The 42,144-nt window shown below is 61.9% G+C and carries 47 protein-coding genes and 2 tRNA genes (1 of these 49 cut by a window edge); 41 read left to right on the top strand and 8 right to left on the bottom strand.

Annotated features, from left to right (window positions below; translation table 11 throughout):
* The 3 genes from RFM52_RS27330 to RFM52_RS27320 form a co-directional block, all read left to right on the top strand.
* Positions 1-1,839, top strand: a 1,839-nt coding sequence (locus RFM52_RS27330; protein WP_320327885.1) for a calcium-binding protein, incomplete at its 5' end; no start/stop codon positions are given.
* 109 nt (positions 1,840-1,948) lie between these two features.
* Positions 1,949-2,317, top strand: coding sequence for a hypothetical protein (locus RFM52_RS27325; RefSeq protein ID WP_040989379.1), 369 nt, complete (start codon positions 1,949-1,951; stop codon positions 2,315-2,317).
* A 108-nt stretch (positions 2,318-2,425) separates the two neighbouring features.
* Complete coding sequence (locus tag RFM52_RS27320) at positions 2,426-3,682, top strand: penicillin-binding protein activator (RefSeq protein ID WP_430699313.1); 1,257 nt, start codon at positions 2,426-2,428, stop codon at positions 3,680-3,682.
* A gap of 412 nt (positions 3,683-4,094) precedes the next feature.
* On the opposite strand, the gene RFM52_RS27315 is transcribed toward RFM52_RS27320, so the two are convergent.
* The 6 genes from RFM52_RS27315 to RFM52_RS27290 all read right to left on the bottom strand — a co-directional run bounded on the left by RFM52_RS27315 (position 4,095) and on the right by RFM52_RS27290 (position 9,617).
* On the bottom strand, positions 4,095-5,144 hold the full coding sequence (locus tag RFM52_RS27315) for a phosphatase PAP2 family protein (protein ID WP_320298791.1): 1,050 nt from the start codon (positions 5,142-5,144) through the stop codon (positions 4,095-4,097).
* A 6-nt stretch (positions 5,145-5,150) separates the two neighbouring features.
* Positions 5,151-5,690, bottom strand: a complete 540-nt coding sequence (locus tag RFM52_RS27310) for a prepilin peptidase (protein ID WP_320298790.1) — start codon at positions 5,688-5,690, stop codon at positions 5,151-5,153.
* A 9-nt stretch (positions 5,691-5,699) separates the two neighbouring features.
* A complete protein-coding gene (locus tag RFM52_RS27305) occupies positions 5,700-6,242 on the bottom strand; it encodes a tetratricopeptide repeat protein (protein WP_320298789.1) in 543 nt (180 codons plus the stop codon).
* Positions 6,243-6,294: 52 nt separating this feature from the next.
* Positions 6,295-7,179 (bottom strand): type II secretion system F family protein, encoded by an 885-nt coding sequence (locus RFM52_RS27300; RefSeq protein ID WP_430699311.1) that lies wholly within the window; start codon positions 7,177-7,179, stop codon positions 6,295-6,297.
* Between the two features lie 81 nt (positions 7,180-7,260).
* Complete coding sequence (locus RFM52_RS27295) at positions 7,261-8,232, bottom strand: type II secretion system F family protein (protein ID WP_320298788.1); 972 nt, start codon at positions 8,230-8,232, stop codon at positions 7,261-7,263.
* Entirely contained in the window at positions 8,232-9,617 is a 1,386-nt protein-coding gene (locus tag RFM52_RS27290) for a TadA family conjugal transfer-associated ATPase (RefSeq protein ID WP_320298787.1), read from the bottom strand. Before RFM52_RS27290 ends, RFM52_RS27295 begins: the two co-directional genes overlap by 1 nt.
* Before the next feature lie 497 nt (positions 9,618-10,114).
* Between RFM52_RS27290 and RFM52_RS27285 the strand changes: the two genes are divergently transcribed.
* From RFM52_RS27285 to RFM52_RS27235, 11 genes are all read left to right on the top strand, one after another.
* Positions 10,115-10,318: a Flp family type IVb pilin gene (locus tag RFM52_RS27285; RefSeq protein ID WP_320298786.1), complete on the top strand. Its 204-nt coding sequence runs from the start codon at positions 10,115-10,117 to the stop codon at positions 10,316-10,318.
* 140 nt (positions 10,319-10,458) lie between these two features.
* Positions 10,459-10,662 (top strand): Flp family type IVb pilin, encoded by a 204-nt coding sequence (locus tag RFM52_RS27280; protein WP_320298785.1) that lies wholly within the window; start codon positions 10,459-10,461, stop codon positions 10,660-10,662.
* Positions 10,663-10,733: 71 nt separating this feature from the next.
* Positions 10,734-11,762, top strand: a complete 1,029-nt coding sequence (gene cpaB / locus RFM52_RS27275; protein ID WP_320298784.1) for a Flp pilus assembly protein CpaB — start codon at positions 10,734-10,736, stop codon at positions 11,760-11,762.
* Positions 11,763-11,813: 51 nt separating this feature from the next.
* Entirely contained in the window at positions 11,814-13,259 is a 1,446-nt protein-coding gene (locus tag RFM52_RS27270) for a type II and III secretion system protein family protein (protein WP_320298783.1), read from the top strand.
* Positions 13,246-13,551, top strand: a complete 306-nt coding sequence (locus RFM52_RS27265; protein WP_320298782.1) for a hypothetical protein — start codon at positions 13,246-13,248, stop codon at positions 13,549-13,551. Before RFM52_RS27270 ends, RFM52_RS27265 begins: the two co-directional genes overlap by 14 nt.
* A 59-nt stretch (positions 13,552-13,610) precedes the next feature.
* Positions 13,611-15,119: a TadE/TadG family type IV pilus assembly protein gene (locus RFM52_RS27260; RefSeq protein ID WP_320298781.1), complete on the top strand. Its 1,509-nt coding sequence runs from the start codon at positions 13,611-13,613 to the stop codon at positions 15,117-15,119.
* 4 nt (positions 15,120-15,123) lie between these two features.
* Positions 15,124-15,621 (top strand): TadE/TadG family type IV pilus assembly protein, encoded by a 498-nt coding sequence (locus RFM52_RS27255; protein WP_320298780.1) that lies wholly within the window; start codon positions 15,124-15,126, stop codon positions 15,619-15,621.
* Between the two features lie 41 nt (positions 15,622-15,662).
* The gene (locus RFM52_RS27250) at positions 15,663-16,250 is read left to right on the top strand and encodes a TadE family protein (RefSeq protein WP_320298779.1); all 588 of its coding nucleotides are present in this window, start codon (positions 15,663-15,665) and stop codon (positions 16,248-16,250) included.
* The gene (locus tag RFM52_RS27245; RefSeq protein WP_320298778.1) at positions 16,247-17,410 is read left to right on the top strand and encodes a CpaE/TadZ family protein; all 1,164 of its coding nucleotides are present in this window, start codon (positions 16,247-16,249) and stop codon (positions 17,408-17,410) included. The genes RFM52_RS27250 and RFM52_RS27245 overlap by 4 nt, the downstream gene beginning before the upstream one ends.
* A 100-nt stretch (positions 17,411-17,510) precedes the next feature.
* On the top strand, positions 17,511-18,029 hold the full coding sequence (locus RFM52_RS27240; RefSeq protein WP_320298799.1) for a L,D-transpeptidase: 519 nt from the start codon (positions 17,511-17,513) through the stop codon (positions 18,027-18,029).
* Positions 18,026-18,586: a hypothetical protein gene (locus RFM52_RS27235; protein WP_320298777.1), complete on the top strand. Its 561-nt coding sequence runs from the start codon at positions 18,026-18,028 to the stop codon at positions 18,584-18,586. Before RFM52_RS27240 ends, RFM52_RS27235 begins: the two co-directional genes overlap by 4 nt.
* A 40-nt stretch (positions 18,587-18,626) precedes the next feature.
* Here the strand turns inward: RFM52_RS27235 and RFM52_RS27230 are convergent, their stop codons facing one another.
* Positions 18,627-19,163, bottom strand: a complete 537-nt coding sequence (locus tag RFM52_RS27230; RefSeq protein WP_320298776.1) for a hypothetical protein — start codon at positions 19,161-19,163, stop codon at positions 18,627-18,629.
* 202 nt (positions 19,164-19,365) lie between these two features.
* On the opposite strand from RFM52_RS27230, the gene RFM52_RS27225 reads away from it, so the two are divergent.
* Entirely contained in the window at positions 19,366-20,076 is a 711-nt protein-coding gene (locus tag RFM52_RS27225) for a thermonuclease family protein (RefSeq protein WP_320298775.1), read from the top strand.
* A 117-nt stretch (positions 20,077-20,193) separates the two neighbouring features.
* Positions 20,194-21,087 (top strand): GGDEF domain-containing protein, encoded by an 894-nt coding sequence (locus RFM52_RS27220; protein ID WP_320298774.1) that lies wholly within the window; start codon positions 20,194-20,196, stop codon positions 21,085-21,087.
* A 45-nt stretch (positions 21,088-21,132) separates the two neighbouring features.
* On the opposite strand, the gene RFM52_RS27215 is transcribed toward RFM52_RS27220, so the two are convergent.
* Positions 21,133-21,207: transfer RNA gene (locus tag RFM52_RS27215), tRNA-Thr, on the bottom strand.
* A 224-nt stretch (positions 21,208-21,431) separates the two neighbouring features.
* Between RFM52_RS27215 and RFM52_RS27210 the strand changes: the two genes are divergently transcribed.
* From RFM52_RS27210 to RFM52_RS27090, 25 genes are all read left to right on the top strand, one after another.
* Complete coding sequence (locus tag RFM52_RS27210) at positions 21,432-21,680, top strand: hypothetical protein (RefSeq protein ID WP_320298773.1); 249 nt, start codon at positions 21,432-21,434, stop codon at positions 21,678-21,680.
* A 152-nt stretch (positions 21,681-21,832) separates the two neighbouring features.
* Positions 21,833-23,125, top strand: a complete 1,293-nt coding sequence (gene murA / locus RFM52_RS27205) for a UDP-N-acetylglucosamine 1-carboxyvinyltransferase (protein ID WP_320298772.1) — start codon at positions 21,833-21,835, stop codon at positions 23,123-23,125.
* 340 nt (positions 23,126-23,465) lie between these two features.
* The gene (locus RFM52_RS27200; protein ID WP_320298771.1) at positions 23,466-23,900 is read left to right on the top strand and encodes a DUF2948 family protein; all 435 of its coding nucleotides are present in this window, start codon (positions 23,466-23,468) and stop codon (positions 23,898-23,900) included.
* A gap of 7 nt (positions 23,901-23,907) precedes the next feature.
* Positions 23,908-25,200, top strand: coding sequence for a histidinol dehydrogenase (gene hisD / locus RFM52_RS27195; RefSeq protein ID WP_320298770.1), 1,293 nt, complete (start codon positions 23,908-23,910; stop codon positions 25,198-25,200).
* A gap of 2 nt (positions 25,201-25,202) precedes the next feature.
* Positions 25,203-25,688 carry a UPF0262 family protein gene (locus tag RFM52_RS27190; RefSeq protein ID WP_320298769.1) on the top strand — a complete coding sequence of 162 codons (486 nt, stop codon included), beginning with the start codon at positions 25,203-25,205 and terminating at the stop codon, positions 25,686-25,688.
* Positions 25,689-25,809: 121 nt separating this feature from the next.
* Complete coding sequence (locus RFM52_RS27185) at positions 25,810-26,262, top strand: arsenate-mycothiol transferase ArsC (RefSeq protein ID WP_320298768.1); 453 nt, start codon at positions 25,810-25,812, stop codon at positions 26,260-26,262.
* Between the two features lie 171 nt (positions 26,263-26,433).
* Positions 26,434-26,652: a translation initiation factor IF-1 gene (gene infA / locus RFM52_RS27180; protein ID WP_006200926.1), complete on the top strand. Its 219-nt coding sequence runs from the start codon at positions 26,434-26,436 to the stop codon at positions 26,650-26,652.
* A 19-nt stretch (positions 26,653-26,671) separates the two neighbouring features.
* The gene (locus RFM52_RS27175; protein ID WP_320298767.1) at positions 26,672-27,298 is read left to right on the top strand and encodes a Maf-like protein; all 627 of its coding nucleotides are present in this window, start codon (positions 26,672-26,674) and stop codon (positions 27,296-27,298) included.
* On the top strand, positions 27,295-27,516 hold the full coding sequence (gene yacG, locus RFM52_RS27170; RefSeq protein WP_320298766.1) for a DNA gyrase inhibitor YacG: 222 nt from the start codon (positions 27,295-27,297) through the stop codon (positions 27,514-27,516). Before RFM52_RS27175 ends, yacG begins: the two co-directional genes overlap by 4 nt.
* A gap of 165 nt (positions 27,517-27,681) precedes the next feature.
* A tRNA-Phe gene (locus tag RFM52_RS27165) sits at positions 27,682-27,757 on the top strand.
* 958 nt (positions 27,758-28,715) lie between these two features.
* Positions 28,716-30,167: a multicopper oxidase family protein gene (locus tag RFM52_RS27160; RefSeq protein ID WP_430699312.1), complete on the top strand. Its 1,452-nt coding sequence runs from the start codon at positions 28,716-28,718 to the stop codon at positions 30,165-30,167.
* On the top strand, positions 30,164-30,673 hold the full coding sequence (locus tag RFM52_RS27155) for a YncE family protein (protein WP_320298764.1): 510 nt from the start codon (positions 30,164-30,166) through the stop codon (positions 30,671-30,673). The genes RFM52_RS27160 and RFM52_RS27155 overlap by 4 nt, the downstream gene beginning before the upstream one ends.
* Before the next feature lie 44 nt (positions 30,674-30,717).
* On the top strand, positions 30,718-31,320 hold the full coding sequence (locus tag RFM52_RS27150) for a Spy/CpxP family protein refolding chaperone (protein ID WP_320298763.1): 603 nt from the start codon (positions 30,718-30,720) through the stop codon (positions 31,318-31,320).
* A gap of 98 nt (positions 31,321-31,418) precedes the next feature.
* Positions 31,419-32,942 (top strand): thymidine phosphorylase family protein, encoded by a 1,524-nt coding sequence (locus RFM52_RS27145; protein WP_320298762.1) that lies wholly within the window; start codon positions 31,419-31,421, stop codon positions 32,940-32,942.
* Between the two features lie 27 nt (positions 32,943-32,969).
* Positions 32,970-34,313, top strand: coding sequence for a glucoamylase family protein (locus RFM52_RS27140; RefSeq protein WP_320298798.1), 1,344 nt, complete (start codon positions 32,970-32,972; stop codon positions 34,311-34,313).
* Between the two features lie 169 nt (positions 34,314-34,482).
* Complete coding sequence (locus RFM52_RS27135) at positions 34,483-35,043, top strand: c-type cytochrome (protein ID WP_320298761.1); 561 nt, start codon at positions 34,483-34,485, stop codon at positions 35,041-35,043.
* A 103-nt stretch (positions 35,044-35,146) separates the two neighbouring features.
* Positions 35,147-35,584 carry a rhodanese-like domain-containing protein gene (locus tag RFM52_RS27130; RefSeq protein WP_320298760.1) on the top strand — a complete coding sequence of 146 codons (438 nt, stop codon included), beginning with the start codon at positions 35,147-35,149 and terminating at the stop codon, positions 35,582-35,584.
* A 209-nt stretch (positions 35,585-35,793) separates the two neighbouring features.
* Positions 35,794-36,006: a hypothetical protein gene (locus tag RFM52_RS27125; RefSeq protein ID WP_320298759.1), complete on the top strand. Its 213-nt coding sequence runs from the start codon at positions 35,794-35,796 to the stop codon at positions 36,004-36,006.
* 708 nt (positions 36,007-36,714) lie between these two features.
* On the top strand, positions 36,715-39,246 hold the full coding sequence (locus RFM52_RS27120; RefSeq protein ID WP_320298758.1) for a heavy metal translocating P-type ATPase: 2,532 nt from the start codon (positions 36,715-36,717) through the stop codon (positions 39,244-39,246).
* Positions 39,243-39,620: a cupredoxin domain-containing protein gene (locus tag RFM52_RS27115; protein WP_320298757.1), complete on the top strand. Its 378-nt coding sequence runs from the start codon at positions 39,243-39,245 to the stop codon at positions 39,618-39,620. The genes RFM52_RS27120 and RFM52_RS27115 overlap by 4 nt, the downstream gene beginning before the upstream one ends.
* A 9-nt stretch (positions 39,621-39,629) precedes the next feature.
* Positions 39,630-39,887 (top strand): DUF2933 domain-containing protein, encoded by a 258-nt coding sequence (locus RFM52_RS27110; protein ID WP_320298756.1) that lies wholly within the window; start codon positions 39,630-39,632, stop codon positions 39,885-39,887.
* Positions 39,884-40,564, top strand: a complete 681-nt coding sequence (locus RFM52_RS27105) for a methyltransferase family protein (protein ID WP_320298755.1) — start codon at positions 39,884-39,886, stop codon at positions 40,562-40,564. The genes RFM52_RS27110 and RFM52_RS27105 overlap by 4 nt, the downstream gene beginning before the upstream one ends.
* Positions 40,565-40,568: 4 nt before the next feature.
* On the top strand, positions 40,569-41,033 hold the full coding sequence (locus RFM52_RS27100; RefSeq protein WP_320298754.1) for a hypothetical protein: 465 nt from the start codon (positions 40,569-40,571) through the stop codon (positions 41,031-41,033).
* A gap of 4 nt (positions 41,034-41,037) precedes the next feature.
* The gene (locus RFM52_RS27095; RefSeq protein ID WP_320298753.1) at positions 41,038-41,745 is read left to right on the top strand and encodes an ABC transporter ATP-binding protein; all 708 of its coding nucleotides are present in this window, start codon (positions 41,038-41,040) and stop codon (positions 41,743-41,745) included.
* A 4-nt stretch (positions 41,746-41,749) separates the two neighbouring features.
* On the top strand, positions 41,750-42,144 hold the 5' portion of the coding sequence (locus RFM52_RS27090) for an ABC transporter permease (RefSeq protein WP_320298752.1). It continues 1,969 nt past the right edge of the window; only the first 395 of its 2,364 coding nucleotides appear in the window; the start codon lies at positions 41,750-41,752; its stop codon lies off the right edge, out of view.

Here is a 42,144-nt window from a genome sequence, read left to right as displayed (position 1 = left end):
TACACCATCACCGACGCCGACGGCTCGACGGCGCCCGGTACGCTCACCATCACCTTCAACGACGATGCGCCTACGGCGCTGTCTCCCGAGACGGCAGTTCTCATCAACGCGGTCAACAGCATCGCGACATTCGATCTGGATTGGGACGCCAACATCGACAACAATGTCGGCGCTGACCAGCTTGGGTCCATCAGCTTTGCCAACGTCGTGAACGGCCAGCAGGCCACCGGCGTAATAAATGGAAGCACAGTCAATCTGACGTCAGGAGGTCAGCCTATCCTGTTGTACCTCGTTGACCATGACAACAATCCTGCCACCCCGATGCAGTTGCAGGGGTGGACCGGCGGCCTAGGCACCGGAACCGAGATCTTCCAGATCACGCTGCAGCCAGACGGAAGCCTGGCGTCTAGTTCTGACCATTACCAGGTTGAAGTGTTCGCCGCGATTGGCGCCACAGAGCAGACGCACATCGACAATTTCTCGGCGCTCGGCTCGAACTCGCAGCAATTCAAGGCCCTAGACGTGGCGGGAACCACCCAGGACCTGCTGTTTTCCGGTTACGTAACCCAGGCAAACGGAACGAGCAATGCGGCAACAGGATCGGCGGTCTCGGCGAGCACAACTGGGATTGGTGTTGGCAATAACTCCATGAACGACGGTGACAATCTACGGATCGATTTCGTCAACGATCTGACCGTCTCAACTGGCAACAACAACACCTATGACTACTCGACTCACTATAATGTCAACGACTTCCAGTTTGCCATTGTACAGGTGAATGGCAGCCCGCCAGCGGACTCGATCGAAACCTGGGTGCGCATCTATAACGCAGGCGATGACGATCCAAACACCAACACCGCAGCGGATGCAGCAGCCCTTGCGAACGACGCTCAGCTCACCACGATCACGGATATCAAAGTGAACGGCGTGAGTTTGAACCTTGCTTCGTTGACGACGGATGGACACGGCGGATATTTGATCACAGGCCTAGATCTCCACGACACCGTTCTCGTGACGGCCTCTGGAAGCGGCTATGACAGGATTGAAATCGAAAATGCCATCGCCCCTGGAACCTCAAGCCTTAACGGAGAGTCGTTTGATATCGGAGCCTTTGCGTTTGTCACGACCGTCACAAACGTCCCATCGGTCGAACTGAACTTCGACCTTCTATTGAAGGATGCGGACGGGGACACTTCCACAAGTTCGCTGGCAGTCGATTTGCTCTCCTCGGGCAGTGTAACGAGCGACCATTCGAGTTCCGGCTCGGGCGTGACCGAGACCGCTGCAGCAGGAGTAATAAATATCATCGGCTCGGATTTTGCAGATTCCTTGACCGGCAATGGCTCGAACAATGTCCTAGCTGGGATGAATGGAAATGACACCCTGCATGGCGCCGGTGGAAATGATTTGCTCATTGGCGGTCTCGGCGACGATACCCTCTACGGCGACGACGGAAACGACATCATCTACGGCGGGTCGGGACTTAACCACCTAACCGGCGGCGCGGGCGCGGATACGTTTGTGATCGATGCATCCAAGCTCACGGTCCACGTTGCCGATGTCATCGCAGACTATACACCCGGCCAGGACGTTATCGACCTGTCAGAGCTACTTAAATCCCTTGGAGGCGACGCGCCGACTACTGATCCGCAGGTAGGCGACTCAGTCAACGTCACCTTCTCAAACGGCGACGCTCACGTGATGGTCGACGACAACGGTACCGCTGCCGGGGGCAACATGGTCGAAGTGGCAACGCTGACAGGGGTTGGTGTCGGATCTACGATTAGTATCCTTTACGACCACAGCCAGCCAGCGCATACGGAAACTGTGACTGTTTGATCAACGCACCAATAGAACAAACGTGATGGCTCAGTTGACGTAGCGCTTGGTCACACTCCCATGCTATGCATAAGCAACACGTGAATTCGTAATCTGGAGAGGGGCTTACATGAGACATTCCGCAAGATTGCTGGCTTCGGCCGCGGCGCTGCTGCTCGCCGGGTCGACGGGCTTCGCCGCCGACATCATCGGCGAGCCGGCGGTGAATTATTGCCGCACCGTCGGCACGTCGGACCTGGTGCTGACCGACAACATGGTCGAGCTCAAGGACCATGTGGTGAAGCTGATGGACGAGTCGGTCGCCGTCGCCAACAGCCCGGAATGGATCAACTCGTCGCGTCCCGCCTTCGTCTGGGCTTCGGAAGCCAAGGTCGCCTGCGGCATGGCCTATGGCTACCTCAAGACGAACTACAAGGACGAAGACACGCTCAACAAATGCGAGTGCTTCCACGACCGCATGGTCGAGTATATGCATTGAGCTGACGGGCGTGCGCTGCGCCGACCGGCTGCAATGATGACGATGCAAGCCCGGGTGGAGGCGCACGCCTGCGCGGCCACGGCGCCGGTTGCCGCGCATGCCGGCATGATGCGGGCGACTGATCTCCGACGCGAGCGTTGGCGAGCCCTGGCCCTGGTCTTTGCCGTTGCGGTGGCGGCGTCCGGATGCCAGTCCAAGAGCGGCGCATCGGACGTGCTCGATCCATCGGCGATCGCGGCACCCGCCGGCCAGGCGGGAGTTCCCGCGGCGCCCGCCCAGCCGGCATTGGCCAGCGCGACATCGGACGGCCCGACCTCGGCCGCCGCGGCGCAGGCCAATCTGACGCTCGGCACGGGGCCGACCAAGGTGGCCATGCTGCTGCCGCTTTCGGCCCCCGGAAGCACGGGCGAGAACGGCAGGAAAATGTATGACGGCGCGCGGCTGGCGATGGCCGATCTCGGCGACAAGCTCTTGACGCTGACGATCCAGGATACGCGCGGCGACAGCGCCAACGCCAAGGATCTGGCGGTGAAGGCGATCACCTCGGGCACGGCGAAGGTCGTCATCGGACCGTCCGAGCTTGCGGCCGCGCAGCACCTTGCCAAGCTCTCCGGCTCCAAGCGGCCGCCGGTGCTGGCGCTGGCCGACAATTTCGCCGGCGGCCCCGGCGTCTATTCCGTGCGGCTCAGCGAAGCCGACAGCGCCGCGGCGGGCGCGGCGGCGATCGCCGGCAAGGGCGCCAGGAAATTCGTGCTGATGGTGCCGGCGGGCGCGGATTCGAGCCCCATTGAATCCCGAGTCGCCAACGCGCTCAGCATCTATGGCGCCACGCTTGCCGTGACGCTGCCCTATTCGGCGACGGATGGCGGCGCGAAGGTGGTGTCCGACATGGGCTCGCTGGTCGAGGCGCCCGACGCCGTGGTCGTCGCCTGCGGCGACGGCAGCCCTATCGCCGTGCTCGCCGCGCTGAAGGCGAAAGGCATTCCAGGCAAGGCCGTGACCCTGATCGGCACCGACCGCTGGCTCGACCGGCCGATGGATCCGCTCTATGAGGGCGCCTATATCGCGACGCTCGACGAGAGCGAGACCGGACCGATCGCCGACCGCTTCAAGACGACCTACAAGTACCAGCCCGACGTCAACGTGGCCTATGCCTACGACATGGTGGCGCTGAGCGCGGGCATAGCGAGCTCGGCCGGACCCGACGGCTTCAACAAGCAGGTGCTGGAGAACACGACCGGCTTCCGCGGCTCGACCGGCCTGTTCCGCTTCCGCGCCGACGGCTCGAGCCAAAGGTCGATGCCGTTTTTCAAGGTGGAAAAGGGGCAGTTGAAGCTGGTGGAGAAGTCGACGTCGGGGTTTTAGCTCTTAGGCTTGGGGGGCTCGTTGGATTTTCTTAGGAAGCTATTCGTTTTGGCTGCTCTCTGCGCGACAGCGGCAGGGGCGGTTGCCCTCATCGAACGCTTGGTGTTTGACTCGCCAAAACCGGCTACTTCAGGCGACGCGCCGGAGAAAAAACCGGTACCGCAACGCAGATGGCGCCTGACTTAGTTAAGCGGCTTCTGAGCCAGCGCGCATTCGGATGGATGATATCGGAGACATTGCCATATCGCCTTGGACAAGCGCCGACTGGAGAACACGAGCGGCTTCGGCGGCTGGAGAGACCCGTTCCGTTTACATGCCGACAGGTCAAGCCAGAGGTCGACGCCCTTCTTCAGGATCGAAAAGGTCAGCTAAGGCTGGCGGAGAAATCGACGTCGGGGTTTAGGGGGGCTTGCTAGCTTGCGGCTATCAGGGCGACGGGCCGCCGGGGTAAATCGGACAGCCATCCGGCCAGTACCCAGATGGCCGGTGTCGCCAGCATCGAAGCGTAGCCATCCACGGCGTAGTGCCAGGCCAAATGCACAGAGCCCAGCTGAATTGCGATCAAAAAGGCAACGCCGAACCAGCGCAGTAACCCGCCAAAGCGCCAGAGATAGATCGCGTTCAGGGTAGCCACGGCAACATGCAACGAAGGAAACGCAGAGATGCCGCTGCCCAGGCGCGGGCCATGCAATCCCGCATTGGCAAGGAGCAAACGCTGAGCGTCAAGGGCCCAAACAGGATAGACTTTGTTTGTCGCCTGGAGAGAATTCATCAAGGACAGAAACGTGGAATCATTGTAAAAGCTCATAACAAAGGCCGGGCCCACCGAGGAAAAAAGTACCGCAGCAACGTTACCCAAAACGGCCCAAATGAGGACAAACGCTACGAGGTATTGGGAACGGACTCTCTCATTTTCAATTGTAAAAGTTACGCAAAACAGAATTGTAAGCATAATTATAAACCAAAGGTTATATAGAAAATTCAAACTGAATATGATAAACGCAGTCCCAAAAAATTGGCCTAATATCCTCCACGCATCAATTCCGCCGTGAATAATTCTATCGAATTCTATAAGATATTTATCTGCATAAAACGGAACTATACGCCCGATGCCATCCTTCATGCTGGTAAATAAAGAAAAGAAGATCGGAAGGACCAGCATGACGGGCAGGCCAATGATTAGCCGCTCAGGCAGCTTGTGAACCAGCAGGCGATCACGGATGGCGGGATAGAGACGCGGCGGTCGTTCGAGCATGACGCGAACGGAGATGACCGCGAACAGGATAACTGTTACGCCAAACCCGAAGAGTAAAAAGGCATCGCTGTATATCTGGATGTCAACTGGGATATGCCAATGGGCAGAGGCGATAACTGCAGCCAATGCGTAAAGCAAAACCACGAAGAGGAAATGCCTGTTGGAATGCCAACTCTTCCAACTATCATTGAATCCCATAGCGTTCATGACCGACTAGTTGAGCTGCTCCAGTATCCCTGAGCTGGTTGCCACTATCAGGGCATGATACATCTGCATTGCCAGCGCACAGATCGCGGCCATTGAGATCGGCACGCCGAAGGGCACGATCCCTTTGCGGTCCATATGCTGCACATAGTGGCGGAACATCCCCGCCGGCAGCAGGAATGGATTCTTGATCACAACCGCTGTGGCGACTGCGAAAGCCAGCAGCAATATGGAAAAAACGGCGAGATTGCCTCCGCCAATCAGAAATGGGGTGACGCTCATCAGCTTGACGTCGCCGGCGCCGATCTTGCGCAAGAGCCAGAATGGAAAGAGCGCCAGGAACAGGGCGAGGCCGCCGAATGCGCTCAGGCCCATATCCAACCATGAGTGAGTTTGCAGCGACTGGAATTGCAGAACTCCGAGGCCAAGGCAAAGCAACAGCAGCACGTCTCGGTTGGGTATACGCTGTGTGGAAAAATCGATCCAGGCAATGCGCCCGAGCAGCAGGATTGCCAGCCCCTGAAAGACAAGCGAAGCGGTCACCAACATGGGTCGCCCCTACCGCTCGATATTCTGCACGCTGGACGACAGCAGTTTCAGATTGTTGGCGACCGTCGGATCGTTTGGTGCCAGTTCATAGGCCTTGAGGAAGTTGCTGCGCGCGTCCTGCAACTTGCCGCGCAGCAGATAGGAATAGCCGAGGTTGTTGTAGTATTCCGGCGTCGCGCCGAGCAGCCGGTAAGCCCGGCCATAGGCCATGTCGGCCAGATCGAAGCGGCGGATGCGGTCGCACGAGGCGGCGAGGCCGAGCCAGGCGACGCCGTCATTGGGCGCCAGCCGCGTCGCCTTGTAGAAAAGGGCGCCGGCGTTGCCGTAGTTTTCGGAACGGAACTGGGTCTTGGCTTCGGTGATCGCCTGGTCCGAAGCGTAATAGTCGACATCGCTGACGGTCTTCAGCCCGTCGAAGGCGTCGCCGAAGGCGGTATAATCGCCTTTGGCGGGCTCGTTGGTGCGCATGACGCCGCCCGTGGAGTCGTTCGTTTGGCAACCGGCTAAGAAGATCAGCAGCAGGCTGGTCGCGACTGCGAGGCGCTTTGTCATTTTGTGTCCCACGAGTCCCCGACTCTATTTTAGAAGATAATCATATGGCGGATCAGAAGAAAGTGCCTTTCATGCGAATGATCACTGGCAGCATGACAACCATCATGACGACCGGGAAAATGCACAGGCCGAGCGGTATCATCATCTTGACCGGCAAGGCGTTGGCGCGCTCTTCGGCCCGCAGGATTCGCTGGCTGCGCATCTCAGCACTGTAGACACGTAAAGCGTCGGTGAGGCTGGTGCCGAGCTCTTCCGACTGCCGGAACAGCACCGCCAACGCCTTTGCCTCATCCAGTCCGATACGATCGGCAAGCTCGCGCAAGGCATCGCGCAGTGGCTTGCCTGCCCGCAATTGCAGATTCATGATCGAGAGCTGGATGCCCAGCCATTTGTGCGTGCTCGCCATCTCCTGGCTCACACGCTCGACCGCGGCCTCGAGACTCATGCCCGCATCGGCGCAGGTGATCATCATGTCCATGAAATCGGGAAAGGAGCGACGGTAAATCTGCTTCTGCGTGTTTTCGAAGCGGTCGAGCATGATACTCGGGATGACGATGCAGCCGAGGCCGATCAAACTCGCGCCCGCGACGGTGAAGAAGCCAGGTAGCCGCGGCGGCATGATTTTCGACAACAGGGCATACATGATCAGAAAGCCAGCGGCGACGGCGCCTAGCCGGCAAAGTGTGTAAATCAGAGGCGCGCTCGCGTGATAAAAGCCGGCGCGAAAGAGCTTGGCTTCGAGAGCGTTCGGCTCGTTGCGCTCCTTCTCGATCGATTTGAAATAGGCGTCGACAGGCTTCTGCGCCGCGATCTTAGCGCGCTGGTCTTGCCCAAGGATCGAGCGCGGGTCTATACGCGCATCGCCAACCAAACTGTCAGTTACAAGCCTGCGCGTTTGCATTGCCGGGAGGAATACCAACGCCCCGAACAGGAACATGGCAACCGCCGCCACGAACACGGCGACTGAGACCAGGAAAATCAAATCATCAGTGTTGGAAAGCAGATTTATGGCTCACTCCTAGAAATCAAAAGCAACCATGCGATACATGATGTAGTCGCCTAGCAGCGCCCAAAAGCCGAATGTCAGGAAGACCGGCAAGATTACAGGATTTCCCCAGACTTTTCCGTAGTATGACGGCGAAATAATCTGGAGTATCAAGAACATTGCGATCGGGAAGAGCGAGATGATCCACGCGGATGCGCGGCCCTCAGCCGAGAGCGCCCTGATCTTCAATCTAAGCTTCTGTCTCTCGCGCAGCACGGATGAAAGGTTAGAGAGTATCTCGGTAAGGTTGCCGCCCGTCTTCGATTGGATCGACAGCGACACCGAAAGCAGGTGAAGCCCTTCAAAACCCACCCGCTCCGACAATTTCCGCACCGCCTGCTCCATGCTCAATCCGAAGGTGATTTCGTCGGCGACGATGCCGAATTCCGTGCCAAGCGGATCCGGCATTTCGCGGGCGACAAGACCAATAGCGACGGAGGCGGGATGACCGGCGCGCAATGAACGCACGATCATATCCAGTGCATCGGGCAATTGGCCTGCAAACTTCTGCACCCTTTTCCTGCGGGCCCGCCGCAAGATGAGAAGCGGCAGCGCAAAGCCAACCACAAGGAAGACGATAAAGGCCGCCGGCGCAGCGAGGCCGACGAAGAACCAAAGGAGCAGTGCCAGCGCCAGGCCGGTCAGGAAAAACGATGTTGCGAAGGTCAGTGGATTTCCGGTAACGCCGGACTGGGTGTACAGCCGATTAAGCCAAACAAAGCCGGAGATAAAGTCGCCGGAATCGGTCAGTCCGCGTTCGCGCAACAAACCCTGCAATGCCCGTTCCGCCGGTGCGTCATCGGCGATACGGCGAAGCCGATGATTGACCGCGACCCGACGCGAACGCCGGCCTGCCAGAGAGAGATAGAAAGCCTCACCGGCAAGGATGACCGAGGCGGCCGCAACCACATAGATAAAATAGAGTAACGCCTGTCCCGTCAGCATCACAGGGCGACCTGCGGATTGAAGGCGTCTTTGGCAAAATGAAGTCCAAGCGTAGCGGCCTCGGACGCAAAGCGCGGGCGGACGCCGGTTGCGCGGAAATCGCCGATAATCGTGCCGTCGGCGGCAACATCGCGCCTGACATAGTGATAGATTTCCTGCAACTGCACGACGTTACCTTCCATACCGGTGATCTCCGAAATGGAGACGACTCGCCGTCCGCCGTCAGAAAGGCGCTGCGTCTGCACGATGATGTCGATGGCCGAGGCAATCTGCGCACGGATCGATTCATGCGTCATCGGCAACCCAGCCATTCCGATCATCTGCTCCAGGCGCGAGATGGCGTCACGCGGCGTATTCGCATGGATGGTGGTCATCGAGCCTTCATGGCCGGTGTTCATGGCCTGCAGCATGTCGAAGGCTTCCTCGCCGCGCACTTCGCCAACGATGATGCGGTCGGGGCGCATGCGCAGGGCGTTCTTAACCAGCTCCCGCTGGCGGATCTCGCCCCTGCCCTCGACATTGGGCGGGCGCGTCTCCAGCCGTCCGACATGCGGCTGCTGCAATTGCAGTTCCGCCGCGTCCTCGATGGTGACCAGACGTTCCTTTGACGGAATGTAGCTCGACAGGGCATTGAGCAGCGTCGTCTTGCCGCTGCCGGTGCCGCCGGAAACCAGGATCGACTTGCGCGCCTGCACCGCTATCCTGAGCATATCGATCATGGGCTGGCGGATCGAATTCAACGCCATCAGGCGTTCCAGCGAATAGGGGTTCTTCGAGAATTTGCGGATCGAGACCAATGGGCCGTCGACCGAGACCGGCCGCACAGCAATGTTGACGCGCGAGCCGTCCGCTAGGCGGGCATCCGCCATCGGCGCGGATTCATCGACCCGGCGACCGATGGCCGAGACGATCTTGTTGATGATGCGCAGCAGATGCGCTTCGTCGCGAAAGCGAATCGAGGTTTGTTCGATCAGGCCGCGACGCTCTATGAACACCCGCTCATGGGTGTTGATCATAATGTCGGTGATCGATTCGTCCTTGAGCAGCGGTTCGATCGGCCCGAGGCCGAGCATCTCGTCGGCGGTGTCGCTGGTCAGTTGATCGAGCTCGCGGGCATTCAAGGGCACGTTCCGGCTTCGCACGAACTCGCGCACGATCGGCCGAATCTCGTTCAGGATTTCCTCCTTTGACGCAGTTTCCAGCGCCGACAGGTTGAAACGATCGATGAGATGGCGATGCAGCTCGACTTTCAAGGTCAGGAAGTCGAGATCTTGCGGTTCGGCATCCGTTGCGATGACCGAGGCCGCCCCATTCGAGATCGCAACCACGGGCGGCGCCTGCAACGCCCGCTGCTCACTTGGCCCTTTGATGAAGCGACCCAACATGCCGCCTACCCCTTTTGATTTCCCCAAGCCGGAAACTAAGCGTTAACCACAAGGGGCACAAGCGGTCTGACGCCAAGGTGCGCGCATTACTTGTGACATAGTTAAGAAAGTAGTTGCGAAACAACATAACTATTTTTGACTTACCCTTCGCACCCAGACCAAGGTCCTAAGACCTTTGCCGTGACCAGTGCACTTAAGTCCGCCAACGCATTAGATATACTGAATTATGTCGGATTTCTAATACGTCAACAGCGCGATCCAACCGTGGCATAATTGTGAATGAATGGTTAAAATCACTTGAAAAATGAGGCGAATCAAGCCCTTGTCGCAATTGAGAAAGCCTCAGATCGAGTATTGAAAGGTTAAGCTTCCGTTAATCCGTTTGACACTGCTTTTTCGCGCGACCTAGGATTGAACGTGACGGGGGATGCTTGGGTATGGGGTTCATTCCTTGGCTCTGTCTCGTCGGGTTCAAACCTCCAAAGGGAGAAATTGGCATGAACAAGCTCATGACGATGACCCGGCAGTTCCGCGACGATGAAAACGGCGCTGCTATGGTCGAGTATTCTATTCTGATCGGCATTATCGCAGTGGCGGCGATCACCGCCATCGTCGGCATCGGCGCCTATGTGACTCATCAGTTCGCGACCCTCTGCACGACGCTGAAGGCCCATCCAAACGGTGCAACGATCACCTGCTGATAATCTGGATACGGGGCCGGGTAGAGCTCGGCCCCTATCATTCGCATATCCAAGGAATGAACATGAAGGGTGGTATGGGTACGGGGGTTTGCCCCAGGCGCTGCCTCATCGTGTTCAAACTTCCAAAGGGAGAAATTGGCATGAAGAAGCTCACGACGATGACCCGGCAGTTCCGCGACGATGAAAACGGCGCTGCCATGGTCGAATATTCCATTCTGATCGGCATTATCGCCGTGGCGGCGATCACCGCCATTGTCGGCATCGGCGCCTACGTGACTCATCAGTTCGCGACGCTCTGCACGACGCTGAAAGCTAATAGCGGGACGGTGATCAGCGCCTGCTAGCAACTCTGTTCCGGGGCTAGGTAGCGCCCAGTCCCGGATCGTCTGTTCCATTTTCGGGGGCATCGGGGCTCATGCGTGCCAATACATTGATCATGATCGTCCTCGCCGGCATATTCGGCGTACTGGCGGTTGTACTCGTCAATATCTGGCTTGCTGGCCAGCGGAACGCATTGGCGCAGTCCAATGGCGTGCAGATCAGTTCGGTCGTGGTCGCGGCGGTGCCACTGAAATTCGGCGATGCGCTGAGCGCCGACAAATTGCGCGAAATTGCGTGGCCGGCGGGAGCCGTGCCGGCAGGGGCCTTCGGAACTATCAAAGAAGCGATGGCCGGCAACGGCGCGCGCCAGGCGCTGCAATCGATCAGCGCCAATGAACCCATTCTCGCCGCCAAGATTACCGGGCCGGGGCAGCGGGCGACGCTGTCGGCCGTGCTTGGCGAAGGCATGAAAGCGGTTTCCATCCGCGTCAACGACGTACTCGGCGTCGCGGGCTTTGTCTTTCCAGGCGATCGAGTCGATGTTTTGTTGACCCGAAACGTTCGCGGCGACGACGGCGTCGACAAGAGTTTTGTCGACGTGCTGTTGCAAAGCGTGAAAGTGCTCGCCGTCGACCAGGTTGCCGACGAGAGCAAAGACGCCCCGCAAGTCGTGAAAGCAGTCACGGTCGAAGTGAGCACAAAAGACGCCCAGAAGCTGACACTGGCAGCGGGCGCCGGCCAGTTGTCGCTGGCTTTGCGCCAGGCTGCCGGCAGCAAAGGTGAGACGAATGAAAGGGTCACCCTGGCGGACCTGACCGGCGACACGCCGGAGGATGTCGCCAAGCGCCAGGCTGAACTTGACAGGCAGGCAGCCGAGGAAGCGGCGCGCAAGCAGGCCGACGAGAAGATAGACGGACTGGCCAAGGCCGTGGAACGAGTCGGCAGCCAGATCGACCAGATGAGCAAGACAAAGCCGGTTACGGTCGTGGCCGCCGCTCCCCAGGCGCAGCCTCAGGTGAAGGAAGTGATCAAATACGTCCAGCCGGAACCGCCGAAGCAAGCGACAGTCGGTGTGTTCCGTGGTATCAAGCTGGAAACATACGAAGTGCCGCGACAAGACTGACGAGGGTCGGTGCGGCGGGGCTGCCATTGGCAGTAAGCGGGGAGACGGGGAATGAACGGGTTTTGCGTAAGGATAGCGGCGGTCGCGCTATCCTTGTTGATTGCACCGGCGATGCTTGGCCATCCGGCCAGGGCGGCTGACCGGTTTATCGATGTGTCGAACCCGTCGCTGCACCGCGTGTTCGTGCCGGTCTCGCAATCGACCACGATCACAGTCAATGCGACGCTGGGCGATATCGTGGTCGGCGACGAGAAGATCGCCGACGCGCAGCCGATGACCGACAAGACGCTCTACATCATCGGCAAGAGCGTCGGCACCACCACCGTCAATCTGTTTTCCGAGGACAAGCGCTCACTTGGCGCCATCCAGATCGAGGTCGGCCAGGATGTCAGCGACATGGCGGTCGCCATTCGCCAGGTAGCGCCAAAGGCGCGCATCGAGATCGGCTCGATCAACGGCAAGGTTCGCCTGAGCGGTCACGTCAAGGACGCCGCGACGTTGGCATCCATCGTGGAAGTCACCCAGCAATATGGTCCGGACGCCATCATCAATGCCGTGACGATCGACGACAGCGAGCAGGTTAATCTGTCGGTACGCATTCTGGAGGCCAAGCGCAATGCGGGTCGCGATCTCGGCGTGTCGTTCAGGAGCAAGAACAGCCGGGGCACGACGGTTGTTGGGACTGGCGACGCCACGGTCGACAAGGACGGTACCGTGCTTGGAACCGGCGATCTGGTCAGCGGGCTATTGTCAAACACCAACCCATTCGCAGCGCTCATCACCCGCATCATCGATAGCAACATCAAGGTCGACCTCATCATCGAGGCGCTGGAAGCGAAAGGCGTCGTTCGTACGCTGGCCGAACCGAACCTCACCACGGTTTCCGGCGAAACGGCCAGCTTCAACGCCGGCGGCGAAGTGCCGGTGCGCAGCGTCAATGCGCAAGGCGAAGTCGAGATTGTCTTCAAGCAGTTCGGCGTCAATTTGAACTTCACGCCGGTGGTGCTGGACGACGGCAAGATCCACATCAAGCTGGCGCCGGAAGTCAGCGACCTGACCGGCTTCACCAGCGCGGGCGACCCGATCTTCACCAACCGCAAACTGTCGACGGTGGTCGACCTGCGCGACGGCCAGAGCTTCGCGGTCGGCGGCCTGCTTTCGAGTAAAAACACCATACAGCAAAACCAGGTGCCGTGGCTCGGTCAGGTCCCGATCGTCGGCGCGCTGTTCCACAATTCGAGCACGGCGAAGGAAGAAACCGAGCTGGTCGTCATCGTCACGCCGCATCTCGTGCGGCCGGTGAAGCCCGGCGAGCAGTTGGCGACGCCATTCGACAAGACAAGGCCCGCCAACGATCCCGAACTCATGCTGCTCGGCCAGCTCGAAGTCAGCAAGGACATGATCCGCATGTATGAGCATGGCGAAGGCGTCACCGGACCCTATGGCCACATGCTGGATGTCAAATCGAAGGACAAGCTGCTCTATGTCAAAAAGTAAGCTCCTGCTCGTCCTTCTCGGCAGCAGCCTCCTTGCGGGCTGCGCGGCCGACTATCTTAACAATTACGACACGATGACGCTGGCATCGGGCGACTCGCAGAAGGCCAATCAGCTGCTGCAGACGGTCGATCCGTACAACCCGGCTTCGAACAACACCAAGATCGAAGGCGACGGCGCCCGGTCTGTCGGCGTCGTTCAAAAATACAAGCTTCCGCCGAGCGGATCGGCAGCACCAGCGACGAACATGACAGTCAATGTCGGGCCGTCGAGCGCGCCGATCGTAACGAACTAAACAGAAGGATGCAGCGCGTCGGGCGCGCGAGGACACCCGACACGAATGGAGAGTAGGTCATGTTGGGGACCATTCGTGAATTCTGGCGCGATCAGCGCGGCGTAGCAATGATCCTCGTCGCCATCATGCTGCCGGTGCTTGTCGGCTTCGCCGTGCTGGCCCTCGATATGAGCCGCGCGAACGGCCTGCACAACGATCTGCAAAAAGGTGTCGATGCGCTGGCGCTTGCCGGCGCGGCGGAGCTTGATGGCAATTCGGATGCCTGGACGCGAGCAGAGAGAGCGCTTGGCAACCTGGTTTCCAACAATACCATATTCGCCGATGCAGGCGTCGTGACCTTGCCAGGCACGGGGAGCGCCACGGTCAATCCGACCTATTCCGCATGCCGGTCGAGAGGCCAGATCTCCTGGTGCTTCCTTGCGAGCATTCCCGCAAGTGATTCCTCTCCAATCACTTCGGCCAACTATGCAGCATCGGCGGCTGCAACCAAGTTCATCCAGGTGACGGCTCAACCGGAGAGCTTCACCGCCATGTTCCCCGTTTCTTACCTCTCGGGCAGTTCGGCCAACAGCTTCAATGTCGGCGCGGAAGCCGTCGCAGGCTTCACCAACGCGCTGTGCCAATTCACGCCGATGTTCATCTGTAATCCGTACACCTCCCTCGGTGCCCTCCAGACGGCCGTTTCGGGAACAAGCAAGCCGATGGTCTGGCTTAAGGAGCAGACCGGCGGCAACAGCGCTCAGTACGGGCCGGGAAACTATGGCTTCCTATCCTCCCCTGAAGGCGACAAGTCCACGGCAACACTCACTGAGATGTTCGCCGTGACAAACCCACCGGCTTGCTACAGCCAAAACGGCGTGACAACTCGCCCAGGCAACATCCCTCCGGTGAACACCGGCATCAACACCCGTTTCGATCTTTTCGACAACAGCGGACCTTACAAGACCGATCCGACCGTGAACCCCCCGGCGCCCAATGTTCGCAAAGGCATGGTTGCCTCGGGCTCAGGGAAGAATTGCAGCTATTCCACTCCGAGCAGTGGGCAAGCGAAGAACTACATGGCGCTGCCTAGGGATAACTGCTTCTACAATGGGGGCTGCACACAAGCCGGCGTCCTTGGAGATGGGACTTGGAATTTCTACGGCACCTCGACCAGTCCAGGATACTGGGACACCAATTATCCGAAAGACACATCCAAAGGACAGATCGTAAAGAATGTTTGCGGCAACAACCCCAGCAGATATTGCGTGTATAATTATGAGGTTCAGCACCAATCCGACGCCGCGCTGAGGACCAGCTTTGAGCAGACCGCCCCGGCGTGTAACACAACCACGCAAAGTGCTGACAGGCGGCTGCTCTACGTCGCGATCATCGACTGCGGTGCCAACAATGTGCAGGGCGGCGGACAGACCTTGCCCGTCCAGGCCTTCGCCAGCATGTTTGTCACCGAGCCAGCGGGAGGCTCGCCCAACGCCGATATCTATGCCGAATTTGAGGACATCAGCACCTCGGTCGGCCAGAACACCCTGAAAAAACTACAGCGCAACGAAGCGCAGCTTTACCGGTAAAGCCATGCTGGCCGCGCTCAAACATATCATCCAGCGTTTTAACAGCGACGTCGACGGAGCCGCCTTGGTCGAAGTGGCTATCGTGACGCCGTTCGTGTTGTTGCTGGCCGGCGGCGTGTTCGAATTCGGCAACATCCTGAACACGCGCATGCTCCTCGACGCCGGCGTCAAGGATGCGGCTCGTTATATGGCGCGTTGCAGCAGTGATTGGGATACATGCAAGGGGCTGGCACAGACGCTTGCGGCCAACGGGGCGATCAACGGCACCAGCGCTCGGGTGAGTGGATGGCTGCCAAGTCAAGTTACAATCACCCCGGTATCATCCACTCCAGCGATCGATCCCGCTACCGGTACTGAACTTTACCTCAGCAGCACCGCCAACGTCGTTGTCGTGGAGGTCAGCACATCCTATCCCTATCCGGATCTCGGCTTCTGGTCCTATCTCGGTTTTGGTCAAATCAGCCTGTCCGTGTCCCATCAGGAGCGCGTCTTCGGATGGTGAGGCTGCCACACAAATTTTGGGCGAGCCAATCAGGGTCGACGATGGTCGAGATGGCCATTGCCATGCCGATGCTGCTGACGCTGCTGCTCGGCTTCGTCGATTTCGGCTATGCCTTCTACCAATGGAATGCCGCCAACAAGGCGGTGCAGGTCGGAGCAAGACTGGCGCAGATTTCCAATCCGGTCGCAAGTGGGCTTTTGCTGGAGGCAAAAACGCCCAGCAACTCGCTGGACGTAGGCAACCCTGTCCCGGCCAATACCTATAATTACATCTGCACAGCCAGCGCTGCAGGAGTTGCCTCGTGCACCTGCGGATCGGGGGCTACATGCCAGGACCTAACCGCAAACCAGGCGGCCTTCGACTTCATTTTCAACGGCAACAGTAGCCGACCTGGAATGCAGACATTCCTGCCATTGCTGGCCAAATCCGAAGTGCAGATCCAGTACCAGGCGTCCGGCCTCGGCTACTGGACCCGCCCCAACGGCCCCGTCCCAACCATAACCGTCAGCATCGTCAATCATCAATTCCAATTCTTTTTCCTGGCCGGGTTGCTCGGGTTCAACAACATCACCATGCCCTCCATGCTGAGCACGGTCACGGGCGAAGACATGAAGAGCACTTTCCCATGAACGCCATCGACACCAGAGTTCTCCCGACCAAGCGAAAGCAAGTGGCGCTGTTTTCCGCCGATGCGAATTTCAAGCGCGATGTCACCACGCGGCTCGACGCGCTGGCGATCTATGACGTCAGGATCTCGGACGCGGCGGAGTTCCTGAAGGGGCCGCCGGCCGACAGCCGGCCGGGCATCATCATCCTCGATCTCGGCAATGGCGAGCTGCTCGGCAATCCGGCGATCGTCGAGGCGCGCGCGGCCTGGGCGTCGGTGCCGCTGATCGCGATCTCCGACGAGCTCACCTCCGAGCAGACGCGCGTCCTGGTGCGCATGAACGCGTCCGACTGGCTGCACAAGCCGCTCGACGCCAAGGAGCTGCTCAACGCCGTCACCTTCCACGACACCGGCAGCCAGGGCACCAAGAGCCGTATCATCACCTTCATCGCCGCCAGCGGCGGCGCCGGCGCCACCACGCTGGCGATCTCGGCGGCGGAACACCTTGCCTCGAAATCGGCCGAGCGGGCGGCCTCGACCTGCCTCGTCGACCTCGACTTCCAGAGCGCCAATTGCGGCGCCTATCTCAACCAGTTCAACCAGTTCGACCTCTCCGGCATCATCGGCCAGCCGGACCGGCTCGACGTCGAGCTGATGGACGTCATCAAGCTGTCGCGGCCGTCCGGCCTCACGCTCTATTCCTTCGAGCGGCCGCAATTGCCGTTCGAGCCGCACGGTTCCGACTTCGTCTTCAGGCTGCTCGATCTCGTCGCCTACCGCTTCGACGACATCGTCATCGACCTGCCCAACATCGAGACGCCGTGGCACGATTCGGTGCTGCGCACGAGCGACGAGATCTTCATCGTCTTCGAGCTCAACGTCGCTTCGCTGAGACAAGGCAAGCGGCTCTACAAGAAGATCCGCGAGTTGCGCGGCAACAAGGTCAGCATCACGCTGGTCGCCAACAAGCACAAGCGCAAATGGTTCGGCAACCACTTCTCGCGCAGCGAGCTGGAGAAGATCTTCAAGGCGCCGAACATCAAGTCGCTGGCGCTGGACAACGCACTCTTGGCCGATGCGCTGAACCGCGCCATCCTGCCCTCCGAGGTGGATGGGCGCGCGCGCTTCAACAAGGATTTGAAACGCATGCTCAAGGAGCGGCTGGACAATGCCCAGCGCTAGAGCAATTCCAGGAAAAGTGCGAAGCGGTTTTCCGTCCGGAATTGCGGCAAAGCAAGTGCGTCGCACCGCCACGCATTTTGCGGCCGCTTGCCTGATCGGCATGGCGTCGATATCGGCCTGCGGTTTGGCGGAGGCCGGATCCGGGCTGCCGCCGCTGCCGGCGATGGGCCCCAGCCTGCGCAAGGCGGTCGCCTTCCAGACCGGCGAGCAGCCGGGTACGATCGTCATCCGCAAAAGCGAGAAGGCGCTCTATCTGGTGACGGGCCCCGGCCAGGCGCTGCGCTATCAGATCAGCGTCGGCCGCGACGGCTTCGGCTGGACCGGAACGGTCAAGGTCGCCTCCAAGACCGAATGGCCGGAATGGCGTCCGCCCAAGGAAATGCGCGCGCGCCGACCCGAACTGCCGGCAATGGTGCCGGCCGGACCCTACAATCCGCTTGGCGCCAGGGCGCTTTATCTGTCGCGCGACGGGCGCGACACGCTCTATCGCATCCATGGCACCAACGATCCCAAGGGCGTCGGTTTCGACGGCACGTCCGGATGCTTCCGGCTGACGAACACCGATGTGATCGATCTCTTCAAGCGCGTCGCGGTGGGCGCAAAGGTGGTGGTTGAATGACGATGATCAGCGAGCCGGACGTTCCGGCAATCGAACTGGGTCACAGGGAAGCCGCTCCGGGAAAGCCCAGCCGGGCCAGAATGATCGGCGTGTTCGTGGTTGGCGCCGCGCTCATCACCTTCGTCAACGTGACGGCCGCCGTCTATCTCTATCGAGGCGTCAACGACCTCAGGACGATGGAGGCGCGGCTGGAACAGCTCGGCCAGTTCGAGCAGCGCATCGGCGCCCGCATCGACACCGTCAACAACGGCTTCCAGAGCCGGTTCGAGACGCTGGACCGCCAGCTGCAGGCGAATTTCGGTCAGATCGACGGCAATATCGCCAAGCTGGAGCAAGGCCAGCCCGTCGCGGCAAGCGAGCCAGCGCCGGGGGCGGTCGAGCCGGCCCTGCTCGACAACACAACGGTGGCGGATGCCTCAGCGGCCGACGCAAGCGGAGGCGATGCCGCAAACGCACAGCCCTCCTTCAAGCGGAAGGTCGCGCCTCCAGGCCCCAACCCGTCCTACCAGCGCATCCAACAGCCCGACGGCAAGGTCTATTACAAGAAGATCAACTGAGCCCGCGGGCCATCCGACTGCTTGAGCCGAGACCGGCGGATTACAGATCGCGCTGCAGCGAAAGCATGCGCACCGTGCGGGCTTCGGCGCGCGCCCTGGCCTCGCGCAGGAAAGCGACATGGCAGTAGGCGCAGGCGGCGAGACCGAGACACAGCACTAGGCAGTTCTGCAGGCTGAAGTCGAGCATAAGTGAAAAATGCCAGCCGTTCGGTACGGTGAAGGCGGCGATCGTGCTTGCCGTCTCCGCATGGCTGCTGAGCGCCATCATCTTGCCCGCAAAGAGCAGCGCGGCATGATTGGCGAGGAAGAATCCGGCGGACCTTTTTGCCTGGCAAATCATCCAGCAGGCGCCTGCCGCGAAGACGATAATGGCCGCATCGAGCGCCATCGACCCGCCGAGATAGACGTGCGCCTGCTGCCAGAACATGGTCGAGAACGGGCGCAGCTCGAGCCAGGCGTGCCACACGGCGGGGCTGGCCGGGTAGAATCCGAGCAGCAACGCCGCCACCCGCTCCGCCGCCAGCAGCAGCAGCATCAGGGCCGGAAAGGCAAAAAGCAGTATCGGCTTGCGCATCATGTCATCCCCTCGACATCCGATGACCGATTCTAGGCCGCATTGGTTGCTCGACACTTAACGCAACGCCTTGCTTTTCAAGGAATGTCGCTCATGTCTAATGTGTGATCCGGTTCAACGGGGGTGGCGCCGTGTCGACAGGAGCTAACGGGTCGGGCCCGGGCGGCAGCATCGACAGCCGCCGCTATCCCGCGAGGTTCCGCGCGTGAGCCAGGCGAATCCGCCTGGACGTCCGCTGCTGGCGTCCGCGCTCGGCGGCCTCGGGCTGCTCGCAGGCATGGTGCTGATCGCCGAGGGCGGGCGCCGGCTGCCGCCCGACCCGCCCTCGATAGCACCGGCTCAGGGCGCCGATCATCTGAAGGCGGCTTCCCATGCCCCTCTGCATGACGCGCGACCGGGCCGGTCGGCGCGCAAGGTCGCCGCGGATCTCATTGCGCCGCCGCCGCTCGACCCGTCCGGGATCGAGCGCACGGAGCCGCGTCCTCCGCTTGGCGAGCTCGGGCTTGCGCCGCGACCTAAGACACCGATGCCGCGGGATTGGCGCGAGACGCTGCTTTTCCGTCCGGTCGCGACCTCCTCGGCAGTCTTCGAAGCCATGGGACGCACGGTCGCCATCAGCGGGACGGTCGACATAGACCCGGACAGGACCTGCACGTTCGACAACACCGACTGGTCCTGCGGCCAGCGGGCGCGGGCAGCCTTCAACGCCTGGCTGCGCGGCCGGGCGCTCAAATGTTTCCTGCCGCCGGATGCCGACCGTTTCGCCATCGCGGCGCCCTGCGCGCTCGGCAAGCAGGATGTCGGCGCCTGGCTGGTTTCCAACGGCTGGGCGATGGCCGCTCCGACCGGCATTTACGGCAAGGCGGAGATGGCGGCGAGAAACGCCCGGATGGGCATTTTCGGCCCACCGCAATAACGCGATAGCGTGAAAGTCGGTGGCCGGTTCCGTCCCGGACCTGCGTGAAAGCAGAATGGCCAGCGCTGTTCAGCAATTCTAAAACCTGGACTGGTCCACCGACCGGGCTGGCCATCAATGGGCGCCGCCGGCCGCGATATCCTTTGTGCCGGACCCAGCGCTTGCCATGGAGAAGATGCCGACTTGCATCAAATTGTACGCATCGTGAAACCGAAATTGCAACGGACCTCCTGTAAGCCATTGCGTCGAACAGGAGATCGGCCCTTGACCGCGAAAACACCGACCGCGCCTATTCAGACGTGGAGGCACCTCATCTTGCTGGCCGTACTTGGCACCGCCGCCTGCGTCGGCCTTTCGCTCGCGCTGAACTACCTGATGCTTTTCAGCGACAGTCTCACGCCATTCGGCCGGGGGGCCGTTACGGCAATCGTCGTGCCGATCGTCATCGGTCTGCCGCTGTTTGCCGTGCTCGGCTGGCAACAGATCGAGATCCGCCGCTACCGGCAGGAACTCACCAAATCCGGCACCTATGACCAGCTGACCGGCTGCCTTAACGGCAAGGTGTTCACCTCGATGGTCGACAGGAGGGCGGCGAGACCGGTCGGCCCGCGCTCGGGCGCCTTTCTGGTCATCCATCCGGAACACCTGGCCTCGATCAACCTGCGTTTCGGTCTCGAATGGGGCGACGAGGCCTTGCGGCTGATCGCATCTGCCATCCGATCCGCAGTGCGCAAGGACGATCTGATCGGCCGGATCGGAACCTCAATGTTCGGCGTCTTCCTGCCGGGCGCTAGCGAAGAGGACGCCAAGGACGTTGGCGAGCGCATTCGCGGCACGGTCGGCGAGATCTATTTCGCGCCGAAAGGCGACAAGGACGTGCTTGCGATCAGTGTCGGCGGTGTCATTTTCGAGCGTGAGCTGGATTTCGAGGACATGTTCCGCTTCGCCGAGGAAGGCATGGCCGAGGCCCCGGACGAAGCCGGCCTGCGGCTATCGCACGTCACCAACTGAGCCGGCGCGACAGGCCGACACGCTCACTTCGATGTTTCGGAAAACTGGTGCTGCGAGAGAGGATTGAACTCTCGACCTCTCCCTTACCAAGGGAGTGCTCTACCACTGAGCTACCGCAGCCTGCGATGGCGGCGCTTCTGCCATATCGAACCGGCAAGCGCAAGGCCAAGAAAAACCCAAAGCGTCGCATATGATTCCTGGCCGCCATTCCGCAGTTTAAAGCGGCATGCGCGGCTGATCCACAGCGTGAAACCCGCCTGACGGCCGGCTTTCATGACAAGCCCGCGTTAAAATGCTAGCCATTGCGGAATCGCGGCCGGCTGACCGCCGGTCAGGGATGGACGATGAACGACAAGGCAAATCCACCGAAAAAGAGTGACGGCGAGCGTAAGGACCGGCTGGCCGAGGCGTTGCGCGCCAATCTGCAGAAGCGCAAGGCGCAGGCGCGCTCGCGGCGGGTTGGCGACGTTGACAAGCAACGCGCCGGCGACGTTGGCAAGCAACGCGCTGGCGACATTGGCAAGCAACGCGCCGGCAGTGCCGACGAAAGGCCGGAGGGGTTGCCGGCTGCTGGAAAAATGCACAAAGGCTGACCAAAACAGCCATACTGGCCGGCCACAGTTGGCCGGGCTTGTTGGTAAGGAGTCGGGGAAATCCTATTTCTTGAACCAAGCCGGCCAATGGTCTAAGCCGGGCGCATCAACCGATTGAAACCGGCCTGTTCTGGCCGAGGGGACGTTTTCTTATGGATCGCATCAGAATTGTCGGCGGCAATGAGCTTGCCGGCACCATTCCGATTTCGGGCGCCAAGAACGCGGCATTGCCGCTGATGATCGCCTCGCTTCTCACCGACGACACGCTGACGCTCGAAAACGTGCCGCATCTGGCGGATGTCGAGCAGTTGATCCGCATCCTCGGCAATCACGGCGTCGATTATTCCGTCAACGGCCGGCGCGAAAAGCAGCAGGAAGGCTATTCGCGCACGATCAATTTTTCCGCCCGCAACATCGTCGACACCACCGCGCCTTATGAGCTGGTCTCGAAGATGCGCGCTTCCTTCTGGGTAGTCGGGCCGTTGCTTGCCCGCATGGGCGAAGCCAAGGTGTCGCTGCCCGGCGGCTGCGCCATCGGCACGCGTCCGGTCGACCTGTTCCTCGAGGGCCTGCAGGTTCTGGGCGCAGAGCTCGATGTCGACAATGGCTATGTGATCGCCAAGACCAAGAACGGTCGCCTGATCGGCAATCGCTACGTATTTCCGAAAGTCTCGGTCGGCGCCACCCATGTGCTGATGATGGCGGCCTCGCTCGCCAAGGGCGAGACCGTGCTGGAAAATGCCGCGCGCGAGCCGGAGATCGTCAATCTCGCCGAGTGCCTGATCGCCATGGGCGCCAAGATACACGGCGCCGGCACCTCGACCATCACCATCCACGGCGTCGAGGCGCTGTCCGGCGCCCGCGTGCGCGTCATTCCGGACCGCATCGAGACCGGCACCTATGCCATGGCCGTGGCGATGACGGGCGGCGACGTGATGCTGCACGGCGCCCGGCCCGATCTGTTGCAGACCGCGCTCGACGTGCTTGTCGAGACCGGCGCCGAGATCACGCCGACCAATGAAGGCATCCGCGTCAAGCGCAACGGCGCCGGCATTGCGCCGGTCGACGTGGCCACCGCCCCGTTCCCCGCCTTCCCGACCGACCTGCAGGCGCAATTCATGGGCCTGATGACGATGGCCAAGGGCAAGTCGCGCATCACCGAGACGATTTTCGAGAACCGCTTCATGCATGTGCAGGAGCTCGCACGCCTCGGCGCCCACATCACGCTTTCCGGCCAGACGGCGATCGTCGACGGGGTTTCCAAGCTGAAGGGCGCGCCCGTGATGGCGACCGACCTGCGCGCCTCGGTGTCGCTGGTGATCGCCGGCCTTGCCGCCGAGGGCGAGACCACGGTCAACCGCGTCTATCACCTCGACCGCGGCTTCGAGCGGCTGGAAGAAAAGCTTTCCGGCTGCGGCGCGGTGATCGAGCGGATTTCGGGCTGATACGCGCGAAGCGGGTGCACCAAAGTAAGTCTCGCGCGCGTTGGGGCCAATTTTTGAAGCTGGCGCCGCCCCTCATCTGCCTGCCGGCATCTTCTCCCTGTAAACGGGGAGAAGGGCTGTCCGCGCCCTTGGCGCCTTTGCTGCAACGTTCGCGATTGGCGAAATCCTCGGCGAAGGCCTTCCTTCTCGCCGTCACCATACGCGGAGAAGTGCCCGGCAGGGCGATGAGGGGCGGCGCGGACCTGACGTGATTGCCCTTGGCCGGCTCCGTGCCGAGGTTGCACGGACCGGAAAGACCGCATAACAGAGGCTGAAACCAACCTTCAGGTGCGCATTCGGCATGGCAGTTCTCAAGCTCATCGCGCTCGACGAACAGGATCTGAGCATCGTCTCGGCGCACGTCCAGGACGCCGTGATGAAGGTCTCCGACCTGGAATATCTGCCGGCGGCCAAGCGCTTCGTGCTGACGATGAACCGCTTCGTCTGGGAAGCGAAGTCCGGCCTGTTGCGCCAGCACAATGAACGGCGCCAGAGCGTTCTGCATTTCGATCGCGTGCTCGGCGCCAAGACCAGCGGCATTCAACGCGACAAGCCGGCCGAGGTGCTGTCGCTGCTGGCGATCAGCTTCATCGCCATCAGCAAACCGGCAGGCATCGTCGAACTGGTGTTTTCGGGCGGCGGCACCATCATGCTCGACGTCGAATGCGTCGAGGCACGGCTTGCCGATGTCGGCGGCGCCTGGGAAGCCACCTCGCGACCCGTGCACAGAGGCTAAAAGCGCAATGGCGATTACGCTCCGACAGCAGGATGCCGATTTCGAACAGCGTTTTTCGGCCTTCCTCACCACCAAGCGCGAGGTGTCGGCCGACGTCGAGGCCGTGGTGCGCGGCATCATCGAGCGCGTGCGCGCCGAGGGTGACAAGGCGCTTGTCGATTACACGCTGAAGTTCGACAAGGCCGATCTCAGCGCGCTCGGCATCGCCGTCTCGAAGGACGACATCGCCAAGGCCTATGAGGCAGCCGATCCGGCGACCGTCGAGGCGCTCAAATTCGCGCGCGAGCGTATCCATTCGCATCACGAGCGGCAGAAGCCCAAGGACGACCGCTATACGGATGCCGCCGGGGTCGAGCTCGGCTCGCGCTGGACGGCGATCGAAGCGGTCGGCCTTTACGTGCCGGGCGGCACGGCCAGCTATCCGAGCTCGGTGCTGATGAACGCCGTGCCTGCCAAGGTCGCCGGCGTCGAGCGCATCGCCATTGTCGTGCCGGCCTCGGGCGGCGTCGTCAATCCGCTGGTGCTGGTGGCCGCCGACCTTGCCGGCGTTTCGGAGATCTACCGCGTCGGCGGCGCGCAGGCGGTTGCAGCACTTGCCTACGGCACCGAGACGATCAGGCCTGTCGCCAAGATCGTGGGGCCGGGAAATGCCTATGTCGCGGCCGCCAAGCGCCAGGTTTTCGGCACCGTCGGCATCGACATGATCGCCGGACCGTCGGAAGTGCTGGTGGTGGCCGACGCCGACAACGATCCGGACTGGATCGCGGCCGACCTTCTGGCGCAGGCCGAGCACGACATATCGGCGCAGTCGATCCTGATCACCGACAGCGCCGAATTCGGCAAGGCGGTGGAGCAGGCGGTCGAACGCCAGCTCAAGGTGCTGCCGCGCGCCGAGACGGCGGCCGCGAGCTGGCGCGATTTCGGCGCGGTTATCCTGGTGCCGACGCTGGAAGCCTCGCTGCCGCTGGTCGACAGGATCGCGGCCGAGCATGTCGAGCTCGCTTTCGACGATGCCGAGGGCTTTCTTTCGAGGATGCGCAACGCCGGCGCTGTGTTCATCGGTCGCCATACGCCGGAGGTCATCGGCGACTATGTCGGCGGCTCCAACCACGTCCTGCCGACGGCACGCTCGGCGCGTTTCTCGTCGGGTCTGTCCGTGCTCGATTTCGTCAAGCGCACCTCGATCCTGAAGCTCGGGCCGGATCAGCTCAAGACGCTGGCGCCGGCCGCGATCGCGCTCGCCAAGGCGGAAGGCCTCGATGCCCATGCCCGCTCCGTCGCGATCAGGTTGAACATGTAGCGATGTCTGGCCACGACCAAACCCGTGACAGGCTGATCGACGTCGAGCTCGACGAATCGATCGGACGTTCGACGCCCGACGTCGAGCACGAGCGGGCCGTGGCGATCTTCGACCTCATCGAGGAGAACAGTTTTCGGCCGGTCAATGATGGCGGCGCCGGTCCATACAGGCTGAAGCTTTCGCTGGCCGAGCAGCGCCTGGTCTTCGCCGTCAGCCGCGAGAACGACGCGGAGGTGGTCACCCACATCCTGTCGCTGACGCCGCTGCGGCGCATCGTCAAGGACTATTACCTGATCTGCGAAAGCTATTACGAAGCGATCCGCTCCTCGACGCCCAGCCATATCGAGGCGATCGACATGGGCCGGCGCGGCCTGCACAACGAGGGCTCGCAGACCCTGATGGACCGGCTCGCCGGCAAGATCGAGATCGACTTCGACACGGCGCGCCGGCTGTTCACGCTGGTCTGCGTGCTGCACTGGCGGGGCTAGATCAGGATGACGTTTCGTTGAATCGCCATCCTGATCTAACTCTTTACTGGAGCATGATCTTCTCCGAAAACCGGTTCCCACTTTTTGCGTGCGCTGACCTCCGGTTCGGGACCGTGCTCTAGTGCTGGCCGCCCTGCCGCATTCGATCCTGTTCCTGTGCGGCATGAACGCCGTGCGCTCGCCGATCGCGGAACAGTTGGCGCGCCGCATGCTGCCCGCCACCACCTTCGTCGCTTCGGCCGGCGTGCGCGCCGGCGAGCGGGACCCGTTCGTCGATGCGGTGTTGGCCGAAGAGGGCCTGTCGCTCGGCGAGCGCCAGCCCAGGACATTGGACGAGCTGGAAGACGACTATTTCGACCTGATCGTCACGCTGGCGCCTGAAGCGCATCATGCGGCGCTCGAGCTCACCCGATCGCTGGCAGTCGAGGTCGAATACTGGCCGATGCCCGACCCGACCGACACCGGCGGCACGCGCGAGCACATCATGGCCGCCTATCGCGACGTGCGCGAGCGGCTGAAAGCGCGCATAAGCCGACGTTTTGCGGCACCGGGGGTTGAAAGCGCCCCGGATTAAGCTTGTTCACAAGCGGACGATTATCATATAGGTTCCGCGCGAATTCCGGTTGGAGTCGGAAATCATCCGACTCCAGATCAAGAGTAGAGCATGATGTCGTCCGAAAACCGCTTCACACTTTTCGGCATCATGCTCTAGGCGCCGGAACGCCCATCCAAGCAAAGGTATCGAATGCCGAAGGAAGAAGTCCTCGAGTTTCCAGGTGTGGTCACCGAACTGCTGCCCAATGCGATGTTCCGGGTGAAGCTCGAAAACGAACACGAAATCATCGCCCACACGGCCGGCCGCATGCGCAAGAACCGCATCCGCGTGCTGACCGGCGACAAGGTCCTGGTCGAGATGACGCCTTACGACCTGACCAAGGGCCGCATCACCTACCGTTTCAAGTAACAGCCTGGCGCCGACCGCGATGAGCATCCTGCAGAAGCTCGTGCTTGCCTCGGGTTCGCCGCGCCGCATCGAACTGCTGCAGCAGGCCGGCATCGAGCCGGACCGGGTGCTGCCCGCCGATGTCGACGAGACGCCGCTGCGCGCCGAGCATCCGCGCTCGCTGGCCAAGCGCCTTTGCAAGGACAAGGCCGAGAAGGCGCTGGCCTCGCTGAAGAGCGAGGAGGACTATGCGCCCGCCTTCATCCTCGCCGCCGACACGGTGGTGGCGGTCGGGCGGCGTATCCTGCCCAAGGCCGAGACGATCGACGACGCCATCAACTGCCTCGGCCTGCTTTCCGGCCGCTCGCACCGTGTCTATTCCGGCATCTGCCTGATCACGCCCGGCGGCAAGCTGCGCCAGCGGCTGGTGGAGACAAGGGTGCGCTTCAAGCGGCTGCCGCGCGAGGAGATCGACGCCTATGTCGCCTCGGGCGAGTGGCGCGGCAAGGCCGGCGGCTATGCCGTGCAGGGCCTGGCCGGTTCCTTCGTCGTCAAGCTCGTCGGGTCCTACACCAATGTGGTCGGCCTGCCGCTCTACGAGAGCGTGGCGCTGCTTTCCGGCGAAGGCTTCAAGGCGCACCAGAACTGGCACGCCGCGCGCTCATGAGCCTGGACGACAAGGTGACGCCGCTGCGGCCGAAGCGGCCCTGCCCCGAATGCGGCAAGCCGTCGGCGCGCGAGCATTATCCGTTCTGCTCGGCGCGCTGCAAGGACATCGACCTCAATCGCTGGCTGAAGGGCGCCTATGTCATTCCCGGCCGCGACGGCGAAGAGGAAGAAGACGACAGCCCGAAGCCGGGCCCGACGTCCAAGGACGAGCCGTGAGCGCAGCCGGCGACCGACCGTTTCCCGGCGATTTTTCTTTCCTGACGAAATCAACAGCTAGGCGCTGGACAGGCAGAATTCCCGTGCTATAACCCACGCGCTTTCAAGGGGCGCCGCCTGGTGCCTTCGTGAAACCCGGCGGGCGCATCCCGTTAGCCGGCACAGGCCCAGATAGCTCAGTTGGTAGAGCAGCGGACTGAAAATCCGCGTGTCGGTGGTTCGAATCCGCCTCTGGGCACCAAGCCCTCTTGGTCCGTTCTGGACACATAGGTTAGGTCCGTTCCGGACACATAGGCTACGGGTAACACTCTTGGCCCGAAATTGAACTTGTTATTCCCTGATTGCCGCAGATATCCCACACCCAGGCAACTAAGTTGAGCGCATGGCTATCGGCGATTCAGCCCGCGTCCTCGCCTTCAGGCCCGATACATCGACGTCAATCGGGAGTTCTCGCGTTGTGCTAGGCTATGGGCTGGCACTCTCTGGTTCAGGCCTCTGATGCAGGTGGCCTCGCGGCAGCGGACCTCGCCGCGCACGAGTGGCTCGGGTTGCTGACCTATTGGTCGACGGGGAAGACCACCGAACTCTTTCCAGAGCCCTGAACTCTTTGATCTAGGACAAATCGCTGTCCAGGTCTCCAGGGTATGATCAGTTCCAAGATGGCCTTTGCTGCCGCTGTGGAAGGGTTTGATTGTGGGTCGGCATGCATCCGATCAGGGCTGGACCGTTCAATGAAGCGCTCGTCACGATTCGGCGGGCCGCGTTGGGTCGCCGTCTGCCTCGCCCTGCTGATGGCGTTCACCACGGCCTTTTATGGCCATGCCAACGCAGCCGCGGCTCCGGGTGGTACCCAATGGACGGTGGAGCACATTCATGGCTCCGCGGCGGTCCGACATGATGGTCATCGCGCTCCGTGCAGGGACGTTGGCCACAACCACGATCAAGGAATATGTTCCGATTCCGCTTCGAGTTGCTCTTTCTGCGTTCCGGTTGACGCCCAGGCATTCGTAGCGACGTCGCAGGCCCAGCCAGTCGCGACTGCGCCGCCCTTCGTTTCCTCTCCGGCCGACATACCGATTCGCCTGCGCCCGCCAAAACTCGCCGTGACTGCCTGAGCGCACGAGCCCTCGCGTTCGTGCGCTTCGCCGCCGGTCAAGCCGGTCTCGAGTCACGAACATGAGAGCTTTGTTATGCAATCCATATCCCGTCGCCAGTTCTTGGCGTCTGCTGCGGCTATTGGTGCGGCGAGTGCCGTACAGTCGTTGATCATTCCACCAGCCGCCTGGGCAGCTGCACCTAAAATCATCCGGGCCGATACGCGCGTCATCGAGGTCGCCGGCCGCGCCGCCAACGTCTTGGGTCTCGTGCAGCCCGACGGCACGCATGGGCTTACCGTGTCGGCAGCCGATGGCTTCCAGGTCCGGCTCGAAAACGCGCTCGGCGCGCCGACCTTGATCCATTGGCATGGCCTGACGCCGCCCTTCGGGCAGGACGGCGTGCCGGACCTGCCGCAGCCCTTGCTTCAGCCCGGCCAATCCTATGACTATAACTTCCCCATCGCGACGCCGGGCACGCATTGGATGCATGCCCATACGCTGCAAGAGCAGCAACTGCTTGCCGCGCCGCTGATTGTCACCGACCCCGCTGAAGATGGCGCGGACGAGCAGCCCGTCGTGGTGTTGCTCCACGACTTCAGCTTCAAGACACCCGAGGAACTGCTTGCCGGGCTGACCGGATCGGCACCTGCGTCGGACAACGGCGGCATGGCCGGACACGCGATGTCGGGCATGTCAGGCATGGGTATGCAAGGCATGTCGACCGAGCGGGGCATGGCCATGCCGATGGACGTCAACGACATCGAATACGACGCTTATCTCTCAAACGACCGTACGCTCGATGACCCTCAAGTCTTCACCGTCGAAAGAAACGGAACGGTCCGGCTGCGCCTGATTAACGGGGCGACCGCCACGGCGTTCTGGATCGATACCGGGACGCTCGAAGGCGAGGTCATTGCCGTCGACGGCAATCCCGTCGTTCCCCTTCGCGGCAGCGGCTTCCCGCTCGCCATGGGCCAACGCATCGACATCAGGCTCAGCATTCCCGGGGACAAGGGAGCGTGGCCGATCCTGGCCCTGCGCGAAGGCGGCGTCCAGCGCACCGGCTTCGTGCTGGCGACCATGGGAGGCGAAGTCAAGCGCATCGCGTCCGCAGGCGATCGGGCCGGGCCTCCACTCGATCTCTCATTCGAGACCAGGCTTGCGGCCGCCAAACCGCTCGCAGAGCGGATCGCCGATATCCATGAACCCGTCGAGCTCGGCGGAGCGATGCAGGGCTACTCCTGGACCCTCAACGGCAGGACATGGAGCAACCACCAGCCGATCCCGGTCAAGAAGGGCGGGCGTGTCGAGCTCACGATGCGCAACGCCAGCATGATGGGCCATCCCATGCATCTGCACGGCCACCATTTCCAGGTGGTCGCCATCGATGGGCGCCGCTTCGCGGGAGCCGTGCGCGACACCGTCTGGATGCCGCCGATGCGCGAGGTGACGGTGGCGTTCGATGCCGTCAACCCAGGGACATGGGCCTTCCACTGCCATCACCTCTATCACATGGCGACCGGCATGATGACCGTCGTCGACTACATCGCGTGACCGATTTCGAGGATGAGACCATGCGAAACAATCGCAGAAACAATGCCGTCGCCCAGGCGGTCGACAACCGCTCGGGTATCGCCCGACGCATGACGCTGTTGGCCCTGATGGCAGCAGCAGCCGTCGCCGCGGCTGCGTTGATCGTCAGGCCAGCGGGAGCCGAACCCGTTGCTTCAGGCTTCGTCTACACTGCCGACGAACATGGTGGCTCCATCAGCCGGACCGACCTCTCAACTGGGAAGGTCGACTCCTTTCCGGTCGCCATTACGCCGCACGACGCGGCCAGACGCGGCAAGGTCGTCAAGACAATCCGCACTGGGCTGGGTGCTCATGGAGTCGCCGTCAGCAACGACGGTGCCTTCGTCTTGGTGACCAACATCGTCGACGGCACCGTGTCGCTGATCTCGGTCAAGGACCAGTCGGTCCTGAAATCCTATGCAGTCGGCAAGGGGCCGAACGGCATCACCTTCCAGTCCGCGAGCCCAGCATCGGGCGATGCAGGCTGAACGAGGCGCTGATGAAGCCGCAATACCAACAAGGAGACATAGTCATGAAAACCCTCTTTAGTGCCCTGGCGATCGGGACGATGCTTGTATTCTCGGTGCCTGTTCTCGCGAACGAAGCCCATCATAAAACCGGCGGCGGAGACGGCTCGCCGCCCGCCGCCGCGACGGAGAAGGCGGAGGAGGCAGCCCCCAGCTCGGCCATGCCCATGATGATGGGCAGCTCGATGTCCAACAACATTGTGTCGAACGGCATGATGAAGATGATGATGGACATGATGTCGGGCGACGATAGCCCCATGGGGCAGATGATGTCGCCCGAGCATGTCGAGGGACGAATCGCCTTCCTCTCGACCGAACTGAAGCTCACCAAGGCCCAGCGGCCATTATGGGACGCCCTCGCCGAGGCGCTGCGGGCTAACGCCAGCTCGGCCAAGGACGCGATGGCGAAAATGCCGGCCGGCATGATGAGCGGAGATTCCGGAACGCCAGTGAAGCGGATCGAGCTTCAAGAGCGAGTGCTGTCGACGCGACTCGAAGGACTGCGACGGCTCAAGGTCGCGCTGGAGCCCTTCTACGCGTCGCTGGATGATGCCCAGAAGGCGGTGGCCGACAAGCTGCTCATGCCTGCGCCAACGGGCATGATGTAAGCGTCAATGCGGCTGTGGCCGACGGCGTTGTCACAGCCGCATCCCTGGATCTCGCAGTCGTGCAGGGTCCCTGAGCACCTGGAGAAAGCGATCGTGCCATGAAGGCGGCAGCGTTAGCACTACAAGAACCGGCTCCGTTGCGCGGTCGGCGTCTCGGCATCCACACGCAACATGAAGCCGTCGTCTTCATGCGGACAGACTGCCACGTATGCCGTTCAGAAGGCCTCACCGCCCATTCGCGCGTGCTCCTCTCGGCTGGCGGCCGCGAGGTCCTTGCGACACTCTACCAAGTATCGTCGGACCTCCTGGCCACCGGCGAAATCGGCTTGTCGGAATCAGCCTGGTCCCGACTGGGCGCCGACGAGGGCGCCGTCATCCACGTGCGGCATCCCGAACCGGTCGAATCCTTCAGCCACGTTCGATCAAGGATGTTCGGCAATCGGCTCGGCGACCAGAATTTCGCGTCAATCCTTTCCGATGTTTCCTCCGGACGCTATTCGGATATCGAGCTGGCCGCCTTCATCACGGGAACGTCGGCATTTCCGCTCGACGAGGCGGAGACCGTCGCTCTGACGCGCTCGATGGTCCAGGTCGGCGAACGGCTGGTTTGGCCTGGCGCAACCGTGGTCGACAAGCATTGCGTCGGCGGGCTACCGGGCAACCGCACGACGCCGATCGTGGTGGCGATCGTTGCCGCCCATGGCCTGACGATGCCGAAGACCTCGTCGCGCGCCATCACCTCGCCAGCAGGCACCGCCGACACCATGGAAACCATGGCGCCGGTCGACCTGAGCATCGAGCAGATCCGTCGCGTGGTTGAAGAAGAGTCGGGCTGCATCGTCTGGGGAGGAGCCGTTCGCCTCAGCCCGGCAGACGATGTCCTGATCCGGGTGGAACGCGCGCTCGATCTCGATTCCGAGGGGCAAATGGTTGCATCGGTGATGTCGAAGAAGATCGCCGCCGGCTCCTCTCATCTGGTTCTCGACCTACCCGTGGGTCCAACGGCCAAGATTCGCAGCGAGGCGGCTGCCGAGGCCCTCTCGAATCGCCTCTCCGTGGTCGCCACGGCGTTCGGGCTAAGAAGCAGGATCGTCCTCACGGATGGAAGCCAACCCGTCGGCCGGGGAATTGGGCCTGCACTGGAAGCCCGCGACGTGCTCCGGGTGCTCCAACGGTCTGCCGACGCACCGATTGACCTGAGGGAGCGGGCCTGCGCGCTCGCAGGAGCGCTCCTCGAACTGGGTGGTCGTGCCCAAACCGGGGAAGGTCAGCAGCTTGCTGCGCGCACGCTCGACGACGGGCGCGCCTGGGCGAAATTCCAGCGCATCTGCGAAGCTCAGGGCGGGATGCGCATTCCGCCGACCGCGTCGCAGCGCTCGCCGATCTGCGCGTCGGGCGCAGGCATCGTCCGGTCGATCGACAACCGAAGGATCGCAAAACTGGCCAAGCTGGCTGGAGCGCCGGACTCGAAAGCTGCCGGGGTGGAGTTGCACGTGCGGCTGGGAGATGCCGTGGCCATCGGCGAGCCCCTGTGCACCGTGCACGCGCAGACGGCAGGCGAGCTTCGCTACGCCTTGGACTACGCGTCGTCGGGAGCCGCCATCTTCGAGATCGGAAACTGAAGGCAAAGCGTGAACGGAGACGCCGCCATGCCCCCACCGACAGGACGTTCCAGGCGAACGCGGCAGAACGCCAGCCTGAACGACCTGCTGCAGTTGCAGCGCGAAACGTTCGACTATTTCCTGGACGAGGCGAATCCTGCCAACGGCCTCATCCGCGACAAGACAGCCGCCGACTGGCCTGCAAGCATCGCTGTGACGGGACTCGCTCTCGCCTGCTACCCAGTCGCCGTCGAGCGCGGGTTCATGTCGCGCCGGGCAGCCGCGGCGCTGACGTTGAGCACGCTGCGCTTCTTCTGGACGAGTCCGCAGGGGCCGGAGCCGGACGGCACCGGATACCGTGGGTTCTACTATCATTTCCTTGATATGCAGACGGGCCGGCGCGCCTGGCGCTGCGAGCTGTCGACGATCGACAGCGCTCTCCTGCTGGCAGGTGCGTTAGCGGCGGCCGCCTATTTCGACGCGGAGGTTGCGGAGGAGCAGGAAATCCGCATGCTTGCCGATGCGCTCTATCGCCGGGCCGACTGGAAATGGGCACAGAACCAGGGCGCGACAGTGACGCACGGCTGGACCCCGGAAGGTGGGTTCATCAAATACCGTTGGGAAGGCTACGACGAGGCCCTGCTTCTTTACATCCTGGGTCTCGGCTCACCGACCCATCCGCTCCCGGAAAGCAGCTACGCGGCCTGGACCTCGACCTATCGCTGGGAGAGCTGTTACGGCTACGACTACCTCTATGCCGGCCCGCTGTTTACCCATCAACTCTCGCATGCCTGGATCGATTTTCGCGGAATTCAGGACGCCTTCATGCGGGAGAAAGGCATCGATTATTTCGAGAACAGCCGCCGCGCAACCTACCTCCAGCAATGCTATGCGACCATGAACCCGCGCAAGTTCGAGGGTTACGGGGAGTGCTGCTGGGGCATCACGGCAAGCGAGGGGCCCGGTCCGGCCACTCTCAGGCTGAACGGCATCGTGCGCGAGTTCTACGACTATGTCGGGCGCGGGGTGCCCTATGGTCCGGATGACGGCACGCTCGCGCCCTGGGCGGTCGCCGCCTCCTTGCCGTTCGCTCCGGAGATCGTCCTGGAGGCGCTCGACTTCTGCATCCATCAGGCCAAGCTGAAAGAGTTCAATAGATACGGCTTCAAGGCCGCCTTCAATCCAACCCATCCAGGAGAGCCCGGCAATCCATACGGGTGGTGGGTGTCGCCATGGCATTTCGGCATCAACCAAGGCCCCATCGTGCTGATGATCGAGAACTACCTGACCGACCTGGTCTGGCGCTTGATGCGCGCCTGTCCGTACGTCGTCACCGGGTTGCGTCGTGCTGGATTCGAGGGCGGCTGGCTGGACCAGAGCCCGCCTGCTTGAGCGCCGCTGAAGCGAACGCTGCCACTCGCCAATATCAGCGAGGCGCGCGGCAGGTAAGATCTGCAGGAAGACTGTTCTTGATCGAAATCAATGCGCATGGTGTCATTGTCGGAAAGGATCATGCGCGAAATCAAGGACGCTGCTGGAAGTCTGTTCGCCGGAGGCTGATATGACACCGAGGCTCAGAGGGTTGCAAGCCGGGATGATATGCGGCGCCCTTAGCATGGTTTCGCCGGTCGCCGCACAGGACGCGTCTCAAGGCTCGTCCATGATGCAAAGCGGACAGATGCCGCACCGGATGATGAGCCCTGGGCTGATAGTGCCCACTATGAATCCATCCAATGGCCGCAAGCTGTTTGCCGAAAAAGGGTGCGTCGTCTGTCATTCCGTTAACGGCATCGGCGGCGGCGACGCGCCGGCATTGGACGCATCGACAATGCCGCCAATGATGAATCCGTTCGAGTTCACGGCACAGATGTGGGCCGGCGCTCCAGCGATGATCGAGATGCAAAAGCAGGAACTCGGCGAGCAGATTGAATTTACGGGGCAGGAACTGGCCGACATAATTGCGTTTGTCCATGACCCTGAGGAGCAAAAGAAGTTCTCGGAGGCCGACATTCCACCAAAGATCGAAAAGCTGATGCAATCAGACGCGGAAGGCGGTCATGAAATGAACCAGATGAAGCAAGGCGACGGTATGAAGATGAACGACGGCCAGTCGCCGCAATAAAAAGCCGCTCATGCGAACATAGGAGGATGGCAGCTTGCGAGCGGCCGGGCTGACCCTATTTGCAACCACAAAACCACTGGAGGCAGCTATGCGGAGCAGGCGATTGACCGGTTTCTTGCTGGCACCGACCGCGATAGCAACACAGATCATGCTTGGGCCTTCGATCTTGGATGGGGCAATCGGCTTCAGCTACCCAGCAGCACTCGCGGCAGAGCAAAATAGCTCCGGGTTTCAAACCATCACGGGCGAGCAGTTAAGTCAGATGCTGTTGCGCAAGGATTTCTTCTTTGTAAACGTCCATATTCCCTATGCGGGGCAGATCGACGGAACAGACGCCTTTATCCCCTACGACAAGATTGCCCAGAATCTTGACAAGCTCCCGGCGGACAAGAGAGCGAAGATCGTGCTGTACTGCCGCAGCGGCCGCATGAGCGAGATCGCCGCAGAGCAGTTGTCGAAACTCGGCTATCTGCATGTGAGTCATCTATCGGGCGGGATGATCGCCTGGCAGGCTTCGGGACGCGCGCTCACAGAACATTAGCTTCATGACGCTGAAAAGCCCGCCGCCTATTGAGAGCGCTGGCGACGGGCTTAATGGTTGCCACTCGAGCGGCTGAATCCCTGAGGAATCGACCACTCGTCCGGATAAGCGCTCGACGGCCTAACTGTTCCCCAGCGCCACTGGGTTTTTCCTTCGCCTATGGCCCGCAACGTGAGATAATCCCAAAGCGGCGTTTGAGGGCGGCGGCAATGCCATTGTCGCGCTACGGTGGTATCTACGGACCCGCCGAACTGGACTTGCTCCAGCGGGTATTTGATCGGTTGTGCGATGAACGCCGACTGGCCAAAAAGGACAGGGAACAGCGGGACCAACTGGCGGCGCAAGTCATCCACGTTTTCGACGACGGGGTCACAGAGGAAGCCGACCTGTTGCGTGTCATGTCCAAACGGCGCAGGGCCTGAGCGCCCCCACGCAAATTCAACCTGAACACTGCCAAGGAGCGCTTCCCTTGCGCGGGCTTGCTTACGGCTCCTTCAACTGGGTCGATCGAATTGACTCACGTCAAAGCGCATTTGGGCTGGGCAAGCGAACATGCGGAATGTGAGAGCTTGGAAGCCCTGCTGTGTGTGGACGATCTTGTCAGATCTGGCAGCCAGACCATCGGACCGCAAGCGGTGCCTTCGGTGCGGTTATGCTCGCCTTCTGGCTTGCTCTTTTCCTGCTGCTAACCCCTTCGGGTCAGGCGCAGGCGCACGAGTTCGGTGCCTTACAAGGTATCTCGTCAGCCAAGATCGTTCCATCTATTGCCGGCTGCCAAGCCGATGGGGCGACGGCGATCGTTATGTCCGCATCTGTTCGGGACGATTCAGGCTGTCATGACGGCGCAGCCCACGCCAATTGCAGTCTGTGCGCGGGTGGACATTGTTTCGCTTGTTCGGCTGCAGTTCTTGCAGCGACATCGGACATTGGCCTTGTACCGGAGCGCTGCGCCCCAGCGTTCCCCGACCAATCAGCCTTCGCGCTGACCAAGCCCGACGAAGCCTTTCGACCTCCTCGTTCCGTCCTCTGACGACCTGCCGGCGGGCGTGCCTGACGCTTGCCGACCGGGCCGTTCTTTGCGCTGGGCCAACGCTGGCTCCGGTTACGGATTTATTTCGAGGAGAAAACTGATGAACATGCGGACTGAAGCCGCAATCCCTGACAGCCAGTCTGGTGGCCTGCCCACCGGGCGCGAGTCGATCACCCTCCGAATCGGCGGAATGACCTGCGCCCACTGCCCGCCAGCGATCGAGAAGGCTGTTCGGGAAGTCACCGGGGTCAAGACGGTCTCGGTAAACCTCGCCACACAGACTGCGAAGGTCGGCTATGACCCAGCGCAGGCGAAGGTCTCGGAAATCCTGCGGGCCATCCGCTCCGTCGGTTACGCCGTCGGCACGGCGACGATGCGCATACCCATCAAGAACATGCATTGCACATCGTGCGCCACGCGCGTCGAGCTGGCGCTAAAGATGACCCCCGGCGTCATCGCTGCCCGCGCCAGCCTCGCGCCCAACGCGGTCGACATAGAGTACCAGCCGGAGCGGACCGATTTCCAGGAACTGAGGCGGTCGATCGAGTCCTCCGGCTACAGGCTCGCCGAGCCGAAGGTGAAACCTACGGACGAGACGCTCGACCCCGCCGAGGCGGCAAATGAGCAGGAATACCGCAGCCTGATGCGGAAGTTCTGGATTGCCGCCGTCATTTCCCTGCCGGTGATGGCGTTCAGCTATCCTGATCTCATTCCGGGACTGCGCGATTGGATGCCCATGGGCAGCGACACGCGCCGGATCGTGTGGGCGCTGCTCGGCGTGCTCAGCCTGCCCGTCCTGCTGTGGTCGGGATCGCAGTTCTTCGTCGGCATGTGGGACGCGCTGAAGCATCGCGCGGCCAACATGCATACGCTGATCGCGATCGGGATCACGGCAGCGTTCCTCTACTCGGTCGTGGCCGTCGCATGGCCAGGGATATTTCCCGACATGGCGCTGGCCGAAGTCTTTTGGGACGTGACCGACGTCGTCGTCGCGCTCGTGGTCCTCGGGCTTGCGCTGGAGATCAAGGCCAAGGGCCGGACCTCGCAGGCGATCAAGAAGCTGATCGGACTGCAGGCCAAGACGGCAAGGGTCGTGCGCGACGGCAAGGAAATCGACTTGCCCGTCGAGGAAGTGCTGGTGAACGACACGGTCATCGTCCGTCCAGGCGAAAAGATCCCGGTCGATGGCAAGGTGAGTGTTGGGTCGAGCGCGGTCGACGAGTCGATGATTACGGGCGAATCCATGCCGGTCGAGAAGCAGACCGGCGACGAGGTCATCGGCGGCACGCTCAACAAGACTGGCAGCTTCCGCTTCACGGCGACCAAGGTTGGCAAGGACACCGCGCTCGCCAGCATCATCCGCATGGTGAAGGACGCTCAGGGGTCAAAAGCACCGATCCAGCGCGTCGTCGATACCGTGTCGGGCTACTTCGTGCCCGCGGTCATGATCGTCGCGATCCTCGCGGCGCTAGTCTGGTACGATTTCGGGCCGGAACCGCGCCTGATCTACGCTACAGTCATCCTGGTCACGACGCTGATCATCGCGTGTCCCTGCGCGCTTGGCCTGGCCACGCCGACCTCGCTCACCGTAGGCATCGGCAAGGGAGCGGAGAACGGCATCCTGATCCGCTCCGGCGACGCGCTGCAGGCGGCCGAGAAGCTAGACGCGGTCATCCTCGACAAGACGGGCACGATTACCAAAGGCGAGCCGGCGCTCACCGACGTCGTCGTCACGCCGGGTCATGAGGAGAACGCCGTCCTGCGGCTCACCGCCTCCCTGGAGCGCGGGTCCGAGCATCCGCTCGCGTCGGCCATTGTCAAAGGCGCCGAGGCTCGCAAGATCGAGCTGGCCGACGCCGAAGGGTTTGCCGCCATCCCAGGCCACGGCGTCAGCGGTCGAATCGACGGCCATGACGTGCTGTTCGGCAACGCCAAGCTTCTGCGCGACCGAGGTGTCCCCGCAGACGCGCTGCTGCCGCAATGGGAGCGCCTCGCCAACGAAGGCAAGACGCCGATGTACGTGGCGGTCGACGGCCGGGCGGCCGGGCTGATTGCCGTTGCCGACACGGTGAAACCGGACTCCCGGGCGGCGATCGAAATCCTGAAAGGACTGGGCATCGAGGTCGTGATGCTCACCGGCGACAACGAGCGCACAGGCCGCGCGATCGCTCGCGAGGTCGGGATCGACCGCGTGCTGGCGGAGGTGCTTCCGGACGACAAGGCGCACGAGGTGCAGAAGCTGCAGCTCGAGGGCAAGTCGGTCGGCATGGTCGGCGATGGCGTCAACGACGCGCCGGCGCTCGCCCAGGCCGATGTCGGCTTCGCCATCGGTACCGGAACCGACGTCGCCATCGAGGCGAGCGACGTGACGCTGATCAAGGGAAGCCTGATGGGCGTCGTCACTGCGATAGAGATCAGCCGGGCGACGATGCGCAACGTCCGGCAGAACCTCGTCGGCGCTTTCGGCTACAACGCGCTCGGCATCCCGGTTGCGGCGGGTGTGCTCTATCCGTTCATAGGGCTTCTGCTCTCTCCCCTCATCGCAGCCGCCGCCATGGCCTTCAGTTCGGTGACCGTCGTCACCAATGCCAACCGTTTGCGCTTCTTTCAGCCGAGGAGGACAGGCTCATGACACCTGACCGTTGGATTGTCACCATCGCCGGAATCGGCCTGGTCGCGTTCATCATCTGGTTCTTCTGGCTCAAGCGTTCGACCGGCGCACGAGCCACCGAAACGAGCGGCGGCTACCAGGAGGCGATGATCCTCGTGAAAGGCGGCTACACGCCCGACACGATCGTCGTCCGCAGCGGCCGCCCGGTCCGGCTGAATTTCCGCCGCGAGGAGACCGCCTCCTGTTCGGACAAGGTGATCTTCCCCGACTTCCAGAAGAGCGCCGATCTGCCGACGGGTGAAACCGTCGCCGTCGAGCTGATGCCCAAGGAACCAGGCGAGTTCGGATTCTCATGCCCCATGGGCATGTTCCGCGGCCGGCTCGTCGTCGAATAGGAGACCAACATGTCGATGCACGACCACTCAGACCACGACCGCCCGCAGGGCTCCTTTCTGACATCCCGGGCAGGCCTCGTCCTGCTGGGATTCCTGGCGATCGGCGGCTTCCTGCTCTTCACGGAGCACCGCGCGCATGTCCTCGGAGCGCTGTTCTATCTGCTGCCCTTCGGCTGCCTCCTCATGCACTTTTTCATGCATGGAGGACACGGCCATGGCGGACACGGCGGTCACCGCAACCAGCCCGACGAAAGGAATCTGCCATGAGCCCCGAGACGCAAGCCTACGGCCTTTGGAGCCTGGTCATCGTCAACTCCGCCGTCTTCATCCTGTTCGCCTACAGTTTCTTCAAGCCGCGGACCGGCCGGGACTGGCGTTCGTTCGGCGCATTCAGCGCATTCCTCGTCGCGCTGTTCGCGGAGATGTACGGCTTTCCGCTGACCATCTATTTTCTGTCGGGCTGGCTGCAGGCCCGCTATCCAGGGATCGACTGGTTCTCGCACGATGCCGGGCACCTGCTCGAAATGATGTTCGGCTGGCGGGTCAATCCGCATTTCGGTCCGTTCCACCTGCTGAGCTTCGTACTCATCGGCGGTGGGTTCTGGCTGATCGCGGGCGCATGGCGGGTTTTATACGACGCGCAGCAGCATCGAGCTCTCGCGACAAGCGGACCCTATAGCTATGTCCGCCACCCGCAATATGTCGGCTTCATCCTGGTGATGCTCGGCTTCCTCGTTCAGTGGCCGACGCTGCTGACATTGGCCATGTTCCCAGTGCTGGTCGCCATGTATGTGAGGCTGGCGCGGGCCGAGGAGCGCGAAGCGATCACCGAGTTCGGCGACGCCTACCGCAAATACATGGCACAGGTACCCGGGTTCGTTCCGAGCTGGAATGGACTGTCCGGCGGTTCGGTGGGCGGTCCCGCCAAGTCGGACGAGACCTAGCGCCATGAAGCAGCACCACCGATCCTGGCCGTTCTCGGCAATCCTGCTCGCCGCCTTCGGAGTGGCGCTCGTCTGCATCGGCGCCTTCTTCATGTTCCTTCGGCCCCCGCTTCTGCCGGAGGACATGCGCTTCATCGGCCTGTCGCTGGAACAGCTTCAGGCGGGGCAGCCGCGTATGGCGTCGTGGCTTGAGCGCGTGTTTCAGGTACTCGGCGGGTATGCCACGGCATCAGGCGTTCTGACGATCACGGTCGCCGCAACGTCGTTCCGGCGACACGAGAGGATTGCCCTTCTGGGCGTGCTGGCTGCCGGAATAGCCTCCATCGGATGGATGGTTGTCGTCAACTTCGTCATAGGCTCCGATTTCCGCTGGATCCTGCTGGCTGTAGCGGGTCTCTGGGCGGCAAGCCTAGGCATGTTCGTGGTCGAGGCCAGGCAAGCGGCCGTGGGCACAGGCGAGACAAGGTAGCACCATGTCGGACGTCGTCTTCACCGCGAAGGACCTCACCAAGACCTATGTTTCGGGCGAGACGCAAGTGCACGCCCTGCGCGGCGTTAATCTGGAAATTTCGGCAGGGGAAGTCGTCGTCTTGCTGGGCCCATCCGGCAGCGGGAAATCAACACTGCTCAACATCATGGGCGGGCTCGATCACGCGACCAGCGGCGAGCTGTCCTTCAAGGACTTGCGGCTGACCGATCTCGACGACCGGGGACTGACATCCTATCGCCGCCGCCATGTCGGTTTCGTGTTCCAATTCTACAATCTGATCCCCAGCCTGACGGCCTACGAAAACGTCGCCCTGGTCACCGAGATCGCCGACGATCCAATGCGTCCCGAGGAAGCTCTCGCTCTCGTCGGGCTGGAGCCGCGCATGCATCATTTTCCGGCGCAGCTGTCCGGCGGCGAGCAGCAGCGCGTCGCCATCGCCCGCGCGATCGCCAAGCGCCCGGAGGTGCTGCTCTGCGACGAGCCGACGGGCGCGCTCGACTCCAGGACGGGCGTTCGGGTGATCGATGCGCTGATGAAGGTCAATGCCGAACTCGGCACGACCACCGTTATCATCACCCACAACGCCATCATCCAGGAAGTCGCGCACCGGGTCCTGTTCTTCAGCGACGGGCAGATATCGAAGGCCGTCACCAACGAGGCCCGGCGCGCTGTCGCCGAGCTGCAGTGGTGAAAGCATGCGCGTGCTCGACATAAAGCTCTTGCGTGACCTCGTCCGCCTTTGGGCACAGGCACTCGCTATCGCGCTCGTGGTGGGCGGCGGGGTGGCCACGCTTCTGCTCGCCGTCGGCTCCTACCGTTCTCTCGACGAGACGAGGACCGCCTATTACGAACGCTATCGCTTTGCCGATGTCTTCGCCACGGTGCGGCGGGCGCCAAAGACGCTGGTCGACCGGATCGCCGAAATTCCCGGCGTGGCTGCCGTCGATGCACGCATCGCGCAGTTGGCGCTTCTCGACATACCGGACCAGACCGCACCGGCTACTGGAATGGTCGTTTCGCTGCCCGAAATCGGCGAGCCGGTGCTCAACCGGCTCTACATGCGCGCCGGCCGCACGCCCGACCCGAACCG

The organism is Mesorhizobium humile, from assembly GCF_033977215.1.
Lineage (GTDB): Bacteria > Pseudomonadota > Alphaproteobacteria > Rhizobiales > Rhizobiaceae > Mesorhizobium > Mesorhizobium humile.
Note: the sequence above shows the minus strand (reverse complement) of the source record. Positions and strands in the feature narration are given on the sequence as shown.

Coding starts and splice junctions, on each gene's coding strand:
- RFM52_RS27190 (WP_320298769.1), top strand. CDS start 25,203: ATGTCTGGCCACGACCAAACCCGTGACAGGCTGATCGACGTCGAGCTC.
- RFM52_RS27320 (WP_430699313.1), top strand. CDS start 2,426: ATGCGGGCGACTGATCTCCGACGCGAGCGTTGGCGAGCCCTGGCCCTG.
- RFM52_RS27150 (WP_320298763.1), top strand. CDS start 30,718: ATGAAAACCCTCTTTAGTGCCCTGGCGATCGGGACGATGCTTGTATTC.
- RFM52_RS27235 (WP_320298777.1), top strand. CDS start 18,026: ATGACGATGATCAGCGAGCCGGACGTTCCGGCAATCGAACTGGGTCAC.
- RFM52_RS27200 (WP_320298771.1), top strand. CDS start 23,466: ATGGCAGTTCTCAAGCTCATCGCGCTCGACGAACAGGATCTGAGCATC.
- RFM52_RS27210 (WP_320298773.1), top strand. CDS start 21,432: ATGAACGACAAGGCAAATCCACCGAAAAAGAGTGACGGCGAGCGTAAG.
- yacG (WP_320298766.1), top strand. CDS start 27,295: ATGAGCCTGGACGACAAGGTGACGCCGCTGCGGCCGAAGCGGCCCTGC.
- RFM52_RS27100 (WP_320298754.1), top strand. CDS start 40,569: ATGAAGCAGCACCACCGATCCTGGCCGTTCTCGGCAATCCTGCTCGCC.
- RFM52_RS27270 (WP_320298783.1), top strand. CDS start 11,814: ATGAACGGGTTTTGCGTAAGGATAGCGGCGGTCGCGCTATCCTTGTTG.
- RFM52_RS27220 (WP_320298774.1), top strand. CDS start 20,194: ATGGGCGCCGCCGGCCGCGATATCCTTTGTGCCGGACCCAGCGCTTGC.
- RFM52_RS27300 (WP_430699311.1), bottom strand. CDS start 7,179: ATGTTCCTGTTCGGGGCGTTGGTATTCCTCCCGGCAATGCAAACGCGC.
- RFM52_RS27255 (WP_320298780.1), top strand. CDS start 15,124: ATGCTGGCCGCGCTCAAACATATCATCCAGCGTTTTAACAGCGACGTC.
- RFM52_RS27240 (WP_320298799.1), top strand. CDS start 17,511: ATGGCGTCGATATCGGCCTGCGGTTTGGCGGAGGCCGGATCCGGGCTG.
- RFM52_RS27115 (WP_320298757.1), top strand. CDS start 39,243: ATGACACCTGACCGTTGGATTGTCACCATCGCCGGAATCGGCCTGGTC.
- RFM52_RS27175 (WP_320298767.1), top strand. CDS start 26,672: ATGAGCATCCTGCAGAAGCTCGTGCTTGCCTCGGGTTCGCCGCGCCGC.
- cpaB (WP_320298784.1), top strand. CDS start 10,734: ATGCGTGCCAATACATTGATCATGATCGTCCTCGCCGGCATATTCGGC.
- RFM52_RS27265 (WP_320298782.1), top strand. CDS start 13,246: ATGTCAAAAAGTAAGCTCCTGCTCGTCCTTCTCGGCAGCAGCCTCCTT.
- RFM52_RS27325 (WP_040989379.1), top strand. CDS start 1,949: ATGAGACATTCCGCAAGATTGCTGGCTTCGGCCGCGGCGCTGCTGCTC.
- RFM52_RS27285 (WP_320298786.1), top strand. CDS start 10,115: ATGAACAAGCTCATGACGATGACCCGGCAGTTCCGCGACGATGAAAAC.
- RFM52_RS27245 (WP_320298778.1), top strand. CDS start 16,247: ATGAACGCCATCGACACCAGAGTTCTCCCGACCAAGCGAAAGCAAGTG.
- RFM52_RS27250 (WP_320298779.1), top strand. CDS start 15,663: ATGGTCGAGATGGCCATTGCCATGCCGATGCTGCTGACGCTGCTGCTC.
- RFM52_RS27260 (WP_320298781.1), top strand. CDS start 13,611: ATGTTGGGGACCATTCGTGAATTCTGGCGCGATCAGCGCGGCGTAGCA.
- RFM52_RS27135 (WP_320298761.1), top strand. CDS start 34,483: ATGACACCGAGGCTCAGAGGGTTGCAAGCCGGGATGATATGCGGCGCC.
- murA (WP_320298772.1), top strand. CDS start 21,833: ATGGATCGCATCAGAATTGTCGGCGGCAATGAGCTTGCCGGCACCATT.
- RFM52_RS27290 (WP_320298787.1), bottom strand. CDS start 9,617: ATGTTGGGTCGCTTCATCAAAGGGCCAAGTGAGCAGCGGGCGTTGCAG.
- RFM52_RS27110 (WP_320298756.1), top strand. CDS start 39,630: ATGTCGATGCACGACCACTCAGACCACGACCGCCCGCAGGGCTCCTTT.
- infA (WP_006200926.1), top strand. CDS start 26,434: ATGCCGAAGGAAGAAGTCCTCGAGTTTCCAGGTGTGGTCACCGAACTG.
- RFM52_RS27095 (WP_320298753.1), top strand. CDS start 41,038: ATGTCGGACGTCGTCTTCACCGCGAAGGACCTCACCAAGACCTATGTT.
- hisD (WP_320298770.1), top strand. CDS start 23,908: ATGGCGATTACGCTCCGACAGCAGGATGCCGATTTCGAACAGCGTTTT.
- RFM52_RS27310 (WP_320298790.1), bottom strand. CDS start 5,690: ATGTTGGTGACCGCTTCGCTTGTCTTTCAGGGGCTGGCAATCCTGCTG.
- RFM52_RS27280 (WP_320298785.1), top strand. CDS start 10,459: ATGAAGAAGCTCACGACGATGACCCGGCAGTTCCGCGACGATGAAAAC.
- RFM52_RS27295 (WP_320298788.1), bottom strand. CDS start 8,232: ATGCTGACGGGACAGGCGTTACTCTATTTTATCTATGTGGTTGCGGCC.
- RFM52_RS27105 (WP_320298755.1), top strand. CDS start 39,884: ATGAGCCCCGAGACGCAAGCCTACGGCCTTTGGAGCCTGGTCATCGTC.
- RFM52_RS27140 (WP_320298798.1), top strand. CDS start 32,970: ATGCCCCCACCGACAGGACGTTCCAGGCGAACGCGGCAGAACGCCAGC.
- RFM52_RS27305 (WP_320298789.1), bottom strand. CDS start 6,242: ATGACAAAGCGCCTCGCAGTCGCGACCAGCCTGCTGCTGATCTTCTTA.
- RFM52_RS27315 (WP_320298791.1), bottom strand. CDS start 5,144: ATGAACGCTATGGGATTCAATGATAGTTGGAAGAGTTGGCATTCCAAC.
- RFM52_RS27125 (WP_320298759.1), top strand. CDS start 35,794: ATGCCATTGTCGCGCTACGGTGGTATCTACGGACCCGCCGAACTGGAC.
- RFM52_RS27230 (WP_320298776.1), bottom strand. CDS start 19,163: ATGATGCGCAAGCCGATACTGCTTTTTGCCTTTCCGGCCCTGATGCTG.
- RFM52_RS27145 (WP_320298762.1), top strand. CDS start 31,419: ATGAAGGCGGCAGCGTTAGCACTACAAGAACCGGCTCCGTTGCGCGGT.
- RFM52_RS27120 (WP_320298758.1), top strand. CDS start 36,715: ATGAACATGCGGACTGAAGCCGCAATCCCTGACAGCCAGTCTGGTGGC.